Here is a 55,376-nt window from a genome sequence, read left to right on the forward strand (position 1 = left end):
GTCGTCGTCCGGTGGTGGACGGCGGGGGCTGCTGATCGCGCTGGCGGTGGCGCTCGTCGTCGCCGTGGCCGCGACGGTCACGATCCTGCTGCTCGCCGGCGGTGACGACGACACCTCGGCCGACCCCACCGAGACGACCGACACCACCAGCGAGAGCACCGACCCGACCGGGCCCACCGACCCGACCGACCCGACGGTGCCGAGCCCGCCGACGCCGCCCACCAGCGACCCGATCGAGCCGACGCCGTCCGAGTCCACCGGCACCAACCGCCCCACCGGCGGCAACCGCGAGAAGCGGGCCGTCGACAGCCTGGCGGCGTTCTTCGGCGAGCAGTCGGGCATCGACCCGCCGATCGCGCAGTGCATCGGCGAGGGCCTCGTCGAGGAGTACGGCGTCGACGGTCTCGTCGACATCGGCGTCCTCAACGACGAGCTCGAGTTCCAGCCCACCGCCGAGGCGGCGAGCAGCGACTTCATCGACAAGGTCTACGACGTCTCGTTCACCTGCGGCGCCGAGTCCGTCGGCGCCGGCTGAGGTCCGCTGACGGCGGAACCGCTTGCGCCCCGGCGCGGCGGGCGGTTCGGTGAGCCCATGCGACTCCTCGTGCTGGGCGGCACCGCGTTCCTGTCCCGGGCCACCGCGGCCGAGGCGGTGCGGCGCGGCCACGACGTCGTGTGCGCCTGCCGCGGCGAGACCGGCACGGTGCCCGATGGCGCCACGCTCGTGCGGTGGGACCGCGCCGCCCACGCCGAGCCGCCCGACGGGCTCCGCGGCGAGCGGTTCGACGCCGTCGTCGACGTCGCGCGGCACCCCAGCTGGGTGCGCCACGCGGTGGCGGCGTTCCCCGGCGCGCACTGGGTCTTCGTCTCGACCGTCAACGTCTACGACGACGAGTCGACGCCCGGGCTGCGGCCCGACACCTCGACGCTCGTGGACGCCGTCCACACCGACGAGGACCTCGCGACCGGCCCCGAGCAGTACGGCCCCATGAAGGTGGGCTGCGAGGAGGCGGTGACGGCGGGGGCGGCGTCGTCGGTGCTGGTGCGGCCGGGCCTCATCGTGGGGCCGGGCGACCCGACGTCGCGCTACGGCTACTGGCCCGAGCGGCTGGCCGAGGGCGGCGAGGCGCTCGCCGGTGGCGAGCCCGGTGACAGCACGCAGGTCATCGACGTCCGCGACCTCGCCGCCTGGTTGGTGCTGCTCGCCGAGCGGCGCACCCCCGGCGCCTTCGACGGCGTCGGACCGACGACCACGACCGGTCGGCTGCTCGACGAGACCGCGGCGGGGGTCGGCTCGACCGCCGCGCTGACCTGGGTGCCCGGCGCGTTCCTGACCGAGCAGGGCGTCGAGCCGTGGATGGGCGACAGTGCCCTGCCGATGTGGCTGCCCCGGCCGGAGTACGACGGGATGACGGCCCGCGACGCGTCGCCGTCGCTCGACGCCGGGCTCGTCGTCAGGCCCGTCGCCGAGACCGCCCGCGACACCCTCGCCTGGCTGCGTGAGCGCCCCGAGGTGCGGCGCACCGGCCTCTCGCGCGAGCACGAGCAGCAGGTGCTGGCTGCGTGGCACGGGCGCTCGGGTTAGCGTCGAGGGGTGAGGGCCCCGCACCAGAACGTGGCGACCGTCCTGGTCGACCCGCGCGGTCTGCGCGACCTCGAGCTCGACCTGATGGCGCTCGACCTGTGGGTCTGGCCGGTCGCCACCGCCCCGATCTGCCTCGACGGCCCGCGCCGCGCCTTCCAGATCCGGCGCCGCCTGGTCGAGTCGCACCGCGGCGCCTGGGACCTCGCCCGCGACTGGACGCCGGTCTGGATCGCCTTCGGCGCCACCTGGTACCGCGGCGCCGACCCGCTGCCCTGGGCCGCCCACGCCGCCCTCTGGCGCGCGCTCGCCGACCACGCCGACCACGTCCGCTTCCGCAAGCGCCTCGGCGGCGTCGAACCCCTCCAGGCCGCCTCCGAGCAGACCTGACCGCTCAGACCCGAGCCCGTCGGGACGTGCGTCCGCGTGGGCGGTGAGGGGTCTCGAGGCTCGGCCGTGGCCGGCCTCGCACCTCGACCATCGTGAGGTCGGGCTCCGACGATGGTCGAGGTGCGAGGAGCCCTGGCGACGAGCCTCGAGACCACCGGTCGTCCGCGCGGACGCTCGCGGGCGGCGTCCCGTCGCCCAGGCCCGGGCCCGCTCGGCCAGCAGCGTCGGCGGTCAGCCGGGGAAGGGCGGGCTGGTGTAGTCGAGGAGCCAGGCGTCCCAGGTCGCGTCGAGGTCGGCGCCGGTCTGCTGCTCGAGGTAGGCCAGGAGGGTCTCGCGGTCGGTGCTGGTGCCGTCCTGCGAGCGCGGCCAGCCCTTGACCGCCCGCCAGAACGCACGGTCGCCCACCTCGCGCCGGATCGAGTGCCACAGCAGCGCGCCGCCGTAGTAGACGTTGGTGGAGGCGAAGTCGTCGGCGTCGAAGTCGCCCGGCGGGCCGGCCTCCTCGCGGTAGGCCCGCTCGTCGGGGACGATCGACTGCAGGTAGGACTCCAGCGGGACGCCGTCCTGCTCGGCCTGCCACATCAGCTGCAGGTACATCGCCATGCCCTCGTTCATCCACACGTCGCGCCAGTCGTTCGGCGTGACCTGGTCGCCGTACCACTGGTGCGCCAGCTCGTGCAGCACGACGGCGGGCGAGGTGGCGTAGTCGCCGTAGCCGAGCGTGATCATGGTCTGGGTCTCCATGCCGCTCTGGCTGTCGACCAGCAGGATGCCCGCGGTGTCGAACGGGTAGGGGCCGAGCCGCCGCTCGAGCCAGCGCATCGCCGCCGGCATGGAGCGCAGCCCGGCGTCGGGCGGGGGAGCGTCGCGCGGCGTCCAGTAGGTGATCGGGACGCCGCCGGGGCCCTCGTCGTCGGTCTTGCGGTAGTCGCCGAAGGCCAGCGTGACCAGGTAGGACGCCGCCGGCTCGGCCAGGTGGTACTCGGTGACGTGGGTGGTGCCGTCGTCGTCGGAGCGGGTCTGCTCGCCGTTGGCGATGCCCGTCCACGGCGACGGCACGGCGAGGGTGAAGTCGTAGAGCGCCTTGTCGGACGGCTGGTCGTTCACCGCGTACCAGCTGTAGGCGCCGAACGGCTCCTGCATCGTCCAGGTCTCGTGGTCGGCGGTGATGGTGAAGCCGGTGGTGTCGAAGTCGCCGCGGCTGGTGGGCGCGTCGACCGGCTCGGGCGTGCCCTCGTAGCCCAGCGTCAGCTCGTAGCGGCCGTCGGCCTCGACGGGCGCCTCGACCACGAGGTCCTTGCCGGTGTGCTCGTGGTCGACCTCGGCACCGTCGAGGGTCAGTGAGGTGACCTCGAGCGGCTCACCGAGGTCGAGCCGGAACCGGTCGGCCGTCTCGGTGGCGCGGAAGGTGAGCACCTCGGTGCCGGTGAGGGTGTCGGTGTCGGGGTCCCAGGCGAGGTCGAGGTCGTAGTGCAGCGCGTCGACGCCGGGGTCGCCGACCTCCGGGTAGTAGGAGTCCTCGCGCGGCTCGCTCAGCGCGAGGTCGAGGTCGGCGTCCGGCTCGGCCGGCTCACTCGTCTCCGCCGGCTCGCTCGGCTCTTCCGGCTCGGAGGCCGGGGCGGACGACGGCGCCCCCGCGCTGGCCGACCCCGACGGCGCGGCCTCGGGCTCCTCGTCGGAACCACAGGCGGCGAGACCGGCGAGCAGCACCACCGACAGGGCGGCGGCGAGCGGTCGCCTCACTCCTCACCGCGCAGCAGCGGGCGCGCCAGCTTGCGGCCGTGGTGGATCTGCGCCTTGATCGTGCCCAGCGGGGCGCCGACCAGCTCGGCGATCTCGTCGTAGGCCATGCCGTAGACGTCGCGCAGCAGCAGCGGCTCGACGTACTGCGGGTGGTCGCGCTCGATGGCCTCCATGGCCTCGAGCAGGTCGAGGCGGGTGCCGGCGATGACGCTGGTGGTGCGCGGGTCGGGCTTCTCGGCCAGCGGGCCGTGCTCCTGCGGGTCGGCGGCCACGGCCTGGTTGCGCATGCGGCGGTAGGTCGTGCGGGCCGAGTTGACCGCCACCACGTGCAGCCACGTGGTGAAGCGACCGCGGCCGCCCCACGAGCCGATCTTGGTGGCGACGTTGAGCAGCGCCTCCTGGCAGGCGTCCTCGGCGTCGGGGGTGTAGGGCAGCACGCCCTGGCACACGCGCAGCGTGCGGGGCCGCACCGCGGCCAGCAGCGCCCCGAGGGCGTCGCTGTCGCCGGCCTGGGCACGACGCGCGAGGTCGTCGATGTCGTCGGCGGTAGGGGAGTCGGGGCTCGAGGTCACACCAGAGGCCTTCCCACTCGACGTCCGTCTGACGCCGTGAAAGATAATGCACCCGTGTCGACCCCCAGCCATCTCGGGCGCTACGCCGTGCGTCGCCGGATCGGCAGCGGCGGGTTCGCCACGGTGTGGCTCGCCTACGACGAGCAGCTCGACGCCCCGGTGGCCATCAAGGTGCTCGCCGACAACTGGTCGGAGCAGTTCGAGGTGCGCACGCGCTTCGTCGAGGAGGGGCGCTACCTGCGGCGGGTCGAGTCGCCGCACGTGGTCCCGGTCTACGACGCCGGGTCGCTGGACGACGGCCGCCCCTACCTCGTCATGGCCTACGCCGACCAGGGCACGCTCGCCGACCGGCTCGAGTCGGGCGGCATGACGGTGCCGCAGGCCCTCGAGGTCGTCGCGCAGGTCGGGGCCGGCCTGCAGGCGCTGCACGACCGCGGGGTGCTGCACCGCGACGTGAAGCCCGCCAACGTGCTCTTCCGCACCGTCGACCCCGCCGCCGGCGTCGCCGGGGTGCGCGCGATGGTCGGCGACCTCGGCCTCGGCAAGGCGCTCGACGTCTCGTCGCGGCTGACGATGATCGCCGGGACGCCGGCCTACGTCGCCCCCGAGCAGGCCCAGGGCGAGGCACCCGACGCCCGCGCCGACCAGTTCTCGCTCGGCGTGCTGACCTTCCTGCTGCTCAGCGGCCGCCTGCCGTGGAGCCACACCTCGCTGCCGGCCGCGGCGGTCGGCGCCGAGCCGGCACCGATGTCGACGCCGGGCCGTGCGTTCCCCGAGTCGGTCGAGGACGTCGTCCGGCGGGCGATGGCCCGCGACCGGGCCGACCGGTGGCCGAGCGTGACCGCCTACGTCGACGCCCTCACCTTCGCCCTCGAGGACTGGCGGGGCGGGCCGCACGGGCCCGGCACCCGCGTGCTGCCGGTCGACCCCCACCTGACCCAGCCGGGGGAGCGGCCCTCCCCGAGGACCACCGACGCGCCGCTGCCCGACCCGGTGCCGCCGCGGCGACGTCGCCGCGTGGGCCGCGCGCTCGCCGTCCTGCTCGTGGTGCTGCTGGCGCTGGCCGGCGGCGGCGCGGCCGGGTGGTTCGGCCAGCACGAGCTGGACGCCGAGCCGCCCCCCGGCCCGGCGACCGTCGAGGACGAGTCCGGCGTGCTCCGCGTCACCGTGCCGCCCGCCTGGGACGCCCAGTCGACCGTGCCGTGGCAGCCGCCGAACGCCGAGGAGCAGACCTTCCCGGCGCTCTCGGTCGGGACGTCGCCCACCTGGGCCGACGACGGCGAGGGCGTCTTCGTCGCGCTGCTGCCGGGCACCGAGCTGCCCGACACCGTGCCCCAGCACCCCGAGTGCGAGTCGTCCTTCTCGCCCTCCCTCGACCCCACCGGCACCCTCGGCCCCACGGTCACCGTCACCTTCGCCGGCTGCGCCCGCGGCGACGTCACCGTCGAGCGGGTCATCCAGGTCGAGGCCGGCAAGCTGCTGTGGCTGCAGGTCCGCGCCCGCGACCAGCGCCAGGCCAACAAGGTCCTCGACTCGCTGCGCACGAGTGGCTTGACCTAGCTCGATCGCGCCTCCGCTCGTTCCTCGCCTCGGCGCGTGTTCGCGGCGCCTTCACGCGACCCGGTTCGCTCCTGCGCGCGGAGGGCTCGCTCGTCCCTCGCTGCGCCCTCCGTGCTCGTCACTCACCAGGTCGCGCGCCGCGAACGGGTCTGTGGTCGGCCCGCCCGGACGGTGGTCGAGGTGCGAGGAGCCCTGGCGACGAGCCTCGAGACCTCTGGCCCTCCGCGCCCAGGCCCCATCACGGACCCTGAGCTTGTCGAAGGGCACGGTCGGTCAACGGCCACGCGAGGTGGGATGACCAGCCGGCTGTATTGAATTGCGCCTCCGCTCGTTCCTCGCTTCGGCGCGTGTTGCGGCGCCTTCGTGCGACCTGGTTCGCTCCTGCGCGCGGAGGGCTCGCTCGTTCCTCGCTGCGCCCTCCGTGCTCGTCACTCACCAGGTCGCGCGCCGCGAACGGGTCTGTGGTCGGCCCGACCGGACGGTGGTCGAGGTGCGAGGAGCCCTGGCGACGAGCCTCGAGACCTCGCGCGGTCGATGCGAACGTCCCCACACGGACCCTGAGCTTGTCGAAGGGCTCTGCCGGTCAACGGCCGCGGCGGGCGGGATGACCAGCCCCTGTGTTGTTTGGCGCCTCCGCTCGTTCCTCGCTTCGGCGCGTGTTCGCGGCGCCTTCACGCGACCCGGTTCGCTCCTGCGCGCGGAGGGCTCGCTCGTTCCTCGCTGCGCCCTCCGTGCTCGTCACTCACCAGGCCGCGCGCCGCGAACGGGTCTGTGGTCGGCCCGACCGGACGCTGGTCGAGGTGCGAGGAGCCCTGGCGACGAGCCTCGAGACCTCGCGCGGTCGATGCGAACGTCCCCACACGGACCCTGAGCTTGGTCGTTGGGCTCTGCCGGTCAACGGCCGCGGCGGGCGGGATGACCAGCCCCTGTGTTGTTTGGCGCCTCCGCTCGTTCCTCGCTTCGGCGCGTGTTCGCGGCGCCTTCATGCGACCCGGTTCGCTCCTGCGCGCGGAGGGCTCGCTCGTTCCTCGCTGCGCCCGCCGTGCTCGTCACTCACCAGGTCGCGCGCCGCGAACGGGCACGACCCGCCCTCCTGCCCAGCGCCGCCACCGCGACCTGCCGGGACGGCGCACCGCGACGCGGGCCGACCCTGGTCCGCTGCGGGGTGGTCTCGTCCGCGCTCGGCCCGGACGGGCTCGGGACCCGTCCGGGGACTGGGCGCAGAGGTCGGGTCTCAAGCGGGCGGGCCCGGAGGCCGATGACCCGAGCGTGACCCCTCGACCTGCTGCGCCCGCGTCTCGCGACGCCGGGATGACGCTCGTCGAGGTCATGGTGGCGCTGGTGCTCTTCGCGATCATGTCGACGGCCGTGCTCAACATGGTCATGAACGCACAGCGGCTGACGCGGTACGACGCGGCGCGGGTGGTGGCGAACAACCTCGCGACGCGCGAGCTGGAGATCGTGCGCGACACCTTCTTCGGCCCGACCCGAGGGCCCGACCGGGTGCTGCTGAACACCGCCGAGAACCCCAGCCCGCTGCCCGGCGGGCGGGTGGGTGACCCGCTGGTGGTCGACGGGATCGCCTTCACCGTCACCCGCACCGCGGAGTGGGCGCAGGTCGACACCCGGGCGGCGTCCACGTGCGACGAGGGGTCGAACGTCGAGCTGGCCTACCTGCGGGTGCGGGTGCGCGTCACCTGGCCGAAGATGGGCGACCGTCCGCCGGTGCAGATGGACACCACCATGACGCCGGCCAAGGGCACCTACTCCGCCTTCACCGGCCACCTCGGCCTCAAGGTCATCGACCAGCTCGGCGAGCCGCTCGGCGGGGTGCCGGTGGTGGTGCGCACCAACACGAACGCGGTCGCCGCGAGCGGGCGGACGTCGTCCGACGGGTGCGTGCTGTTCCCGTTCCTCAACGCCGGCACCTACACCTACGAGCTGAACCGCGCCGGCTACGTGACGCCCGCGGGCGACCCGGCGGGCAAGACCACGGTGCAGGTGCAGTCGGGGCAGCTGTGGCGGGGCATCGCCGAGTACGCGCAGAGCGCCACCGTCGACGTCACCTTCACCACGCGCGAGGGCTTCGGGCTGCCGCCCGCCAACCAGCAGATCCCGGTGTCGCTGGGCAACAGCGCCCTGAAGCCGTCGGGCGTGAAGGCCTACCCCGGCACGGGCAACGCCCGATCGCTGACGAGCCTCTGGCCCTACCCGAGCGGCTACACGCTCTGGGCGGGCAACTGCCTGGGCAACGACCCCAAGGACCTCGGCGACCCGCCGGTGGCGGTCGAGCCCGGCCAGACGGCCACGACGACGGTGCGACTCGCGCCGCTGACGGTGCGGGCGCCGGTCGGCACCACGATCACCGCCAAGCAGGCCGTCGACAGCTCGTGCCCGGCCGGCGCGACGGTCATCGTCGGTCAGGTGCCGGCCAGCGGCGTCCTCGCGGCGAGCCTGCCGACCGGGCTGTGGCGCCTGACCCGCTCGGGCTCGAGCACCACCCGCGACGTCACGCTGGCCCCCGACGACCCCGAGGCCACCGCACCCCTGCCGACCCCGCCGACGGTGACGTTCTGATGCGCCCGCCCACCCGAGACGAGGCCGACGGGACGCCGCGCGACGCCGGCATGGGCCTGGCCGAGGTGATGGTCGCCATGGTGCTGGCCGGCCTGGTCGGCACGATGGTGATGACCATCGCCATCCTCACCCTCAAGACCACCAGCGGGGTGCAGGAGCGCCTCGACAACACCACCGACGGCGAGCTGGCGATCGCCGCCGCCGGCAAGGTGCTGCGGACGGCGGTGCTGCCCGAGCAGCTCGAGGACAAGTCGTGCATCGGCTGCGACGACACCGCGATCGTCACCGCCACCAGCACCCAGGTGACCTTCTACGCCAACATCGGCGACACCACCGTCGGCCCGAGCCGGGTCACGCTCGAGGTCGCCGAGGACCCCAAGCACCGCGGCACCGCCGTGCTGTGGCAGCGCACCCGGCAGCCGATCAAGTCGGGCGACAGCTACACGTTCTGCCTGACCTGCCCGGCGCAGAACCGCGTCCTCGCCCGCGGCCTGCTGTGGCCCTCGCCCGGCGTCTTCAGCTTCTACGACTACGAGGGCTCGCTGATGCCGGGCGCGACCGTCACGGCCGCCAACCTGCCCCGCATCTCGAGCGTCGACCTCGTCGTCACCGTCCAGCACAAGCCCGGCAACCGCGACTACCCCCCACGCACCGCGGTCACCCGCGTGCGGCTGCCCAACGTGGAGATCAACGTGCTCACGGACCAGGCATGACCCGCCACCGCCCGCCCCGCCCGGACGCCGTCCCCGCCCGCCCCGCGGACGGCGCCGCCGCCGAGCCCCGCGACCGCGGCTCGGCGGTGCTCGTCGTCCTGGCCACGATGACGATCCTGGCCGTCTTCGCCAGCGTCGCCCTCAACTCGACGGTGCGCACCATGAGCTTCGCCGACCGCCAGCAGGACTGGAACCAGGCGCTCTCGGCCGCCGAGGCCGGCGTCGCCGACTACCTCGCCCGGCTCAACCGCGACGACATGTACTGGCAGACCACCGACTGCACCAACCAGGCCATGCGGCGTCCGATGACGACGTCCAACGCCTGCAGCTGGAACTCCACGACCAAGGTCGGCTGGCTGCCCGTGCCGGGCTCGGCCCGCGCGCAGTTCCACTACGACGTCGACATCGCCACGACCTACACCAACGGCACGATCGCGCTGACCTCGACCGGCCGCGTCGGCGAGATCACCCGCACCGTGGCGGTGCGCCTGCGTCGGGGCGGGTTCGGCGAGTTCCTCTACTACACCGTCTACGAGACCATCGATCCCGCCGACGAGAACGTCTACGGCCTCGACAACGCCACGGCGCAGGAGGTCTGCACCCGCTACGACTGGCCGTCGCTGCCGGCCAGCCAGCGCCGCAACTCCGGCTGCTCCGACATCAACTTCGTCAGCGGCGACGTCATCAACGGCCCGCTGCACAGCAACGACGCGATCCTCATGCTCGGCAGCCCACGCTTCAAGGGGACGACGTCGACCTCGCTGCCCTCGTGCCGCGCGGTCGGCGGCGTCGCGCCGCCGGTCACCTCCTGCTACGTGCGAACCAGCAGCGCCAGCCCGATCTTCGAGCGCGGCATCAGCTACCGCGCCGAGGTCGAGCTGCCCACCACCATCGGCGACCTGCGGCAGTACGTCACGCCCGGCCGTGTCGAGGCGAGCCGGCTCGGCTGCCTCTACACCGGACCCACGCGCATCAAGTTCCTGCCGCCGTCGGCCGGGGCGACCCCGAAGATGCAGGTCTGGAGCAAGGCCACCACCGCCGCCGACCTCAACCCGGGCTGCGGCACCGCGGGGACGGCGAGCGGTCGGCTCGGGCACAGCGCCGGCCAGGTGGTCGACGTCCCGAACGAGAAGCTGATCCTGGTGCAGGACATCCCCGCCGGCCGCAAGGACCCGGCCACCAACAAGGACTACACCGCCGGCTGGTGCAAGACCGAGGGTGGCATCGGCGACGGCATCCCCCGCGCCGGCACCAGCGGCACCTACCCCGACTACGACGTGAACCTGAACCTGCGCGAGACCGACTGCCGCTACGGGACGGCGTTCGTGCAGGGCACCCTGCGGGGCCGCGTCACGATCGCCACCGACAACAACGTGATCGTCACCGGCGACACCGTCTACTCCAGCGGCGAGAACGGCACCGACGCGCTCGGGCTGATCGCCAAGAACTCGGTGAAGATCTACCACCCGGTGAAGTGCACCCGGAAGGAGAACGGCGAGTGCACGCAGTGGGCCAACCTCACCGGCACGCTGCAGAACGTCAACCTCAACGCCGCCATCCTCACGCTGCAGCACAGCTTCGGGGTGCAGACCTACTACAAGGGCGCCAAGCTCGGCACGCTGCGCGTCTTCGGCACCATCGCGCAACGCTTCCGCGGGCCGGTCGGCACCACCAGCGGCGGCAGCTCGGTCACCGGCTACCTGAAGAACTACATCTACGACACGAGGCTGCGCTACGCGCCTCCGCCGTACTTCCTCGACCCCGTGCGCTCCGGATGGGGCCAGAAGACCTTCGGCGAGGTCGTGCCGAAGTACCGCTGAGCCCTCCCGCTGCCGCTCCGTCACCGCCCCGTCACTGCCCCGAGCCACGCGCCCGGACGTCGCCCGCGACGTCCGGGCGCGCGTTCGTGCAGGTCAGAGGCCGGTCGAGCGGAAAATTGTCAGAAGTTTTCGGTTCCGGGGCTCAAGCCGCCCCCCGGGCCGCCGATACCTGAGATGTCACTACCTCACCCGCTCCGGCGCCTCCCCGATCCGCCGGCCCCCCATCCAGGAGACCCCCCATGCGCAACCCCACCACCACCACCGACATCGAGACCGTCGAGGTCGAGAAGGACAAGGGCTTCACCCTCGTCGAGCTCCTCGTGGTCGTCGTGATCATCGGCATCCTGGCCGCCATCGCCATCCCGCTGTTCCTCAACCAGCGCGAGAAGGCCCAGGAGGCCGGCGTGAAGTCCGACCTGAAGAACGCGGCCACGCTGATGGAGACCTACTACGTCGACAACCAGGCCTACCCGAACCAGACCGGCCTCGAGGCCATGGACGGCTTCAAGACCTCCACCGGCAACACCATCACCGTGGGCACGGCCAGCGGCGCCGGCGGCTTCTGCCTCACCGGTGTCGGCGAGTCGGGCAACTCCTTCAAGTACGACTCGCTCGACGGTGGTCTCGCGGACGGCGCCTGCTGACCCACCCCTGATCTCCCCCCACGGCCCACGGCGGCGCGTCGCACCCGAGAGCGACGCGCCGCCGTTCGGCCTTTCTCGGCCCCCCACCCCCCCCCACACGCTCGAAGGAGACGCCATGTCGGTCCACGACTGGCACGCCCACGCCGCCTCCCGTGAGGCCGCCGCCACGGCCCCGCCCCGCCTGCTGCCCCACCTCCCGCACGACGACGTCGCCGCCGTCCCCGCCCTCGACCTCGGTGGCCGCGAGACCGTCGACCTCGCCGCCGGCCTGGTCGCCGACCTGGCCGCCCTGACCCGGGTGATGCTCGGCATCACCACCGGCGCGCCGGTGCCGGTCGTCGTCGAGCCGGTCTCCGACGTCCCGCGCTACGCCGAGCCGGTGCTCGACCCGCCGGTGCCGGCGCTGCGGCTGGCCGAGGTTCCGCCGCTCGTCGAGCCGACCCCGCTGCCGGACGTCGTCCCGCTGCTCGAGGTCGCGCCGCTCGTCGAGGTCGCGCCGCTGGTGGAGGTCGAGCCGCTCGTGCCGGCCGCACCGGCCCCGCCGCCCCCGCCGACGCGGGTGCCCGCGAGCCGCCTCGTGGTCGACCTCGGCTTCCTCGACGACTGACCCCGGCCGCGGCCCCTCGGGCCGCAGCCCGCGGCAACGCGGCGCAAACCGGCGCAAACCAGCGAGGACGCCATCCCAGCCACTACGCTGCGGAGGTGACCATCGCCGAGTCGGTCGACGACCTGTGGCGCGAGTACAAGGCCACGGGGTCGCCCGAGCTGCGCAACCAGCTGGTGCTGCAGTACTCGCCGCTCGTCAAGTACGTCTCCGGTCGCGTTCGCAGCGGGCTGCCGCAGAGCGTCGAGTCTGCCGACCTGGTCTCCGAGGGCGTCATCGGCCTCATGGACGCCATCGAGAAGTTCGAGCCGTCGCGCGGGCTGCAGTTCCAGACCTACGCGGTGCCCCGCATCCGCGGCGCGATCATCGACAGCATCCGCGCCTCCGACTGGGTGCCGCGCTCGGTGCGCTCGCGGCTGCGCGACGTCGACCGCGCCCGCGACGCGCTGCAGAACCGGCTGGGCCGGCAGCCCACCGACGAGGAGATCTGCGCCGAGGCCGAGATCTCGCTGCGCGAGCTGCGCGAGCTGGCCGACCGGCCGACGTCGTTCTCGCACGCGGAGGACGAGGAGCTCGCCTCCCTCGACGACCTCGCCCCCGCCGTCGACGCCGCGCTCGAGGACGAGTCGACCCGCGAGGTGCTGCTGTCCGCCCTGCGCCAGCTGCCGGAGCGCGACCAGGTCGTCATCGCGCTGTACTTCTTCGAGGGGCTCACCCTCGGCGAGATCGGCCAGGTGCTCTCGGTGACCGAGTCCCGCGTGAGCCAGCTGCGCAGCCGCGCCACCACCGCCCTGCGCACGACCCTGGCCGAGGCCCTCAGCGCCTGACGCTCGGGCCCACGGACCCTGAGCCTGTCGAAGGGCCTCAGGACAGCAGCACGGCCACGATGCCGAGACCGGCCGGCACCGTCTGCACGAGCAGGATCCGCGGCGACGACGTCACCGCGCCGAAGACACCGGCCACGGCGACGCAGCCGAGGAAGAACAGCCGCACGTCGTCACGGCCCGAGACCAGGCCCCAGAACAGGCCGGCGGCCAGGAAGCCGTTGTAGAGGCCCTGGTTGGCGCCCAGCACCTTCGTCGCCTCGGCGAAGTCGGGCGCGAGCCCGAACGCCCGGCGCCCGGCGGGCGCCGTCCACAGGAACATCTCGAGCACCAGGATGTAGACGTGCAGGACGGCGACGAGCCCGACGATGACCGCGGCGACGACGTCCACGGGCCGCAGCCTGGCACGCCTCGGCGGCTCAGGCGGGCTGCCGCACCTGTCGGCGCGCCGGGCGGCTGCTGCGCCGCGCGACGGCCACGCCGACCAGCGCGAGCGCGCCGCCCGCGTAGGCCAGCGGCGGCGGCACCTCGCCCAGGAACAGCAGGCTCAGCGCGATGGTGATGACCGGGACGACGTAGGTCGTGACGCCGAGGTTGGAGGCGCTCATGTGGCGCAGCGCGAAGGCGAAGGTGCTGAAGGCGATGGCCGTCGGGAAGATGCCGAGGTAGACGAGCCACAGCACCGACGACGTCGGCGCGTCGCCCAGCTCGGCGACCAGCCGCGGCGCGAACGGCAGACAGGCCACCGCGCCGACCGAGCAGGCCAGCCAGGTCACCTGCAGCGCGGGCACCCGCGCGACGAGCGGCTTCTGCACCACGAGGCTGACGGCGTACGCCGCGGCCGCGACCAGGCAGAGCACGACGCCGAGCACGTCGGAGTGCCCGCCGTCGTCACCCGAGCCGAGCGCGATCACCGCGACCCCGCCGAAGGCCAGGGCGAGCCCGGCGGCCAGCTGCCGGGTGAAGGGCTCGGCCAGGAAGACCGCCGCGAGCACCGCGACCAGCACGGGGGAGACCTGGATCAGCAGCGCCGCGGTGCCGGCGTCGACGCGGGTCTCGCCCTCGTTGAGCGCCACCATGTAGACGGCGTACCAGAGCACCCCGATCACCACGATCGAGACCCACTGCCGGCCCTGCGGCCGCGGCATGCGCCGGGGCGCGGCGAGCAGGCCGAGCGCGACCGCCCCGATCGCCAGCCGCCCGAGCGCCATCGGGCCGGCCGAGAAGTCGTCGGCCAGGTGCCGGATGGCCACGAACGCCGAGGCCCACAGCACCAGCGTCACCCCGACGGCGGCCGGCGGCAGCCAGGCGGGGGTCTCGGGCGTGGTGGCGCCGGTGTCGTCGTCCGTGGTGGTCACGACCCAACGCTACGGTCGACCATGACCACCCGCCACGCGGGTTTCGGACGTCTGGGCACGCGATCCTGACATCATCGCCGGGTGAGCGTGCTCGAGACCGCCCAGGACGGCGTCGTCCGACTGCTGGCCGAGGCCCGGTGGGACGCGCCGACGCCGTGCGAGGGCTGGGACGTCGCCACGCTGGCCCGCCACCTGGTCACGGGGGAGCGCGCGTTCACGACCGCCCTGCGGGGCTCCGCCTACGACCTCGCTGCGATCGACGCCGAGGTGCAACGGATCGCCCCGGCCGACCTGCCGAGCGCGTACGCCGAGGCCGCGCACGGGCTGCGCGCGGCCGCCGACGCCGCCCCGCCCGAGCGGTCGGTGCCCCTCCCGCTCGGCCCGCGCCCGCCGTCCGTCGCGGTCGAGGTGCGCACCCTCGAGGCCGTCGTCCACGGCTGGGACCTCGCCCGCGCGCTCGGCCGGAGTCCGCACCTCGGTGACGACGCCGCGCTGTCGCCGCTGGTCGAGTCCGCCGACCGGCTCCGGGCCGGCCTGGAGGCCGCCCGACCAGGCACCACCGCCCTCGGGACGTCGCACGAGGTCACCCCCGGTGCCCCGGCGCTCGACCGGGTCGTCGCCCGGTTCGGCCGCGACCCCGCCTGGACGCCGCCGCCCGCGTGACGGCCAGCCCCCTGCGTCGGACGGCGTCCGGGACTCAGAGGTCGAGCTTGTAGCCCAGGCCGCGCACGGTGACGAGGTACTTCGGCTCGCCCGGGTCGGGCTCGAGCTTGGCGCGCAGGCGCTTGACGTGGACGTCGAGCGTCTTGGTGTCGCCGACGTAGTCCGAGCCCCACACGCGATCGATGAGCTGCCCGCGGGTCAGCACCCGGCCGGGGTTGCGCAGGAACATCTCGAGCAGCTCGAACTCCTTGAGCGGCAGCCGCTGCTCGTGGCCGTCGACGGTGACCACGTGGCGCTCGACGTCCATCCGCACCGGGCCGGCCTCGAGGGTGTCGGGCATCAGGTCGGGGTCCTGGCCGCGGCGCAGCACCGCCCGGATGCGGGCGACCAGCTCGCGCGGCGAGTACGGCTTGGTGACGTAGTCGTCGGCGCCCAGCTCGAGCCCGACCACCTTGTCGACCTCGTCGTCCTTCGCGCTGACCATGATCACCGGCACGTTGGAGGTCTGCCGGATCGTGCGGCACACCTCCGTGCCGGGGATGCCGGGCAGCATCAGGTCGAGCAGCACGATGTCGGCGCCGCCCCGGTCGAACTCGGCCAGCGCCGCGTGGCCGTCGGCGGCGATCGCGACCTCGAAGCCCTCCTTGCGCAGCATGTAGGAGAGCGCGTCGCTGTAGCTCTCCTCGTCCTCGACGACGAGTACCCGGGTCACCGGTCTGCTTCCTCCTGGTCTGCGGCGGGCGCCGTCGGCGTCCCGTCCGTGTCTGTGCTGTCGTGGTTCGGGGGCTCCGGCCGCGGGTCGGCGCGGGGGAGCGAGAGCGTGAACGTCGAGCCCTGCCCCTCGACCGACCACACCCGGACGTCGCCGCCGTGCGTGGCCGCGACGTGCTTGACGATCGACAGGCCGAGGCCCGTGCCGCCGGTGGAGCGGTGCCGGGCCGGGTCGACGCGGTAGAAGCGCTCGAAGATCCGCTCGATCTCGACCGAGGGGATGCCGACGCCCTGGTCGACGACGCTGATCTCGACGAACGCGCCCGACGAGCCGTCGACCGGCTTGGTGCTCACCAGCACCGTCGAGTCGGGCTCGGAGTAGGCGACGGCGTTCGCGACCAGGTTGGCCACCGCCATCACCACCTGCTCCTCGTTGCCCATCGCCTTCAGGCCCCGTTCGCCGCCGGTGACGATGCTGATGCCGCGGGCGGCGGCGTCGATCGCGCTGGTGTCGGCGGCCAGCCCGATGACGTCGTCCACCGACAGCGGCAGCGGCGACTCGAGCGGCTCGTCGCCCTGAAGCCGCGACAGCTCGATGACCTGCTGCACCAGCACCGTGAGCCGCTCGCTCTCGAGCACCATGCGGTCGGAGAACCGCTTGACGGCCTCGGGGTCGTCGGCGGCGTCGTGGACGGCGTCCGCCAGCAGCCGGATGGCGCCCACCGGCGTCTTCAGCTCGTGGCTGACGTTGGCGACGAAATCGCGTCGCACGGCCTCGACGCGGCGCTCGCGGGTGCGGTCCTCGACCAGCGCCAGCACCATCCGCGCGCCGAGCGGGGCGACGCGCACGGTCACGTGGCGCGCGGGCGCCCGGTCGCGCGGCATCACCAGCTCGGTCTCGCGGATCTGCCCGTCGCGGCGCACCTCGCAGACCAGCGAGGCGAGCTCGGGGGTCACCAGCGAGGTGCCGCGCACCAGGCCCATCGCGTAGGCCGGCGCGGAGGCCTTGATGACCACGTCGGAGTCGTCGACGATCACGGTGCTGCTGCGCAGGACCGCCAGGACGGCGGCCACCGGCGCCGGCACCGCGGGCTCGGACACCTCGGGCTCGACCCGGCGCTGCCGCTCGCTCACCGCCCAGGCGAGCACCGCGGCCCCCGCCACGACGGCACCCAGGAGCGCGGCGAGGAAGGCCTGCGTCGACGCTTCCACGTCTCGAATCGTACGGCGACGCGCGGGTCCGTCCGGTCACGCCGGGTGTGACTTCCCTCTGTTCATCCGGCGTTCATCCAACTCCACCGAGCGGTCCGCACGACCGACCTACGGTCTGCCGCATGCGTGAACAGTTCCACGACCAGCTGCGGCAGGTCTTCATCGACCTCGCCGGCATCTGCCGTCAGGTCGAGACCGCCGTCGCCCGCGCCACCCAGGCGCTCATGAGCGGCGACGCCGCGATCGCCGAGCAGGTGATCAGCGCCGACATCGAGATCGACCGGGCCCGTGAGCACGTCGAGGACTCCGCCTTCGAGCTGCTCTCGCTGCAGCAGCCCGTCGCCGGCGACCTCCGCACCGTCGTCGCCGCCCTCCGCATGGTCAGCGAGCTCGAGCGGATGGGCGACCTCTCGGTGCACGTCGCCAAGATCGCCCGGCTGCGGGTGCCGGCCATCGCCGTCCCCGAGCCCGCCCGCCCGACCATGAGCCGCATGGGCCTGGTCGCGGAGGACATGGTGCGCCGCGTCGCCGACATCATCACCAGCCGCGACGTCGAGGCCGCCATCGCCCTCGGCCGCGACGACGAGGAGATGGACCAGCTGCGCCGCACCAGCTTCGCCGAGCTGCTCGCCGACGACTGGTCCGCCGGCGTCGAGGCCGCCATCGACATCGCCCTCCTCGGCCGCTACTACGAGCGCATCGCCGACCACGCCGTCTCCGTGGCCAACCGCGTCGTCTTCGTCGTCACCGGCGAGCACCCCTCCGCCGTCGGCTGACCCCCACGCCGGGTCGGGGCACCTGCCCCGCACGTCGAGACCCTCGGGACGTCGACGCGAACGCGCCCGCACGGACCCTGAGGTTGTCGAGGGGACGTCGTGCGCGAGCGTTCGCGTGGAGGGCCGAGGGCTTCGACGACGCCCGCTGGAGCTCGCTGCTCAACCACCGGCACCTCCGGTGGTCGAGCAGGCCGAGCGTCTACGCGAGGCCGTCGTCGAGACCCCGGAGGGTCAACGCCAACGCACGTGCACGGACCCTGAGCTTGTCGAAGGGACGTCGTCCGCGCACGTCTGCGTGGAGGGCCGGTGGTCTCGAGGCTCGTCGCCAGGGCTCCTCGCACCTCGACCATCGTCAGGGGCTGCGCAAACGCGAACGCGACCCCACGGACCCTGAGCTTGTCGAAGGGACGTCGTCCGCGAACGTCTGCGTGGTGGGCCGGTGGTTTCGACGACGCTCGCTAGAGCTCGCTGCTCAACCACCGGCAGCTCCGGTGGTCGAGCAGGCCGAGCGTCTGCGCGAGGCCGTCGTCGAGACCCCGCACGCTTAACACGAACGCGACCCTACGGACCCTGAGCTTGTCGAGGGGACGTCGTGCGCGAACGTTCGCGTGAAGGGCCAGTGGTCTCGACGACGCTCGCTGGGGCTCGCTGCTCAACCCCCGGGGTCGGCGTCCGCGCCCTTCGGCAGGCTCAGGGTCCGTGGGCGGGCTGGCCTCGACGGGCCGGTGGTCTCGAGGCTCGTCGCCAGGGCTCCTCGCACCTCGACCATCGTGAGGGGCTGTGCAAACGCGAACGCGACCACACGGACCCTGAGCTTGTCGAAGGGACGTCGTGGGCGAACGTTCGCGCGGAGGGCCGGTGGTCTTTACGACGCTCGCCGCTCAGGAGCTCGCGGTCGGTCTGGCCGGCCGCGGGGTCGGTCAGCGGCCCTGGTTGGCGACCGCGGCGGCGGCGGCCGCGGCGGCGGCGGGGTCGAGGTAGCGGCCGCCGTCGCCGGTGGGGCGGAGGTCGGCGTCCAGCTCGTAGACCAGGGGCATGCCGGTGGGGATGTTGAGGCCGGCGATGTCGTCGTCGCTGATTCCGTCGAGGTGCTTGACGATGGCGCGCAGGCTGTTGCCGTGGGCGGCGACGAGCACGGTGCGGCCGGGCGTCAGGTCGGCGGCGACGTCGCTGTTCCAGTAGGGCAGCAGCCGGGCGATGACGTCCTTGAGGCACTCGGTGCGGGGCATCTCGTCGCCGAGGTCGGCGTACTGCGGCAGACCGGCCTGCGAGAACTCCGAACCGTCGTCGATCGGCGGGGGCGGGACGTCGAACGAGCGGCGCCACAGCATGAACTGCTCCTCGCCGAACTCGGCGAGCGTCTGCTTCTTGTCCTTGCCCTGCAGCGCCCCGTAGTGGCGCTCGTTGAGCCGCCACGACCGGCGCACCGGGATCCAGTGGCGGTCGACGGCGTCGAGCGCGAGGTGCGCGGTGGTGATGGCGCGGCGCAGCAGCGAGGTGTGGACGACGTCGGGCAGCAGTCCGGCCTCGCGCAGCTGCTGACCGCCGGCGAGCGCCTCGGCGCGGCCCTTCTCGGTGAGGTCGACGTCGACCCAGCCGGTGAAGAGGTTCTTGGCGTTCCAGTCGCTCTCGCCGTGGCGGAGCAGGACCAGGGTGGCGTTCTCGCTCATTCGACGGGCTCCTGACCGGTCTCGGTGCCCTCGCCGCCCTCGGCGTGGGGGTCGATCGGCGTGGCGGTGTCGCACGAGTAGCGGCCGGTGGCCTCGCCCTCGGCCTCCTCGGAGGTGCCGGAGTCCTCGGCGACCGCGAGGTCGAGCTCGGGGATGGCCTCGGGGGAGTACTGGCGGCACGGCAGCACGACGGGGACGTCGTTCACGATCGAGACCTGGCCGCTCTCGAAGGTCAGCTGCACGGTGACGAACGCGCCGGGCTCGAACTGGCCGTTGGCCGGGATGCCACCGGTGTCGAACAGGTTGACCGCCCCGGAGCGGTCGATGTCGATGGGCGCGTCGAGCGGGCTGGCCTGCACCTCGGTCGTGGCGTCGAACGACTCCAGCGCGTCGGGGTCGCTGACGGAGTTGTTGACCAGCGTGGCGGCGAAGACGCCCCGGTTCGGCTCGGCCGCGACGATCACGGCCCCGAGGACGTCGACCTGGCCGGTGCGGTCGTTCGTGCCGGGCGCGATGGCGTTGACCTGGTCGGTCTGGTAGTCGAAGCCGCAGGCGCCCAGCAGCGGCGCCGCGAGCAGCAGCCCCACCGCGAGGTGCACCGGTCGGGCCGGACGGAGTGGTCGGCGACGCATGGTCACAGCGTAGTCGGCGCCGCTCGGCTCACTGCCGCAGGCCGACGGTCTGGCCGAGGATCACCAGCACGGCCAGGACGGCGGCGCAGTAGGTGCCGGCGAGGATGAGCAGCCGGCTGGCGCCGAGACGTCGTCCGAGCATCAGCGGGAGGTAGCCCCAGCCGTCCTCCTGGTCGGCCACGAGGCCCCAGATCGCGCGGACGACGTGCACGCCCACGCCGAGCAGCGCCGCCGCGACGACCACCGCCACCTGCGGCGGGTCGCCCTCGGCGCCGCCGCCCCACCCGCCGTAGGACAGGTAGGCCGGGTAGAGCGCGAACGAGAGCGCCCACGGCAGCCACGACAGCGGTCCCTGCCGCAGCACGACGTTGCCGAGGATGCCGACCACGAGCGCGGCGAGGTAGCAGGTGCCGGCGGTGACGCCGGTCGAGATCGACAGCGGGACGACGAGCAGCACCGCCACCACGAGCGCGTACCAGACGGTGCCGGTGTCGATGCGTCCCTCGGCGATCGGCTTGCGCGGGGTCTGGTGCCGGGCGTCGCGCTCGCGGTCGACGATGTCGTTGTGCCAGCCGAGGACGGTCTGGCCGACGGCGGCGGTGGCGGCGACGACCGCCGCCTCGCGCAGCGGCCGTCCCGAGGCCAGCGCCGCGACGCCGAGCCCGACGGCGGTGACGAACGCCTGCTTGGGGTGCGCGGCCATGAACAGCGCGACCGGGGTGGTGTCGAGGATCGAGAGCCGCAGCCGGCCCGCCGGGGACGTCGTCCCCGGCGTCTCGTCATCGGTCGCGGCCGGCTTCGTGGTCGGCTTCGTGGTCGGCGTCGGCGCTGTCGTCTTGGCGGCGGCGGTCTTCGCCGGTTGCGTGGACGCGTCGGCGGGCTCCGTCCTCGCGGGTGTGGTCCTCGCGGCGGCCGAGGCCGCCGACGCAGTGGTGGCCGTGGTCGCGGTGGTCGTCGCCGGCTCGGCCGTCTTCGTCGTCCGCACCGGCTCGGGTGCCGGCGCCGTGGTGCGTGCCCCGGAGCCCGAGACCGCCGCGCCGGACACCGCGGGCCCGGACTGCTCCGGCCGTGGCTGCGGCTTCACGCCGCGGGGCGGGACCGCCTTCCTCGCGGCCGGGGCGGCCTTCTCGGAGGTCGCGGCGCCGGTGTCGGCCGAGCGCGCGTCGAAGTCGACGACCGTCGGCGCGGTGACGTCGTCGGTGTCGGCGGGGTCGTCGGGGTCGGCCGGGGCGGGCGCGCTCGCGGGGGCCGGGGTGCCGGCGTCCGCGGTGCGGTCGGTCGCCGTGGTGGTCGCCTCGGACGGGTCCGCGGAGGCCTGCTCGCCTCGCCGCCAGCGCGGCAACTTCGCCATGGGAGGGAGTATCGACCACCGGGGGCGGCGCCGTCTGCGGACGCGCGCGGCGAGACGCCGTCCACCACCGGCCGGGCCGCGAAATCCGCAGGTCAGACGGCGGATGAAGGGGTCGGTGCCACCCCCCGTGAGGGGGTGCCGGAGACGCCCCGGAGGTGAGACCCACTGCACACAGGTGTCGGTCTGTCAAGACCGCGAATGAGGCCCACTAGGCCTCTGACCTGCGGAAACGATGAAGGTGGCCCCCCAGAACCGTGGTATTCTTGGGGTCCTAGGAAGGGGCCAACCACATATGACTTTCACTGTCGGCGAAACGGTCGTCTACCCCAATCACGGGGCCGCGGTCATCGAAGACATCGAGATGCGCACCATCAAGGGAGAGGACCGGCAGTACCTCGTGCTGCGGATCGTCGCTCAGCAGGACCTGGTCGTTCGCGTCCCCGCATGCAACCTCGACCTGGTCGGCGTCCGCGACGTCGTCGACAAGGAGGGGCTCGACCGGGTCTTCGACGTCCTGCGTGCCGAGCACGTCGAGGAGCCGACCAACTGGTCGCGCCGCTACAAGGCGAACCTCGAGAAGCTGCACAGCGGTGACGTGATGAAGGTGGCCGAGGTCGTCCGCGACCTGTGGCGCCGCGAGCGCGACCGTGGCCTGTCGGCCGGCGAGAAGCGGATGCTGGCGAAGGCTCGCCAGATCCTCGTCTCCGAGCTGGCGCTGGCCGAGCACACCAACGAGGACAAGGCCGAGACCATCCTCGACGAGGTGCTCGCCTCCTGAGGCAGCGCTCCACCCGCACCACCTGATCCACCCGAACCGGCCCCGGACTCCTCCGGGGCCGGTTCGCATGTCGCCCCACCCACGCCACCTAGGCTGACCGGGTGGACGACGAGCGACCGACCGCGCTGGGCCTCGTCGTCGACGCCGACCGCGGCTCGCTGCCTTACCGCCTGGTGCACGGCGAGGCGCTCGTGGCGGCCGCCGCCTGGGCGCTCGGCGAGGCCGGCGTCGACCTCGTCGACGCCACCGTGCCGTGGGAGGCGCTGCGCGAGGCCGGCGAGCCGGTCGTGCTGCACGACAGCCTCTGCCCGCTCACCCCGCCCGACTTCATCGCCCGCTGCGTCGACCTGGCCCTCGAGCTGGACGCCGTCGTGGTCGGCGTCCGGCCGGTCACCGACACCGTCAAGGTCGTCGAGGACGGCCTGGTGGGCCGCACCCTCGACCGGCAGTCGCTGCTGGCCGTGTGCTCGCCGCTGGTGCTGCCGGCCCGGGTCGTCGCCGGCCTCGAGCGCGTGCCCACGTGGGACTTCACCGAGCTCGTCGCCCGGCTGCGTGAGCAGGACGCCGTCGAGACGCTGACCGCGCCGTCAACGGCCGCCCGGGTGGCGGAGGAGGCCGACGTGCGCCTGCTGGAGAGCCTGCGCTGAGGCGAGGTCGTCGGGCCAGGTGACCTTGAGGTTGGTGGCGTCGGAGGGCACCGCGGCGATGCGCACCTCGGCGTAGTGCTCGAGGCAGGACGCGGTGTCGGTGCCGCGGAACCCCTCCGCGTCGGCGCGGGCGTAGGCGTCGAGCAGCGCGCGCGCCTCGAACGCCTGCGGGGTCTGCACGGTGGCGGCGCCGCGGACGACGCCGTCGGGGCCGAGCAGCGCGGGCACCGGCACGACCGGGATGGCGCCGCCGTGCTCGCGGGCCGCGGCCAGCACCCGCTCGAACAGCTCGGACGACGCGAGCGGCCGGGCGCCGTCGTGCACCGCGACGACGTCGATGCGACCGGCCTCGACGTCGTCCCGCAGCACCCGCAGCGCGGCCCACTCGGAGTCGTGACGGGTGGCGCCGCCGGTCACCAGGCCGACCTCGCGCCCGCCCAGGTGCGGGCCCAGCGCCTCGGCGACGGCGTCCTGCTCGCCGGCGCGCACCACCACGACCACGCGCTCGACGTCGGCCACCGCGAGCGCGGTGCGCACCGACCAGGCGAGCACGGCCACGCCGTCGAGCGGCAGCAGCACCTTGTTGACCTCGGCGCCGCTGCGCCGCCCGGCCCCGGCGGCGACGACGACGACGGCAGCGGGCACCCGCCGATCGTGCCACGCTCGCCCGGGCACGGATTCACGCAGCCGTAACACGGCGCAACGTGCCTGTGCCGCGGACGCGCCTAGCGTCGAGCGGCATGGCGGTGGCTCGGGCGCGCTCGGAGTGGCAGGAGGTGTGCCCGCTCGACGACCTCGAGGTCGAGCGGGGCGTGGTCGCGCTCGTGCACGGCCAGTCGATGGCGATCTTCCGCACCCAGGACGGCTCGGTCTACGCCCTCGGCAACCACGACCCGTTCGCGCGCGCCGACCGCACGGCCTCGATCGCCCGCGGCATCGTCGGGATGCGCGCCGGCGTCCCGTTCGTGGCCTCGCCCGCGCACCGGCACGCCTTCGACCTGCGCAGCGGGCGCTGCCTCGACGACGGGCACGTCTCGGTGCCGGCGTACGCCGTGAAGGTCGTGGACGGCGTGGTGCTGGTCGGGCAGCGGCTGGCGGCCGCCTGAGGTCGCGCGGTCAGCCGGCCGGGACGACGAGCGCGGTGGCGACCGCCGCCACGCCCTCGCCACGCCCGGTGAGACCCAGGCCGTCGGTGGTGGTCGCCGAGAGCGAGACCGGCCCGCCGGCGGCGGCGGAGAGCGCCGCCTCGGCCTCGGCGCGGCGCGGCCCGAGGCGCGGCCGCTCGCCGATGACCTGCACCGCCACGTTGCCGACCGCCCAGCCGGCCTCGCGCACCAGCCGCGCGGTCTCGGCGAGCAGGGCCGTGCCGGCCGCGCCCGCCCACTCCGGGCGCGACGTCCCGAACTGCGAGCCGAGGTCGCCGAGACCCGTGGCCGAGAGCAGCGCGTCGCACGCGGCGTGGGCGGCGACGTCGGCGTCGGAGTGACCCTCCAGGCCCCGCGGCTCGTCGGGCCAGTCGAGCCCCGCGAGCCGCATCGGCACCCCGGCGTCGGCCGCGGCGAAGCGGTGCACGTCGACCCCGACCCCGACCCGCGGCAGCCCGGCCGGGGGCCGTAAGGGGTCCGTCATGCCGGGGGATGCCACGCGGTGATGATGCCTGAGCGAGAATGGCCGGCGTGAGGAGGTCCAGGGTCGCGTGGGTGCTCGCCGGTCTGATGGCGGGCTACGCCGGCCTGGCCGTGGCCTACCTCGTCGCCGAGCTGATCAACCTGCGCCTCGACCCGGTCAACTCCGTCGCCGAGCTGGTGCGCGACGTGATGCCGGCCGACGTCGTCAACTGGTCCCGCGAGAACCTCGGCACCGACAGCAAGCACATCACGTTCATCATCATCATCGTCGTCGTCACGGTCTTCTTCGCCGGCATCGGCCTGCTGGCCCGCCGGGCCTGGTGGCTCGGCGTCGTCGGCTTCGGGGTGATGGCGCTCATCTACGGCGCCGCCGCGCTGTCGAACAACGGCGCCTCGAGCACCAGCCTGCTGCCCGCCGTCGTCGGCTACCTCGTCATGGTCGGCGCGCTGTGGCTGCTCACCCAGCGGCTCGCGCGGCTGCAGGCGCTGCCCGACACCGACGTCTACGGCGAGGCCTGGCACCGGCGGCGCCGCGAGTTCCTCGTCGTGACCGCCGCCGTCGTCGCCACCGCCGCGGTCTCGAGCCTGCTCGCCCGCCTGGCCGGGCGCGACGTCCGCGGCGTCGAGCAGGACCGCAAGACCAAGAACCGCCAGGTCAGCGCCCCCGAGGTGCCCGACGGCGCCCGGCTCGACGTCGAGGGCGCGGCGGCCTGGATGACGCCGGTCGCCGAGTTCTACCTGATCGATACCGCCTTCGTGAAGCCGGCCATCCGCTACCGCGACTGGCAGCTGCGCATCCACGGCATGGTCGAGAACGAGATCGTGCTCGACTTCGAGGACCTCGTGGCCCGCGGCGTCGACGAGGCCTGGATCACCCTGAACTGCGTCTCCAACGAGGTCGGCGGCGACCTCATCGGCAACGCCTGGTTCAGCGGCGTCCTGCTCGGCCCGCTGCTGGCCGAGGCCAAGCCGCTCGCGGGGGCGGACGCCGTCCTGCAGACCTCGGACGACGGCTGGACCTGCGGCACGCCGCTCACCGCGCTCACCGACGGCCGCAACGCGATGCTGGCCATCGCGATGAACGGCGAACCGCTGACGATCGAGCACGGCTTCCCGGTGCGCACCGTCGTGCCCGGGCTCTACGGCTACGTCTCGGCCACCAAGTGGGTCGTCGACATGGAGGTCACCACCTTCGGCGACATCGAGGCCTACTGGACCCAGCGCGGCTGGGGCGAGCTGGGCCCGGTGAAGATGTCGTCCCGCATCGAGGTGCCCTCCGACGGAGGCCAGGTCGCGGCCGGACCGTCGGTCGTCGCCGGCTCCGCGTGGTCGCAGCACACCGGCATCTCGAAGGTCGAGGTCTCCGTCGACGGCGGCCCGTGGCAGGCGTGCGAGCTGGGCACGGTGCCCAGCACCGACACCTGGGTGCAGTGGCGCCTCGAGCTCGACCTCGCCGAGGGCGACCACACCGCCGTCGTCCGTGCCACCGACAAGGACGGTCAGGTGCAGACCAGTGTGGTCGCCGACGTGCTGCCCGACGGCGCGACGGGCTGGCACGACGTGAGCTTCAGCGCGGCGGCCGGCACCTGACGTCGCCGTGAAGGCTCACGACCTCGCACGCTCGGTCGTGATCACCAGTTGCCGGGCGACCGCTTCGGCAGCGGGTGCGCGGTGTCGCGGATGACGTAGACCAGGCCGCCCGAGCCGTTGAGCCACGCGTCCTCGAGCTGGCCGCGGTCGTAGGTGCGCCGCACGCCCTTGCGGGTCTCGGCGGCGGGGTCGTTGACGACGACGTCGCCGCTCTGGGTGAACCCGACGATCACCAGCAGGTGGCCGGCGGTGGAGCCGATGGGGGCGCCGTCCAGCTCGCCGGAGCCGAAGGAGACCGAGGCGACCAGCGGGATGCCGGCGGCGATGAACCGCTCGGCTTCGCGCAGCGAGCGCAGCCGGGTCACGAACGCCTTGCCGGCGCGCGGCGCGGCGTAGGCGGTGTTGAACGGCCAGTTGCCGGTGCCGTCGTAGTCGTGGTCGTAGGTCATGCGGGCGGCGTGGTCGACCCACGGGTCGACGTGGCCCTTGCCGACCCAGCGGTACCAGCGCGGGGCGGGCAGCGACTCGTAGTAGGCCAGCACCATCGAGGTCGAGGTGGGCGAGCACCAGGCCTCGCCGCCCCCGCCCCACTGGGGCGAGTGGCCCTTGTGCACCATCTGCGAGTAGCGCGGGACGTCGAGCACGCGGCCGCGCGCGACGCCCGGCTCGGAGGTGCCCGGCGCGGAGTCGGGCAGCCGCGAGGCGACCGCGCCGATGGTGTCGACCGCGACGGCGGCGTCGGTGCCGGCGCGGCGGTGCAGCACCACGCGCAGCTGGTAGCCGGTGACGGTGCCGCGGGCGCGCCAGGTGTCGACGTTGACGTCGCCGAGGTCGTCGTCCTGGCCGGAGTCGGTGGTGCGCTCGAGGTGCTGGTCGCCGGAGGTCCAGCGGGCCATGAGGTCCCAGCTGCCGGTGCGTCGTCCCTCACGGCCGCGCACGAAGACCTCGACGAAGCTGTCGTCGGGGGTGGTGGCCGACCACGACGGGATCAGCTGGGTGAAGGCGAAACCCGGCTCGACCCACGGCGACTGCCAGCCGGCGGACTCGTAGCGGGTGCCGCCGAGGCGTCGGGTCTGCAGGTCGCGCGCGGCGGGGTCGATCGACATCCGGCCCTGGTCGATGCGCAGCTTCGGGGCGGAGCCGGTGCGCAGCTCGGCCCCGGAGTCGAACTGCCGGTAGTGGATCTGACGCGCGGCAGCGGCCGGAGCGGCCGGCGCGGACTGCGCGGTGCCGGCGGGGACGGCGTCGGCGGTCTCGACGGGCACCGCGGCACCGTAACAACCGAGCGCGGCGAAGGAGGTGGCAGCGGTCGTGAGCAGCGGGGGGAGTCGACGCACCGAGGAACGATAGGTCACTCCAGTCACACGCGCCACACCCGACGTCGACCCGTCGCTTATAAGGGACGGGTCGACGTTCTCTAGACTCGGGAGCAGTCAGTGAGAGGTGGACGAGGTGGCAGGCAACTCGCAGCGGCGAGGGTCGATCCGCAAGACCAGCAAGAAGCCGGCCGCTGGGTCGGGCGGTCGGGTCAAGCGCGGGCTGGAGGGCAAGGGCCCGACGCCGAAGGCCAAGGACCGGCCCTACCACAAGGCCTACGCCGCCGAGCAGCGCAAGCAGGCCGATGCGCGCAAGGGCAGGCCACGCGGTGCCCGCAAGAGCGGCGAGGCGGAGTGGGTCGCCGGCCGCAACGCCGTCGTCGAGGCGCTGCGCGAGGGCGTGCCCGTCACCGGCCTGTACGTCGGCGAGGGCGCCGAGCGCGACGGCCGGCTGCGCGAGGCGTTCCGGATCGCCTCCGACCGCGGCATCAGCCTGCTCGAGGTCGGCCGCGGCGAGCTCGACCGGATGACGAACGGTGCCGTGCACCAGGGCCTCGCGGCGCGCATCCCGCCCTACGAGTACGCCCACCCCGACGACCTGCTCGACGCGGCCGGGGAGCAGGGCGAGGCGCCGCTGGTCGTCGTCCTCGACCAGGTCACCGACCCGCGCAACCTCGGCGCCGTGGTGCGCAGCGCCGCCGGCTTGGGCGCGCACGGCGTCGTGGTGGCCGAGCGGCGCTCGGCGCCCATGACCGCCTCGGCGTGGAAGACCAGCGCCGGTGCCGCGGCGCGGCTGCCCGTGGCGCGCGCGACCAACCTGACCCGCCAGCTGGTGGCCTACCAGGACGCCGGGTGCACCGTCGTCGGGCTCGCGGCCGACGGCGACCTGTCGCTGCCCGACCTCGTCGCCGACGCCGACCTCGCCCGGGGCCCGCTCGTGCTGGTGGTGGGCGCCGAGGGTGGTGGCCTGTCGCGGCTGGTGGCCGAGACCTGCGACCACCTGGTCTCGATCCCGATGGCGCGCTCGCTGGAGTCGCTCAACGCGGGCGTGGCGGCGTCCGTGGCGCTCTACGCGCTGGCTCAGGCGCGGGCCTGATCGGGCCGGCCCGACCCGCGCCGCCGCTCGGCGTCGCGTGACCCGACTCGGTCGGGTGCGGCGTCGTCCGTGCCCCACAATGTGGCGATGAGCGCACCCGGTGAGCCGGCCGAGGCCGGGCACCGCGACCACACCGGGTGGTCCGACTCGTCGGCCCGCTCGATGTTGCAGCTCATGGTCGACTCGGTCGCCGAGATGGTCGGCTTCCAGGTCGCCGCGCTCTCGGTCGCCATCGACGGCGAGCTGGTGACGATGGCCTACACGGGGCCCGACGAGCACCGCGACTTCGTCTTCGACAACGCCGACCCGCTCAGCATCCTCGACCCGATCGACGCCGCGGCGCACCGGTCGGGACGGTTCCGGTTCCTGCCCGCCGAGGAGCAGCGCGCCGAGCTCGAGGGGCACTGGGTCGTCGTCATGGACCCTCCGGCGGGGGACGCGCCGGACACGTGGGACCCGGGCGACGTCCTCATGGCGTTCCTCAGCTTCGACGACGGCCGCATCGCCGGGGTGCTCTCGCTCGACGTGCCGCTCGACGGGCGTCGGCCGGACGCCGCCACGCTGGCTCTCCTCGAGCGCTACGCGGCGCAGGCCGAGCGCGCCGTGCTGACCGCCTTCGAGCGGGAGGACCTGGTGCGGCAGATCGCCCATGCCGACGCCGCCCGGCGCCTGACCCGGGCCGCCTCGCTGCCCGCACGCGCCTCGCTCGACGCGGTCATCGCCTTCACCCACGCGCCGCTCGTCGAGGGGTTCGGCGCCACCGGCAGCTGGATGCACGTCTTCGACCCGGCCGGGCGCGACCGCACGGCGGCCCGCACCCGCGACGGGGCGAGCGTCGAGATGCCCACCGAGATCCAGGTGACCGCCCGGCGGCTGGCGCCGTTGCTGTGGGCCAGCCAACGCGTGCTGGTCGTCGCCGACGGCGTCGCCTCCGACCTGCCTCCGGAGACCGACGACGTCGTCGAGCAGGCGCGGAGCCATGTCGCGGCCCTCGGGCTCGCAAGCGCCCTCGGCGTCCCGCTCGGCGCCGGCTCGGAGTGCCTGGGCTTCCTCGTGCTCACCCGCCGTGCGGAGGACCCGACGTGGACGGCGGTGGAGGCCGCCGCGCTGCTCGAGATCGGTCACGACCTCGGCGCCGCGCTCATGACCGCGCGGGCGCTCGAGGGCGAGCGGCAGCTGGTGCGCGAGCTGCAGCAGCTCGACGACCACCGCACCCAGCTCATCGCCACGCTCTCCCACGAGCTGCGCACGCCGCTCACCGTCATCTCCGGCAACCTCGAGCTGCTCGGCGAGCTGAGCCTCGACGACCTCGCGGCCCACCTGCAGCAGGCGATGACGCGCGGCACCAGGCGCATGCAGAAGGTGGTCGACGACCTGCTGCTGCTGGCCCAGGTCAGCGACCCGCAGCACCCGCTGCAGCAGGTGCCCGTCGACCTCGGTGAGGTGGTGCAGGAGGTGTGCTCGCTCGTCGAGACGACCGCCCGGGCCAAGAGGCTGCGCCTCGACGTCGACCTCGCCCCCGGTCCGCTGCTGGTCGCCGGCGATCCCGCCGAGCTCGACCGCCTCATCGGCAACCTGGTCAGCAACGCGGTCAAGTACACGCCCGAGGGCGGGACGGTGAGCGTGACGACGTCGCGGCGGGGCGAGTCGCTCGTCGTGCGGGTCAGCGACGACGGCCTCGGCATCTCCGAGGAGGACCAGATCGGGCTGTTCCGGCCCTTCTTCCGCACCAGCAACCCCGACGCACTGCTGCACCCCGGCACCGGGCTCGGCCTCGCGATCGTCGCCACGATCATCGAGCGTCACGGTGGTGCCGTCGAGGTCGACTCCCGGCTCGGGCGCGGGACCACCTTCACCGTCGTCCTGCCCGCCGACGGCGTCCCGGTCGCCGTGCCGGCCGGTGCCGTCAGGTCGTCGTGATGCGAAGCTCGTCGGGCTTGTGCACCAGCACGTGCTCGACGTAGTCGCGCGCGGCGTCGAAGGTGTCGACCTCGGCGCCGGCCTTCTCGGAGAGGTACCAGCGGTGCGCGAGCACCTCGTGGAAGACCTCGGGCGGCTCGAGCTTGCCGAGCGCGTCGGCCGGCACCATCGCCACGACCGGCTCGTAGATCTCGGTGAGCCAGCGGTGGGCGACGAGGTCGCGCTGCTCGCGGCCGAGGCCGAGGTGGGTGGTGAAGGAGGTCAGGTCGTTGAGCAGCCGGCGGGCCTGGCTCTCCTCGACGTTGAGCCCGGTGAGCGCCTGCAGCTCGCGGCAGTGGTGGCCGAGCTCGACGACCTTGGGCTGGATGCGCACCCAGTCGCCGTCGATGTCGGTGACGATGTCGAGCTCCTCGACGTCGAAGCCGAGGTCGTTGAGGCGCTCGATGCGCTGCTCGATGCGCCACATCTCGTCGGAGCCGAACTCCTCGGGGCCGGTGAGCTCGTCCCACAGCGCGTGGTAGCGGTCGGCGAGCAGCTCGATGAGGTCGTGGGCGGCGACCTCGTGGTCGAGGGAGTCGCTGGCCTCGAGGTCGAGCAGCTCGCCGAAGACGTTCTCGGTGGCGACGGTGACGTCGTGCTCGCGCATCGAGTCGCTCAGCTGCGGGCGCAGCTCGCCGGTCTCGGCGTCGACCAGGTAGGCCGCGAACCCGCCCGCGCTGCGACGGAAGAGCACGTTGCTGAGCGAGACGTCGCCCCAGAAGAAGCCGGCGAGGTGCAGCCGCACCAGCAGCACCACCATCGCGTCGACGAGCGAGGGCAGGTTCTCGGCGGTCAGGCCGTGGCTGAACAGGCTGCGGTAGGGCAGCGAGAAGCGCAGGTGCTCGGTGAGCAGGGCCGAGGGCAGCTCGTCGCCGTCCTCGTCGGTGCGGCCGGTGACCACGCCCAGCGGGACGACGGCGGGCAGGCCGAGGCGCTGCAGGTCGCGCAGCAGCCGGTACTCGCGGAACGCGATGTCCTCGACGGTCTCCTTGACGGCGTACACGCGGTCGCGCAGCCGCACGATGCGGACGACGTGCCGCGACAGGCCGCGGGGGAGCGGGACGACGTGCTCGGTCCACTCCTCCAGCGGCGTGCTCCAGGGCAGCGTGAGCAGCGCGGGGTCGGGCCGGTTGGCCACGATGTGCAGCGCCATGGGCTCAGGGTTCCAGCAGAACGGCGCCGGGTCCACGGTCGGCGAGTCGGTCGTCGGGGTTCATCAGGCTGCACGAGCGCATCGAGAGGCAGCCGCAGCCGATGCAGCCGTCGAGCTTGTCGCGCAGCAGCTCGATGCGGCGGATCTGCTCGTCGAGCCGCGGCCGCCACTGCCGGCTGAGGCGGTGCCAGTCGGACTTGGTCGGCGTGCGGCCGTCGGGCAGCTGGGCGAGCGCCTCCCCGATCTCCTCCAGGCTGAGCCCGACGCGCTGCGCGGTGCGCACGAACGCCACCCGGCGCAGGGTCGAGGCGGCGTACCGGCGCTGGTTGCCCGACGTCCGCTCGGAGGTGATGAGCCCGCGGTCCTCGTAGAAGCGCAGCGCGCTGTGCGCCACCCCCGACCGCTCCGCCAGCTCTCCGATCGTCAGCGCCATGCCGCTCATCGTGCCTCGCGTCCCGGGATGACCTCAAGCATCGTTGAGGTCGGGGGCGACGGGAGGAGGGGTCGGGACTATCGCCGCGGGCCACTAGGCTGGCGCCCGCTCCTCGCCGGTGTAGCTCAGTTGGTAGAGCGCTTGCCTTGTAAGCAAGATGTCGCGGGTTCGACTCCTGTCACCGGCTCCAGTGACGCCTCAGCCGGGGCGGGCGGCGCCGGTGGCGCCGTCGGCCTCGTCGCCACGGGCCTCGGCGCCGCTGAGGCCGACGTCGCCGGTCTCGTCGCTGCCGGCACGGCCGACGAACTCGCCGCTCTCGGTGGTGCCGGTGGTGGAGTTCTTGTCCATGGTGTCGGGGGCATGCTCGGCGTCGGCGCCGCCGGTCTCGCGCGACGTCGCCATCGCGCGGTCGACCTGGGCGTCGTCCTCGCCCGTGCGCTCGGCCGCCGGCGTTCCGCGCAGCTTGGACAGCACCCGTTGCAAGTAGGACATGACTCGACGCTACGCGCGCCGCGCGGGCGGGGTACCAGCCACAGGGGTGGCCGACGTCAGCGCAGCTGCCGCGCCTCGAACCGCACCTCGGGCGCGGCGATGGCGTCCTGGGCGGCGACGATCTGGATCTCGCGGGTGCCGGCGGCGACGGTGGTCTCGAGCACCGCGAAGACCGAGGACGTCGTCAGCTCGAGCGCGCGGGCCGGCGAGCCGGTGGTGCGCAGGTGGGCCAGGTAGAGCGCCGTGGTGAGGTCGCCGCAGCCGTTGGGGGCGATCGGCAGCATCGGCGTGGTGACGACCCAGGCGCCCTCGTCGGAGACCGCGACGACGTCGAGGGTCTGCGGCTCGGAGTCCTCGTGCAGCACCGAGGTGACGAGCACGTCGCGCGGACCGGAGTCGCGGACCACCTCGGCGGCGTCGAGCACGTCGGACAGCCGCGTGGTCTCGCGGCCGGCGAGGAAGCCGAGCTCGAAGTGGTTGGGGGTGACGATGTCGGCGGCGGGCACGACCTCGTCGCGCAGGTACTCCGGGATGCCGGGCTTGACGAACATGCCGCGGCCGACGTCGCCCATCACCGGGTCGCAGCAGTAGACCGCTGCCGGGTTGGCCTGCTTGACGCGCCGCACGGTGTCGAGCACGACCATGCCGACCGCGGGGTCGCCCTGGTAACCGGAGAGGACGGCGTCCACCTCGGGCAGCACGCCGCGGTCCTCGATGCCGAGGATGACCTCGCGGACGTCGGCGGGGTCGAGCAGCGGGCCGCGCCACGCGCCGTAGCCGGTGTGGTTGCTGAAGTGGACGGTGAGCACCGGCCAGACCTCGTGCCCCAGGCGCTGCAGCGGGAAGACCGCCGCCGAGTTGCCGACGTGCCCGTAGGCGACCGAGGACTGGATGGACAGGATCTGCACCGGCCCATGCTGCCAGGCCCGGCGCGCGGTGGGGCGCGGACGGGGGCGGGTGGGGCGGCCGCGGGGCGGGTGGGTCGGTTGTGGGGCCCGACCCGACGAAACTGCGGGTTCTGCGACGAAGGTTCGTCGGAGAACCGGGAGTTTCACCACTTAAGTGGTGAAACTGCCCACCGGCCGCGTGACAGGCTGCCGGGCATGTCGCTCGCGTGGGACTACCCGCCTGACCGCTACCACGGCACCGACGGGGAGGTCTCGGCGTGGCTGCGTCGGGGCAGCGAGCCGCCCGAGCTGAGGTTCCGCAGCGGCGGCACGTGCGAGTACCTCGCCACCGGCGACCGCACCGAGCAGCGGTTCGGGCTCTACCGCTGGACCTTCGGGGACGACGAGTCCGGGCCCGACCCGCACTTCCACCGCTCGATCTCCGAGCAGTTCTACGTGCTCTCCGGCGAGGTGCGGCTCTTCGACGGCCGCGACTGGGTGACGGCGCGGTCGGGCGACTTCCTCTACGTGCCGGAGGGCGGCGTCCACGGGTTCCGGGGCGGCGGTGGCGCCTCGATGCTGCTGATGTTCGCGCCCGGCGGCCCGCGCGAGGACTACTTCGAGACCCTCGCGCGCGGCGAGCAGATGTCGGAGGAGCAGCGCGACGCGTTCATGACCCGGCACGACACCTACTGGGTCTGACCGGCTACCACCGGCCGTCACCCCGTGCCCGTAGCGTCGAGGGCATGGCAGACATGGACTACCGCCCGCTCGGTGACTCCGGGCTCATGGTGAGCGCCGTCGGCATCGGCTGCAACGCCTTCAGCCGCCGCGTCGACCTGGACGGCGTGCGCGACGTGCTCGACGCCGCCACCGACGTCGGGGTCACCCTGCTCGACACCGCCGACATCTACGGCGACCCGCCGGGCGCGAGCGAGGAGCTGATCGGGCAGGTGCTCGCCGCCGACCCGAGCCGCCGCGACGACTTCGTCATCGCCACCAAGTTCGGCATGGACATGCGCGGCGCCTATGGCGACGACCACGGCGTCCGCGGGTCGCGCCGCTACGTGCGCCGCGCGGTCGAGGAGAGCCTGCGTCGTCTCGGCGTCGACCACATCGACCTCTACCAGCTGCACCAGCCCGACGACACGACGCCGATCGAGGAGACCCTCTCGGTGCTCACCGACCTCGTCCACGAGGGCAAGGTCGGCTACCTGGGCTGCTCGAACTTCGCCGGCTGGCAGGTCGCCGACGCCGAGTGGACGGCGCGCAGCGGCGGCCTGGAGCGGTTCGTCAGCGTGCAGAACCGCTACTCGCTGCTCGACCGCGAGATCGAGCACGAGGTCGTGCCGGCGTGCGAGGAGTACGGGCTCGGCGTCCTGCCGTTCTTCCCGCTCGAGTACGGCCTGCTCACCGGCAAGTACCGTCGCGGCCAGACCGCGCCGGAGGGCACGCGGGCGGCGTCCGGTCCGGCGCCGTGGCTGGAGGACGCCGACTGGGACCGCATCGAGGCGTTCGAGGGCTTCGCGCGCGAGCGCGACCTCGAGCCGATCGACGTCGCCATCGCCGGCCTGGCCGCGCAGCCGGCCGTGGCGTCGGTGATCGCGGGCGCCACGTCGGGCGAGCAGGTGCGCCGCAACGCCGCCACGCTGCGGTGGCGGCCCACCGAGGCCGACCTCGTCGCGCTCGACGAGATCACCACCGGCTGAGCCCGACCGGCCGGGGCTACCAGCCGAACGCCGCCTTGACCGCGGCCATGTCCTCCTCGCCGTGGCCCTCGTCGGAGGCGCGGTCGTAGAGGCCGCGCATCGCCTGCAGCAGGTCGTCGGGGAAGCCGGCGTCCGTGGCGGCCTCGACCATGAGGCCGAGGTCCTTGCGGACGCCGTCGAGGGCGAACCCGACGGGGGCGTCGCCGGTGAGCATCGCCTGTCCCTTCACGTGGGCGTAGGGGGTGTCGACGGCGCCGCCCTCGATCGCGTCGAGGAACAGCGACGGCTCGACGCCGAGGGCGCGGGCCAGGCCGAGCGCCTGGGCGGTGCCGGCGGTGAGCAGGGCGACCCACGAGTTGCAGGCCAGCTTGAGCGCGCTGGCGGCGCCGGGCTCGGAGCCGGCGTCGACGGTGCGGCTGCCGATGGCCTCGAGCGCCGGCCGGGCCCGCTCGGCCAGCTCGGGCGGTCCGGCCAGCAGGACGACGAGCGCGCCGTCCTCGGCGGGCTGGCGGGTGCCGAGCACCGGGGCGTCGAGCACCCGGCCGCCCGCGCGCTCGGCGATGCGGCGGGCGCCGTCCGGGCCGACCGTGGAGGACTGCAGCCAGACGGCGCCGACGTCGAGGGCGCCGAGCAGCTCGTCGGCGACCGCGAGCACGCTGTCGGCGTCGAAGAGCATCGTGATGACGACGTCGGCGCCGGTGACGGCCTCGGCCACGCTGCCGGCGGCGGTGACCGACCCGCCGGCCAGCGCCTCGGCCTTCTCGGGCGAGCGGTTCCACACCGCCACCTCGTGGCCCTCGCGCGCCAGCGAGCGGGCCATGCCCGCGCCCATGATCCCGGTTCCGAGCACTGCGGTCCTCATGCCACCGACAGTGGCACGGGCGCGGGCGTCACCGGCCCACCCGAGGGGTCAGGCGACCTGCAGCGACCGCTTCGACAGGCCCATCCAGAACCCGTCGATGGTCTGGACGCCGGGCTCGCCCGGGTCGGTGGCCGCGCCGAGGGTGACGAACAGCGGTGAGTAGTGCTCGACCGTCGGGTGCGCGTAGGGCATGCCCGGCGCCTGGTGGGTGAAGTCGGCCAGCGCGTCGACGTCGCCGCGTGCGAGCGCCTCGCCCGCCCAGGCGTCGAACTCCACCGACCACGACGGGGCGGGGGCGTCGATGCGGAACTCGGTGAGGAACGGCAGGCCGTGGGTGAGGAACCCCGAGCCGATGATGAGCACGCCCTCGTCGCGCAGGGAGCGCAGCCGGGCGCCGAGGGCGAGCAGCCGCTCCGGCTCGTGGGTGGGCAGCGAGAGCTGCAGGACCGGGACGTCGGCCTCGGGGTACATCAGCTTCAGTGGCACCCAGGCGCCGTGGTCGAGGCCGCGGTCGGTGTGCTGGTGCAGCCGCTCGGTGGCGGGCATCAGCGCGGCCACCCGCTGCGCGAGCCACGACGCGTCGGGCGTCGCGTAGGTCTCGCGGTAGTACTTGGCGTCGAAGCCGCCGAAGTCGTAGACCAGCGGGGCGCCGTCGGCGCTCAGCGAGATCGGCGCCGACTCCCAGTGCGCGCTGACGATGAGGACGGCGCGCGGCCGGGGCAGCTCGCGCGCCCACGCGGCCAGCTGCGCCGACCACACGGGGTCGTCGAGGAGCGGGGGCGCGCCGTGGCCGAGGTAGAGCGCCGGCATCCGGCCGTGGTCGTTCATGATTCAACTATAGCCACGGCCGGACGCCGGCGACAGGGATCAGCGCAGCGGCTGCTGCAGCTCGACCACCCAGCCCTCGCCGCCCGGGTCGGACTCGAGGTAGACCTCACGGCCGGGACCGCCGGGCTGCAGCCCGCGGGACTCGACCTCGGTCTCGAGGCTCTGCCACGTCTCGCCGATGCCCTCGATGGCGCCGCGGTGCACCGTGGTGATGGCGGGGGTGGCGGGCAGGTCGAGCACCGCGAGGTCGCCCGGCAGCTCGGCGCGGGTGGTCGGCCAGCCGACGGTGACGGTCACGCCGTCGGGCCCGGGGTCGTAGACGGCGCCCGGCGGGCCCGACATCGGGACGCCGGCCCCGCCCAGCTCGGCGCCGAGGCGCTGGAAGAGCGCGCCCACCATGCCCCCGATCTGCTCCATGGCGGTGACCCGCTCGCTCAACGAGGCCAGGCGCAGCGCGCCGACCTCCTTCTCGACGTACTCCAGCTCGGACATGCGTCCCTCCTGCTCGATCGCTCGGAGGCGTCGCGCGACGGCGGCGAGGCGGCGGCGGTCGTCGTCCACCTGGGCCTCGAGCTCCTCGTGGCGCAGCCGCAGCATCCCGCGCAGCTCGTCGCCCGACAGTCCGCCGTCGAGGACCCGACCCACCTGGTCGAGGGTGAAGCCGAGGTCCTTGAGGGCGACGAGCCGGTTGAGCCGTGGGAACTGCGCGGCGCTGTAGGAGCGGTAGCCGGTGGTGGCGTCGACCGACGCGGGCACCAGAAGGCCGAGGGCGTCGTAGTGGCGCAGCATCCGCACCGACACGCCGCCGTAGCGCGCGAACTCTCCGATGGTCATCATGGCGAGGTCAGGTCTAGGGGCTCACACGGTGTCAGGGTCAAGCGACGAAGGCGGTCCAGTCGACCGGCTCGACGCCGCGCTCGACCAGCAGGCGGTCGACGGCGCTGAAGGGCCGCGAGCCGAAGAAGCCGCGGCGGGCCGAGAGCGGGCTCGGGTGCGGCGACTCGACCGCCGGCACCGGCCCGAGGGACGGCTTGAGCCCACGGGCGTCGTTGCCCCACAGGACGGCGGCCAGCGGCCGCCCGGCCTCGGCACGCGCGACGAGGGCCTGGATGGCGCACTCGGTGACCTGCTCCCAGCCGCGACCGCGGTGGGACGCCGGCGCGCCCGGTCGCACGGTGAGCACCCGGTTGAGCAGCATCACGCCCTGGTCGGCCCAGCCGGTGAGGTCTCCGTGCCGGGGCGGCGTCCAGCCCTCGTGGCCGTTCTCGGCCAGGTCGTCGCGCAGCTCGAGGTAGATGTTGACCAGGCTGCGCGGCAGCGGCCACACGTCGCGCTCGACGGCGAAGCTGAGGCCGATCGGGTGGCCGGGGGTGGGGTAGGGGTCCTGGCCGACGACGAGCACCTTGACGTCGGCGAGCGGCGCCCGGAAAGCGCGGAAGACGGCGTCGGGGTCGGGCAGGTACGGACGCCCGGCCGCCACCTCGTCGCGCAGGAAGCGCCCGAGCTCGGCCACGCGGTCGTCGACCGGCGCCAGCGCCTCCGCCCAGTCGGGGGCCATCAGTCCGCGGTCGACCAGCCCCGCCAGCGCGCTCACGGCGTCGAACCTACCGAGGCCCTTCGACCGAGCTCAGGGTCCGTGTGGTCGGCCTGGCCTCGGAGGGCCGGTGGTGGACGACGCTCGCCAGGGCTCGCTGCTCGACCGGCGGGATCCGACGATGGTCGAGGTGCGAGCGCAGCGAGCCTCGAAACCACGCAACGCCCACGGGAAGGTCCGCATGGTGGGCCGGGGGTCTCGAGGCTCGTCGCCGGGGCTCCTCGCACCTCGACCATCGTCCCGTCAGACGGTGAAGGTGGCGGAGCGGGGGCGGTGGGGTGGGGTGCCGGGCTCGCCGACGTCGACGGTGAGGACGGCCATGTGGGAGGCGTCGCCGCTGACGACGGCCTGGTTGGCGACCAGCAGCCGCCGTCCCTGGAAGGTCGCGTTGCACGGCCCGTCGAAGGGGACGGCCGAGCCGTTCTCGCCCGTGAGCGGCACCTCGGGGAAGCGCCGCAGCTCGCGGCCGGTGCGCGAGAGCACCACCAGCTGGTTCGACGGGCCGACGCAGGCGACGTGGAACCGCCCGGAGCGCCCGAGGCCGAAGCCGTCGGGCAGGTCGCCGGGCCGCGACGTCCACAGCGTGCGCAGCTCGCCCGGCCGCCCGCCGCGCACCGGCACCTCGTAGAGGTGGCCCTGCGTGGGCGTCGCGCCGGGCGTCGTCTGCTGGGTGACGAGCACCCGCCCCGCGTGGAACCGGATGCCGGTGGTGCCGAACGAGTCGACGCCGTCCAGGGCCGGCGAGGTCAGCCACGCCGAGACCCGCCCGCGGCGGCCCACCCGCCAGATCGTGCCCTGCGCGTAGTCGGTGACGAGCAGCCCGGCCGGCCCCCACGTGGCGTAGTTCGGGACGGCGCCCGCCGGCAGCCGCGCGACCCGCCGGAAGCGGCCGGTGGCGACGTCGAGCGTCAGCACCGAGCGGGTCGAGGTCTCGAGCAGCACCAGCCGCCCGTCGTGCGTCTGCTCGGCCACCTGCACGCCCTGGGTGCCGTCGAGCCGCTGACCGGGCACCGTCCACGACCGCAGCAGGGTGCCGTCGGCGCGCCACTCGAAGACCCGCGAGGCGCGCCGGTCGTCGCCGCCCGCGACGTAGTTGCCCGCGTAGACCCGGCCGTTGGTGTGCGCGTGCACGTAGGCGGGGTGGCCCGGCGCCGGCACGCGGGCGAGGACGCGGGTGCGGAAGGTGGCGCTCATCGCAGCAGGTCCAGCACCTCGAGGGCGGCGCGCTCGCCGGCCCGCACGGCGCCGTCCATGTAGCCCGACCAGTACGTCGAGGTCTCGGTGCCGGCCCAGTGCACCCGCCCGAACGGACGCCGCACGGCCGGCCCGAACCGCACCAGGCTGCCGTCGGGGCGGTGGATCGCGGTGGGCCCGCCGCCGGTCCAGCGCTCCTCGGTCCAGTCGTGCTCGGTGTACTCGACCGGCCGCAGCGCCCGCGGCCCGAACATCTCCGCGAACCCCTCGAGCACCGCGCGACGCCGCCGGTCGCGGCTGAGCCGGCCGAACTCGCGCCAGGTGTCGCCGCCCACGAACGCCAGCAGGACGCCGGGCTCGCCGTCGCGCGGGCAGTTGTCGAAGACCGCCCGCGCCGCGCCGGTGTCGCTGAGGCCGAAGCCGTTGAGCCCGTCGGCGCGCCAGAACGGCGTGGGGTAGACGGCGTCGCACTTCATCAGCCTCCCCATGTGCAGGTGCCGCAGCAGCGCGCGCCGCCGGTCGGGCAGGCCGGGTGAGAAGTCGATGCCGAGCACCCGTGGCGGGGGAGCGGCCACGACGACCCGCCGCGCGCTCACCACGCCGCGCGAGGTGTGCACGCGCACCCGGCCGTCGCGCTGCTCGACGCGGCGGACGGCGGCGTCGAGCGCCACCGCGTCACCGAGACGCCGCGCGAGCCGCAGCGGGATCAGCTGCGAGCCGCCGACGAACCGCCGCTCCTGCGCGCCGCCGGCGGTGTCGGAGTTGCGCGAGAACGTGCCGACGGTGCGCTCGTCGCCCGAGCACGCGACGTACCAGAGCACGAAGAGGAACGAGAGCTCGCGCGGGTCGGCGCCGAAGCCGGGCTGGGTCCAGCACTCGATGAGGTTGGCGACGCCCTCGGGGTTCAGCACCGCGGTGCCGCGGATCCAGTCGCGCAGCGACAGGGTGTCCCACTCGCGGGCGCGCGGGTGCGTCCACGGGGCGTCGACGGCGATCTCGGCGGCGTAGGAGTCGATCTGTTGCAGCAGCAGCGCGGCGTCGGGGAGGATCGTCGGGTCGGGCGGCACGGTGCCGGAGTACTCGAGCCGACCGGTGGTCTGCGAGACGTAGACGCTGTTGCCCTCGGTGTGCTCGAGGAAGGTCGGGACGTCGAGCTCGCGGGCCAGCCGGGCGATGTGGCCCTGCGTGGGGCCGATGAAGGCGCCGCCGGCCTCGATGGTGGCGCCCTTCGTCGTCAGCCGGTGGTTGAGCACCCGGCCGCCCACGCGGTCGCGGGCCTCGACGACGAGCACCGACCGGCCGCCGCGGCGCACGTCGCGGGCGGCGACCAGGCCCGAGATGCCGGCGCCGACCACGACGACGTCCACCTCGCGGGGCAGTCGTCCCTGCAGCCCGGGCGCGCCGGCGGCGTCGTCGGACAGGGCGCCGAGCGCGCCGGCGCCGGCGGTGAGGCCGGCCGCGCCGAGCACGGCACGGCGAGACAGGTCGAGTCGGACGGGGTCGGTCATGGGCGGGTCCTCGCTTCGCTACCTTGGCGTCGCCGTGTCCAACGACGCAGGGGCGAGGAGGCGACGTGAGCGCACGTGACGACGTCGCGGAGGCCGCGCGACGGCTGGCCGCCAAGGGGCTGCTCGTCGGCACGGCCGGCAACGTGAGCATGCGGGTGCGCGACCTGGTGGCGGTGACGGCGTCGGGCGTGGTGCTGGCCGACTGCCGCCCGCACGACGTCGTCCTCGTCGACCACGACGGCACCCTCGTCGACGGCGGTCTGGTGCCGACCTCGGAGGTCGGGCTGCACCTCGGCGTCTACGCCGACCGGCGCGAGGTGGCCGCGGTGGTGCACACCCACGCGCCCTGGTCGACCGCCGTGGCGTGCGTGCTCGACGAGCTGCCGGTGCTGCACTACCAGCAGCTGACGCTCGGCGGAGCCGTGCGCGTGGCGCCGTACGCCACCTTCGGCAGCCCCGAGCTGGCCGGCCACGTGAGGGCCGCGCTCGACGGTCGGCAGGCCGCGCTGATGGGCAACCACGGCTCGGTCGCGGTGGGCACCACGCTCGACCAGGCCGTCGAGCACGCCGTCCTGCTCGAGTGGCTGGCGGCGCTGCACCACCGCGCGTCGGCGCTCGGCACGCCCCGGGTGCTCACCGAGGCGGAGCAGGAGGCCGTCGTCCTGGCGACGGTCGAGCGCGGCTACGGCCGCCCGAGGCAGCAGGAGGAGCAGCGATGAGGGCAGCCGTCGTCGGCGTCCACGTGCTCGACACGCACGTGGTGCGCGTCGAGTCGATCCCGGAGCGCTCCGACGGTGCGCTGGTCGACACCATCCGCCTGTCGCCGGCCGGGACGGCGGGCGGCACCGGCGTCGTCCTGGCGCGGTTGGGCGCCCAGGTGCGCTCGTTCGGCGCCGTCGGCACCGACCCCGCCGGCGACGCGCTGCTCGCGATGCTGGGCCGCGAGGGCGTCGACGTGGCCGGGCTGGTGCGCAAGGCCGACGTGCAGACCTCGGCGTCGGTGATCCCGGTGCGTCCGGACGGCGAGCGCCCGGCCTGGCACTGCATCGGCGCCAACGGCGCGTTCACCCTCGACGACCTCGACCGCGGCGACGACGGCCCGCTCGCCGGGTGCGACCACCTGCACCTCGGCGGCCCGGAGTTCCTCGGCGGGCCCGTGGCGGGCGAGCTGCTGGCGTGGGCGCGCGAGCGGGGCCTGACCACCTCGGTCGACGTGCTCGCGCCCGGCGACGCCGACCTGCTCGCGTGGATCGTCGACGCCCTGCCCCACACCGGACACCTGCTGCCCAACGACGAGCAGGTGCGCGGCTTCACCGGCGAGAGCGACCTCGCCGCCGGCGCCCGCGCCCTGGTCGCGGCCGGCGCCGGCTGCGTCGCCGTCACTCGCGGCGCCGAGGGCGCGCTCGTCGTCACCGCCGACGAGGTCGTCGAGGTGCCGGCCTTCCCGCTCGGCGACGGCGAGCTGGTCGACACCACCGGCTGCGGCGACGCGTTCTCGGCCGGCTACCTGCGCGGCCTCGCCCTCGGCCGCTCGCGCGCCGACGCCGCCCGCCTCGGCTGCGCCGCCGCCCATCATGTCGCCCGCGGCCTCGGCACCGACGCGGGGGAGTACGACCTCGACGTGGTGCTGGCGCTCGCGGGGCCGGCGTCGGCGGCGGCGTCGGGCTGAGGGCACTGCCTCGCCCCTCGACGCACTCACCCGCCCGTGTGCGGGCGGGAGAGTGCGTCTACCGGTGAGGTAGTCGCGCGGGGGACGCCAGGCGATCGCGCGGGAGGCGTCAGCGGGCCGGGCGCTGAAGCCGGTCGAGGAACGCGACCAGCACGGCCTCGCGCAGCTCGGGGGCGGCGAGGTCGAGCAGGGCGTTCACCGGCGCCATGCGGTCGGGGAGGGCGAGGCCCTCGCCTCCCGCGAGCCCCGCGGCCGCCAGCAGGCCGTCGAAGTCGTCGTCGCCGAGCGCGGCGGGGTCGAGGGCGGCGACGACCTCGGCGACACCGGGGTCGACGGCGACGGGTCCGGCGTCCTGAGCGGCGGCCACCGACGCAGCGAGCGCCTCGAGCAGCTCGTCGACGTGCGCGAGGGTGGCGGCGCTGACCGAGAGGTGGATGGTCGCGGGCCGACCGGCGTGCGAGAGCTGCGGCTGCACGTGCCAGCCGCGCGCCGCCATCTCGTCGCACACGGTGAACGGGTCGCACGAGGCGTCGGTGGCGAGCGCGACGAGCGTCGAGTCGGGCGCCACGACGACGTGGACGCCGTCCAGCGCCCCGACCCCGGCCACGATCGCGTCGACGGCGTGCAGCACGTCGCGGGTCAGCCGCTCGTAGCCCGCGTCGCCGATCGCCCGGACGGCGGCCCACGCGCCGGCCAGCGGCCCGCCCGAGCGCGTCGACTGCATCGTGGAGTTGAGCATCGTGTAGCCCGGCCACGCCGCGCTGGCGAAGTACTGCGCGCGCCGCAGCGCCGGCGTGCGGTGCAGCAGCACCGAGGCGCCCTTGGGGGCGTAGGCGTACTTGTGCAGGTCGACCGAGATCGAGGTGACGCCGTCGACGGCGAAGGTCCACGCCGGCACCGCACGGCCGAGGCGGGCGGCGTACGGCAGCACCCACCCGCCGATGCAGGCGTCGACGTGGCAGCGCACGCCGCGCGCGGCGGCCAGCGCCGCCACCTCGGCCACCGGGTCGACGACGCCGTGGGCGTAGGACGGCGCGCTCACCGCCACCAGCACGGTCTGGTCGGGCGCCTCGTCGACCGCGGCCGCCATCGCGGCGGGGTCGGCGCGGTAGTCGTCGCCCACCGGCACCAGCCGCGCCTCGACGCCGAAGTAGTGCGCCGCCTTGTGGAACGCCGCGTGCGCGGTGTCGGGCAGCACCATGCGCGGGCGGACGACGTCGGACCGCGCGTCGCGGGCGGCCTGCACGGCGAGCAGCACCGACTCGGTGCCGCCGGAGGTGACGCTGCCGACGACGGTGCCGGGTGCGTCGAGCAGGTCGGCCGTGAGGCCGACGAGCTCGTTCTCCATCGTCAGCAGGCTCGGGAACGCGGTGGGGTCGAGGCCGTTGCTGCCGGCGAAGGCCGCCACCGCCTCGCGCGCGACGCGGTCGACCTCGGGCAGCCCGGAGTCGTAGACGTAGGCCAGCGTGCGGCCGCCGTGCACCGGCAGGTCGCCCGCCTGCAGCTCGGCGAGCCGGGCCAGGATCGCGGCGGGCTCGGACGGCGCGGTGGGGTCGCTCACGGGGCGGGCTCCTCGAGGGGTGCGGGGTCGGGGGCGAGCCGGTAGCGCAGCAGCCACACCAGGCTGAGCAGCACCAGCACGGCGGGCAGCAGCGAGAACCCGAGCGTGATGGCGGTCAGCGCCGAGCCGGGCTGGACGGCGTCGCCGTCCTGGCTCGAGACGTAGCCGCCGACCGCGAGCACGAGCGCGAAGGCGCCGGGCCCGAGCGCGAGGCCGAGGGTCTCGCCCGCCGTCCAGACGCCGGTGTAGACGCCGGCGCGGTTCTCGCCGGTGCGGCGGGCGTCGTCGGCGGCGACGTCGGGCAGCATCGCGAGCGGGAAGACCTGGCAGCCGGCGTAGCCGACGCCGACCAGCGCCACGGCGGCGAAGACGGCGGCCGCGGGCACGGCCTGGGCCGACGCCGCCAGGCCCGCGCCGAGCGCCAGCACCAGGGACGACGCCACGTAGCCGCGCTGCTTGCCGACCCGCTCGCCGACCGCCGCCCACAGCGGGGTCAGCAGCAGCGCCGGCCCGACGAAGCACAGGAACAGCACGGTGGCGGCGCCCGACCGGCCGAGCACGTCGTCGGCGAGGTAGTCGACCCCGGCGAGCATGCAGCCGGTGGCCAGGGCCTGCAGCACGAAGGTGGTGAGCAGCAGCCGGAACGAGCGGGACGCCGAGACCACCCGCAGCTGCTCGCGCAGCGTGCCCGCCCCGGCGTCGACGGCGCCGACGGGGGCGCGGCGGGTGCCGTGGTAGGCGCCGAGCACGCCGACGAGGATCAGCACCGCCATGAGCAGGCCCATGATCCGGTAGCCGTCGCGGCCGCCGACGGCGTCGCGCACGGCGGGGGCGCTGGCGCCGGCCAGCATGATCGTGAAGGCGAGGACGCCGACCCGCCACGTCATCAGCCGGGTGCGCTCGTCGTAGCCGCTGGTCAGCTCGGCCGGCATCGCCACGTAGGGCACCTGGAAGAACGCGTAGGCGGTGGCGCAGGCCAGGAAGACCACCAGCACCCACGCCGTCTCGGCGACCTTCGAGTCGAGGTCGGGCGCGGCGAAAAGCAGCGCGAAGGCGAGCGCCAGCAGCAGCCCGGCGCGCAGCAGCCACGGCCGCCGCGGCCCGCGCGGGTCGACGGTGCGGTCGCTGATGCGTCCCGCGATCGGGTTGAGGACGACGTCCCAGGCCTTGGGCAGCACGACGACGAACCCCGCGACCACCGCCGCGACCCCGACCGTGTCGGTGAGGTAGGGCAGCAGCATCAGGCCCGGCACGGTGCCGAAGGCGCCGGTGGCGACCGACCCGAGGCCGTAGCCGACGCGGGTGCCGCGCGTCAGCCCTGTGGACGCCGTCCCCCCGGTCATGGCGGCACGCTAGCGGTCGGCGTCGACGGCGGCGCCGGGTCTGCGGGAGGAGCGGCGCCCCGGCGGCAGGTCGCCGGGGCGCCGGCGAGGGGTCCCTCCCCCGGAGGTGGTGACGGTCAGGGCTCGATCACGGCGCGCTCGGGCGCGTTGCGCGAGACGCCGCAGCTCGGGGCGCTCCAGCTGCGGCCGGCCCGGACGTCGACGTGCACGTGGTCGTCGTGGCCGGGGTAGCCGGGGCCGAAGATGCCGCCGAAGCCGTTGTAGCGGGCGTTCTGGGCCAGGCCGCAGAACGAGGCGCCGACGAGGTCGATGGCGGTGCCGTAGGTGTGCTGGCCGGTGCCGCTGCCGCCGACCTGGCGGTCGCAGGCCTGCGAGCGGAAGCCGGAGGTGACGGTGAGCGGCACGTTGCCCATCCGCTGGCGCAGCGCCTCGGCGCGCCACATCGCCCGCTTCAGGTTCTCCTTGACGGTGGCCTCGGAGACCGAGCCGCCGGAGTAGCCGCCCTGGCCGCAGCCGCCGTCGACCTCGGCGTAGGAGAAGTGGGCCGGGGTGCAGTCGGCGTCCTGCAGCTCGTAGATCTTGGCGTAGGTCTGCGCGCCGGCGACGCCGTCGGCGCCGAGCCCGTAGGCGGCCTGGAAGTTGCGCACCGCGGTCACGGTCTGCGGTCCGTAGGAGCCGTCGATGGCCATGTTGACGCCGTAGCCGGCCCACCCGGCCACCCGGACCTGCAGCTGCGCGACGTCGTCACCGGTGGCGCCCGACGACAGGGTGCGGCTCCAGGAGTAGCACTCGTCGGCGTGCGCGGGCGCGGCGACGAGGGTGCTGGCGGCGGTCACGCCGACCAGCGAGGCGGCCAGGACGGCCAGGGTCGAGAGCAGGGCCTTGGTCCGAGACATGCCCCCAGCCTGGGAGACCCCCGCGGTGGGCCGAAACGGGGGAAACCCTCGGCCCGACGGCGAACGTCGGCTCAGTCGCGCAGCGCGCGCGAGGCCTGCGAGCGGTGACGCCGCTGCGGGTCGGTGCCGATGGTGTCGATGGTGCCGATGGTGGGCGCCACGGGGGCGTCGGACGGGTCAGGGCGGCCCGACCACTGCTCGACCCACTCGTCGATCGCGGGCCAGGTGTCGGTGCGGGCGGCGCGGCCGGTGAGGGAGCCGAGGTGGCCGCCCGGCACGACCTCGAGCTGGACGTCGTCCACCCCGGTGAGCCGCGGCAGGAGGGCCTGCACCGCGGCGACGGGCGCGATGCCGTCGGTGGCCCCGGCCACGACCAGGGTCGGCGCCGTGACGCCGGAGAGGTCGAGGTCGGCCCCGGCGAGGAAGCGGTGGTAGACCTGCCCGAAGGCCCGGCCGCGGTAGGCGGTGGTGCCCGCGGCGAGGGCGGCCACGGCCTCGAGCTGGGCGAGGTAGTCGGCGTCGTCGGCGTGCACCAGGCGCGCCGCCGGCGTGAGGGCCAGCCGCTGCACCGACCCGAGCTGGGCGGCCCACGAGACCAGCGGCGTCACCGGTCCGGCGGCCGCGGCGGCGGCCCGGACGGCGCGCGGCAGCGTGCCGCGGCCGGCCGTGGGGTCGAGGAGCGGGCGCGGGGGTGCGACGAGAGGCACGAGGTCGACGTCGGCGGGCGTCGCGACCACGGTGACCGAGCCGATCGGCAGGTCGGGGTCGGTGGCGGCGAGCAGCGCGAAGGTGCCGCCCAGGCTCCAGCCGACCAGGTGCACGGGCCGGCCGCCGGCGTGGGCGGAGACGGTGCGGACGGCGTCCGGCACGAGGTCGTCGCCCCAGCGCTCGACCCCGAGGCTGCGGTCGCCGACGTCGACCCGGCCGTGCTCGACGAGGTAGGTGGGCCGCCCCCGGCCGACCAGGTGCTCGACGAGCGAGCAGCCGCGGCGCAGGTCGTAGCAGCGGGCCGGCACGGCGAGCGGCGCGACCAGCAGCACCGGGTCGCCGTGCTCGCGCACCGAGGCGACGGGGCGGTAGTGCCGCACCGAGATCAGCGGACCGTCGTGGACCAGCGTGCTCGGCATCGGGCGGAGGTCGGCCAGGCCGCCGCGCAGCACCTGGGTCGCCAGGTTGCCGGCGGCCGAGACGACCTGCCCGGGCTTGGGGATGAGGTCCACGACGAAACGGTAGCCCGCGCCGCACCACCCGGCGGGGCCCTGGGGACGGCGCCAGCAGGGCCGGGCGGGTCAGGACGAGAAGCGGAGCGCGCCGAGGATGTCGGCGTTGCCGTAGTTCACGAACGACGCGGCGCGCTTGAGCGGCACCGAGCTCTCGTGCGTCTCGACGGTGAGCAGCACGTAGACGCCGGTGGTGTTGGCGCGCCACGACCCGGCCCGGCCGGGCAGGGTGGAGGCGCGCTTGACCTGCCAGGAGTCCTCGCTGATCAGCTCGCGCTTGATCAGCCGGGTGGCGGCCCGCTCGTCGCGCATCGTGTAGACGACCTGGGTGAGCGCGAGGTCGCCGTCGAGCGCGCGGTAGGTCCACTCCGAGGCGCGCACGCAGCCGAGGTCGGTCAGCGCGCTGCCCTTCTCGGCGGGCGCGCAGCTGGGATAGTCCCAGCCGCGGACGAAGTCGGCACGCAGCTGCACGTCGCCGAGCCGGAAGCGCCAGTCGTCGCCGTACTCGGTGAAGCTGAACGGCTCGACGGCGGGCGGGTCGGCGGGCGGGGGCTCGGGCGAGGACGGCGGCTCGGCGGGCGTCGACGGCTCCACCGGGCTGACCGGCGCCGAGGTCGGCCCGCTGGCCGTGGGCGGCGCGGGCTCGGACGCCGACGGGTCGGCCGGGTCGGCCGGGTCGGCCGGGTCGGACTGGCTGGACCGGCCGGACTGGCCGGCGCTGTCGCGGCCCTCGTCGTCGTCGCCGTTGACCAGGACGACGGCCAAGGTGGTGACGGCGGCGATGGCCAGCACCACGACGACCACGAGCGTGACGACCAGGCCGGTGTTGCGACGCGGCGGCGGACCCGGTGGCCCACCCGGTCCGCCGGGGGCCGGCGTCCACGGGGGCGGGCCCGGCGGCGGGCCCTGCGGCGGGTAGCCGCCGCGGGCCGGCGGGCCGCCCTGCGGGGGCGGGACGTAGCCCGGCGTGCCCGGACGCAGGTGGGTGTGGCCGGGCGGCGGGGGCGGCTCCCAGGAGCCGGGGGACCCGGACGGCGGGGTGGCGGGCATGCCGGCGGCCTACCCGCGGCCGGGGTGGTCGAACCGGGTCACGCGCGCCTCGCGGGGCGGACCTGCTTGTCGTGCGAGCTGCCGGCGATCGAGGACAGCTCGGCCAGGAACGCGTCGGCCCAGGCGCGGACGTCGTGCTGGCGCACCGTCTTGCGCATGGCCCGCATGCGGCGGGAGAGGTCCTTGGGGTCGGCCTCGGCGGCCTCGACGAGCGCGCTCTTCATGCCGTTGATGTCGTAGGGGTTGATCAGCCACGCCTGGCGCAGCTCGTCGGCGGCGCCGGCGAACTCCGAGAGCACCAGTGCACCGTCGTCGTCGAGGCGGCAGGCGACGTACTCCTTGGCGACGAGGTTCATGCCGTCGCGGTAGGGCGTGACGACCATGACGTCGGCGGCGCGGTAGAGCGCGGCCATCTCCTCGCGCGGCACCGAGTTGTGCAGGTAGCTGATGGCGGGGCGGCCGATGCGGCCGTGGTCGCCGTTGACGCGGCCGACGAGGCGCTCGATGTCGTCACGCAGGATGCGGTACTGCTCGACCCGCTCGCGCGAGGGGACGGCGACCTGCACGAAGACGGCGTCCTCGACGTCGAGCCGGCCGTCCTCGAGCAGCTCGCTGAAGGCGCGCAGGCGGGCGTAGATGCCCTTGGTGTAGTCGAGCCGGTCGACGCCGAGGAAGATCCGGCGCGGGTTGCCGAGCGCCTCGCGCAGCTGCTTGACCCGGGCGGCGACGCCGTCGCCGGCGGCGAGCTCCTCGAAGCCGGCGGCGTCGATCGAGATCGGGAACGCGGCGGCCTTCACGGTGCGGCCGTCGGGCAGGTAGACGAGGTCCTTGTGCGTCTTGTGGCCCACGCGCTGGCGCACCAGGCGCACGAAGTTCGCGGCGCCGCCGGGCAGCTGGAAGCCGACGAGGTCGGCACCGAGCAGGCCCTCGAGCAGCTGCCGGCGCCACGGCAGCTGCAGGAACAGCTCGGCCGGCGGGAAGGGGATGTGCAGGTAGAACCCGATGAGCAGGTCGGGCCGCAGCTCGCGCAACATCTGCGGCACCAGCTGCAGCTGGTAGTCGTGCACCCACACCGTCGCGTTCTCGGCGGCGAGCTCGGCGGCCCGCTCGGCGAAGCGCCGGTTGACCCGCACGTAGGCATCCCACCACTCGCGGTGGAACTCCGGCTTGGCGACGAGGTCGTGGTAGATCGGCCAGACGGTGCCGTTGCTGAAGCCCTCGTAGAACTCCTCGACCTCGCTCGCGTCGAGCTTGATCGGCACGAGCTTCATGCCGTCGTCCTCGAACGGCTCGTAGGCCTCGTCGTCGCCGTCCTCGGCGAGCCCGGGCCAGCCGACCCAGGTGCCGTCGTTGGCGCGCAGCACCGGCTCGAGCGCGGTCACCAGACCACCGGGGGAGCGCCGCCAGCCGCGGCTGCCGTCGCGCTCGGTGACCCGGTCGACGGGCAACCGGTTGGCGACGATCAGGAGGTCGGCCGACACCCCTCGACCCTAGTCAGGCCGGGGTCAGGACCGTAAACCGGACCGGGTGAGCCCGGCGACGAAGTAGCGCTGCAGCAGCACGAACAGGATCAGCAGCGGCAGGCTCGAGAGCAGCGCCACGGCCATGATGCCGCCGTAGTCGGCGTCGTAGGCGCCCTGCAGGAACCGCAGCGCCACCGGCAGCGTGTAGAGGTCGGGGTCGCGCAGCGTGATCAGCGGCCAGAGGAAGTCGTTCCACTGGGTCATGAACGCCAGCAGCACCATCACCGCGACCAGCGGCCGGGTGTTGGGCAGCACGATGCGGCGGAAGGCGGTCAGCGGCCCGCAGCCGTCGACGCGGGCGGCGTCGATGAGCTCGTCGGGGAAGGAGACGAAGAACTGGCGGGCCAGGAAGACGCCGAGCGCGGTGGAGGCCGAGGGCAGCACCACCGCCCAGAAGAAGCCGATCAGGCCCATGCGGGCCACCAGCTCGAACTGCGGGATCATCACCGCCTGCGTCGGCACCACCAGCGTGCTGAGGATGACGACGAAGACGACCGAGCGGCCGCGGAAGCGCATCTTGGCCAGGGCGTAGCCGGCCAGCAGGTTCACCACGACCGACAGGATCGTGGTCAGCGTGGCCACCAGCAGCGCGTTGCCGAACCACCGCGCGACCGGGTAGTTGTCGAAGGCCGTGCGGAAGTTGTCGAGGGTCCACGACGACGGCCACAGCGACGCGCCGCCGTCGAAGAGCGACGCGCGCGGGGTGAAGGCGACCACCACCATCGCGAACAGCGGCAGCACGAAGATCGCGAAGACCACGAGGCAGACGCCGAAGCGCACCGGCTTGCTCATCGCTCACGCCTCCTCTCGGCGGGCGTTGCGCCGCACCTGGAAGACCACGATCACCGTGGTGATGACGAACAGCACGACGCCGACCGTGGCGCCGTAGCCGAAGTTGCGGGCGGGGCCGAAGCCCTCGTCGTAGGCGTAGGTGACCAGCATCGTGGTGTCGTAGCCGGGCCCGCCGTTGGTCATCACGAAGACGATGTCGAAGACCTGGAACGACCAGATCATGTTGATGACGACCAGGAAGAACGTGGTGGGTCGCAGCGTCGGCACCACGATGTGGCGCACGACGTTGAAGCGGCTCGCACCGTCGAGCTCGGCCGCCTCGACCAGCTGCGGGTCGAGGTCCTGCAGGGCGGCGAGGTAGATGATCATCGCGAACCCGATGCGGGTCCACAGCGTCATGATGATGACCGAGGTCATCGCCAGCACGCCGTCGGTCTGCCAGGCGACCTGGCCGAGGCCGAGGTCGCGCAGCACCCCGTTGATGATCCCGACGGTCTCGTCGAACAGCAGCAGCCCGATCAGCGAGGTGACGAGGGTGCTGACGACGATCGGCAGGTAGACGACGGTGCGGAAGACGCCGCGGCCGGGCAGCGCCTTGTTCATCAGCAGCGCGAGACCCAGGCCCGCGGCCACCGCGACGGGCACGCAGACGGCGGTGAAGATCGCGGTGTTGAGCAGCGCCCGCCAGAAGACGTCGTCGCCGAGGAGCCGGCCGAGGTTCTCCAGGCCGTTCCAGCGGCCGGGGCCGAAGGAGCGCTTGGCCTGGAACGACATGACGATCGCCCAGCCCAGCGGCACGACCAGGAAGACGCCGAGCAGCACCAGGTTGGGCGCGAGCATCGTCCACGCCGCCGCCGACTGCCACCGGCGCGGCGGCCTCGACCGCTCGGGCCGGTCGGCGCGTGCCTCCTCGGGCGGGACGCCGCCCGCGCCGCCGGGGTCGAGGGCGTCGTCCTGCGCGGGGGTCGTCGTGGTGCTCATGAGGGGTCCCCTCGACGTCGGTCGGCGGAGGACCGCAGCGGAGGAGGCGAGGGACGTCGTGGGGTGCTCATGCCGAGCCCTCGTTCAGGTAGGCGGAGGCGGTGACCTGGTCGGCCAGCGTGGCGAGGGTGTCGTCGGTGGAGCGCCCGCTGAGGAAGCTCTGCTCGAGCTCGTTGGCGAGGTCGACGTTCACCTCGGCGAACGTGGGGGTCGTGACGTCGGCGACGTCGCGGTCCTCGATGGTGGTGATCATGTCGGTGTAGACCGGCATCAGGTCGGGCCGCAGCGCGAAGTCGAGGCCCTGCTCGATGAGAGAGTCGCGGGTGGGCAGCAGCACGGCCTCGGAGCAGAACTCGGCCATCGCCTCGCGGGAGGCGAGGAAGACCATCAGCTCGGTGGCCAGCTCGGGGTTGCCGGCGTCGCGGTTGGCCACGATCGCGTTGCCGCCGAGCTCGCTGGCCCGGCGCTGGTCGCGCGGCAGGTAGGTGACGGCGTACTCGAACCGGTCGGCGATGGTCTCGGCGAAGGCCGGGATGAGGAAGTTGCCGGCGAACAGCATCGACAGCGTGCCCGAGGTGAACAGGGCGTCGGGGTAGGTGGCGCTCTTCGTCGACGTCGTGGCCGGCACCCACCCGTTGTCGAAGAACGAGGTGGTGAAGTCGAGCGCGCGGCGCCCGGCGTCGTCGTCGATGATCGCCGCCGAGAGGTCCTCGTTGTACATGTTGCCGCCGGCCTGGAAGACCCAGTTGAGCCAGCGGAACGCGCCCGCGGCCTGCCAGTTGACGCCGAACGCCGAGCGGCCGGCCGGCGCCGCGTCGCGCAGCTTGTCCGCGACCTCGCCGAACTCCTCCCACGACCAGGCGTCCTCGGGGCGGTCGGGCACCGCGGTGATGCCGGCCTCGCGCAGCAGGTCGGGCCGGTAGACCAGCGCGCTGGTGTCGACGTGCTGCGGGACGCCGTAGTAGCGGTCGCCGGTGCTCACGGCGTCCATGAAGGCCGAGCGGGTGTCGGAGACCAGCTCGTCGAGGGCGTCGGTGATGTCGAGCAGCTGCTCGGTGCCGGCGTAGAGGCCCATCGTGGGGTAGTCGACGCGGAACACGTCGGGCGCGGTGCCCGAGAGCAGGCCGGCGTCGACGCCGGTGGCGAAGTCGGAGAACGGGACGACGGTGACGTCGACGGTCACCTTGTTCTGCTCGGAGAACCGGTCGGCCAGGCGCTGGTAGATGCGGGTCTCGGTGTCGGTGCCGTAGACCTGCAGCGTCACGCGGTCGCGACCGCCGCGGGAGGTGCTGGAGACCCGCTCGGTGAGGCCGGCGCAGCCGGAGAAGGCCGCGGTGGCGCCGAGCGCGGCGGCCGAGAGCACGGAGCGGCGTCCGAGGGCGATGGGCACCCCGGAAGCATGCTCGCGTCGGCCCGGGGTTGCTTCGCCCCGCGGTGGACACCCCTGAGGAGTACCTCGCCGGGGTGTGTCGCCGCATAGGTCGTGGTGGGTGGGATCCCGGGACCGGTCGGTTCGTGGCGGGCGGCGGGGTGTCGGGCTGGCCCGACACCGGTTGTGGTGGTGGCAGGATCGTGCGGCGCGTCGTGCCGCACGACGCTGGATCCATGAGCGAGACCCTCGTCCTTCCCGTGACCGAACCCGACCCCCACGCCCCGCCCGGGCCCGACGCGCCCGCGACCGCCACGTCGCCGCGACCGTCGGGGCCCGGCCTGCTGGCCCGCCTCGGCCGTGACACCGCCTACGTGCTGAGCGGCTTCCCGCTGGCCGTGCTCGCCTTCGTGGCGGTGGTGACCGGGCTGGCGCTCGGTGCCGGCCTGCTCGTGGTGTGGGTCGGCCTGGCCGTGCTCGCCGGCTCCGTGCTGCTGGCGCGCGGGCTCGCGCACGTCGAGCGGGCCCGGCTCGCGCGGCTGCTCGGCCGCGGGGCGCCGTCGCCGTCCTACCTCGTGGCCGGGCGGGACGCCGGTCGCGTGCGCCGCGTGCTGACGCCGCTGCGCGACCCGCAGTCGTGGCTCGACTCGCTGTGGTCGCTGGTCGGGTTCGTGACCGGCACGGCGGCGTTCTGCGTGGTCGTGGCATGGTGGGCCGGGGCGCTCGGCGGCCTGACGTACTGGTTCTGGCAGCAGTGGCTGCCCGACGACAACGAGGGCCTGGCTGAGCTGATGGGCTGGGGCGACGGCCGGGCGGCCGAGAGCCTGCTGAACCTGGGGCTCGGCGTGCTGGCGCTGCTCACCCTGCCGCTCGCGGTGCGGGTGAGCGCCGCCGTCCACGCCGGCACCGCCGACGCGCTGCTGTGCAGCCGGGCGCGGCTGCAGACCGAGGTGCGCCGCGTCAGCGACAGCCGTTCGGCGGCCCGCCTGGCCGAGGCCGACGCGCTGCGCCGGCTCGAGCGCGACATCCACGACGGCCCGCAGCAGCGGCTGGTGCGGCTCGGCATCGACCTCGGCCGCGCCAAGCGGCAGCTGGACGACGACCCCGTCCGCGCCGGCGCGATCCTCGACGACGCGCTGCGGCAGGCGCAGGAGACCGTGGCCGAGCTGCGGGCGCTCTCGCGGGGCATCGCGCCGCCGCTGCTGGTCGACCGCGGGCTGCGGGCGGCGCTCGACGAGCTGCTGCAGCGGGCCGCCGTGCCGACCGCCGCGCACGTCGACGTCCCCGACCGGCTGCCGCCGCACGTCGAGACCACCGTCTACTTCGTGGTCGCCGAGGCGCTCACCAACATCGCCAAGCACAGCGGCGCGAGCCGGGCGGCGCTGGCGGTCACCTGCGACACCGGGTGGGTGGCGGTCGTCGTCCAGGACGACGGCCTCGGCGGCGCTCACCTGGCCAAGGGGTCGGGGCTGGCCGGGCTGCGCCAGCGCCTCGCCGGGGTCGACGGGGTGCTCGAGGTCGACTCGCCCGACGGCGGGCCGACCGTCGTCGGGGCCTCGATCCCGCTCGGCGCCGACGCGCCCGATAGCCCCGACAGCGCTGCGTGAGGATGGCGGCGTGCGCATCGTGGTGGCCGACGACTCCGTGCTGCTGCGCGAGGGCCTGCAGCTGCTGCTGGGCGAGGCCGGCCACGACGTCGTGGCCGCGGTCGGCGACGGGCCGTCGCTGGTGCGCGCCGTCCTCGAGCACCGCCCCGACCTCGCCCTGGTCGACGTGCGGATGCCGCCGTCGCACACCGACGAGGGGCTGCGGGCGGCCGTCGAGGTGCGGCGGGCGTGGCCGGCCGCGCGGCTGCTGGTGCTCTCGCAGTACGTGGAGGTCTCCTACGCCGACGAC

55 protein-coding genes and 1 tRNA gene (2 of these 56 cut by a window edge) are annotated in these 55,376 nt (G+C 74.2%); 25 read left to right on the top strand and 31 right to left on the bottom strand.

The genetic code is table 11. The features are described from left to right. The 3 genes in view from ABEA04_RS03245 to ABEA04_RS03255 are tightly spaced (at most 57 nt apart) and all read left to right on the top strand, a layout consistent with a single transcriptional unit that may run on beyond the window. On the top strand, positions 1–535 hold the end of the coding sequence (locus tag ABEA04_RS03245) for a serine/threonine-protein kinase (RefSeq protein WP_345454464.1). The gene continues 1,061 nt to the left of window position 1, outside the view; 535 of the gene's 1,596 nt are visible here — the last part of the coding sequence; the start codon falls outside the window, past its left edge; the stop codon is at positions 533–535. 57 nt (positions 536–592) lie between these two features. Further along, positions 593–1,585 carry a Rossmann-fold NAD(P)-binding domain-containing protein gene (locus ABEA04_RS03250; protein WP_345454465.1) on the top strand — a complete coding sequence of 331 codons (993 nt, stop codon included), beginning with the start codon at positions 593–595 and terminating at the stop codon, positions 1,583–1,585. Between the two features lie 9 nt (positions 1,586–1,594). Further along, positions 1,595–1,972, top strand: a complete 378-nt coding sequence (locus ABEA04_RS03255) for a hypothetical protein (protein ID WP_345454467.1) — start codon at positions 1,595–1,597, stop codon at positions 1,970–1,972. A gap of 231 nt (positions 1,973–2,203) precedes the next feature. Here ABEA04_RS03255 and ABEA04_RS03260 read toward each other — a convergent pair whose 3' ends face one another. Both ABEA04_RS03260 and ABEA04_RS03265 read right to left on the bottom strand, forming a co-directional pair. Then, positions 2,204–3,715, bottom strand: coding sequence for a M1 family metallopeptidase (locus ABEA04_RS03260; RefSeq protein WP_345454469.1), 1,512 nt, complete (start codon positions 3,713–3,715; stop codon positions 2,204–2,206). Next, entirely contained in the window at positions 3,712–4,287 is a 576-nt protein-coding gene (locus tag ABEA04_RS03265) for an RNA polymerase sigma factor (protein WP_345454471.1), read from the bottom strand. The genes ABEA04_RS03260 and ABEA04_RS03265 overlap by 4 nt, the downstream gene beginning before the upstream one ends. Positions 4,288–4,341: 54 nt before the next feature. On the opposite strand from ABEA04_RS03265, the gene ABEA04_RS03270 reads away from it, so the two are divergent. From ABEA04_RS03270 to ABEA04_RS03300, 7 genes are all read left to right on the top strand, one after another. Further along, positions 4,342–5,847: a serine/threonine-protein kinase gene (locus tag ABEA04_RS03270; RefSeq protein ID WP_345454473.1), complete on the top strand. Its 1,506-nt coding sequence runs from the start codon at positions 4,342–4,344 to the stop codon at positions 5,845–5,847. A gap of 984 nt (positions 5,848–6,831) precedes the next feature. Further along, positions 6,832–8,424 carry a prepilin-type N-terminal cleavage/methylation domain-containing protein gene (locus tag ABEA04_RS03275; RefSeq protein ID WP_345454475.1) on the top strand — a complete coding sequence of 531 codons (1,593 nt, stop codon included), beginning with the start codon at positions 6,832–6,834 and terminating at the stop codon, positions 8,422–8,424. Then, on the top strand, positions 8,424–9,137 hold the full coding sequence (locus ABEA04_RS03280) for a hypothetical protein (protein ID WP_345454477.1): 714 nt from the start codon (positions 8,424–8,426) through the stop codon (positions 9,135–9,137). Before ABEA04_RS03275 ends, ABEA04_RS03280 begins: the two co-directional genes overlap by 1 nt. Next, positions 9,134–10,957, top strand: coding sequence for a hypothetical protein (locus tag ABEA04_RS03285; protein WP_345454479.1), 1,824 nt, complete (start codon positions 9,134–9,136; stop codon positions 10,955–10,957). Before ABEA04_RS03280 ends, ABEA04_RS03285 begins: the two co-directional genes overlap by 4 nt. Positions 10,958–11,196: 239 nt before the next feature. Beyond that, complete coding sequence (locus tag ABEA04_RS03290; protein ID WP_345454481.1) at positions 11,197–11,601, top strand: type IV pilin protein; 405 nt, start codon at positions 11,197–11,199, stop codon at positions 11,599–11,601. A 115-nt stretch (positions 11,602–11,716) separates the two neighbouring features. After that, the gene (locus tag ABEA04_RS03295; RefSeq protein WP_345454482.1) at positions 11,717–12,208 is read left to right on the top strand and encodes a hypothetical protein; all 492 of its coding nucleotides are present in this window, start codon (positions 11,717–11,719) and stop codon (positions 12,206–12,208) included. Between the two features lie 95 nt (positions 12,209–12,303). Further along, entirely contained in the window at positions 12,304–13,032 is a 729-nt protein-coding gene (locus ABEA04_RS03300) for a FliA/WhiG family RNA polymerase sigma factor (RefSeq protein ID WP_345454484.1), read from the top strand. A 37-nt stretch (positions 13,033–13,069) separates the two neighbouring features. Here the strand turns inward: ABEA04_RS03300 and ABEA04_RS03305 are convergent, their stop codons facing one another. Next, positions 13,070–13,420 (bottom strand): DUF1304 domain-containing protein, encoded by a 351-nt coding sequence (locus tag ABEA04_RS03305; protein ID WP_345454486.1) that lies wholly within the window; start codon positions 13,418–13,420, stop codon positions 13,070–13,072. A gap of 28 nt (positions 13,421–13,448) precedes the next feature. After that, entirely contained in the window at positions 13,449–14,387 is a 939-nt protein-coding gene (locus ABEA04_RS03310) for a DMT family transporter (RefSeq protein ID WP_345454487.1), read from the bottom strand. An 81-nt stretch (positions 14,388–14,468) separates the two neighbouring features. Between ABEA04_RS03310 and ABEA04_RS03315 the strand changes: the two genes are divergently transcribed. Beyond that, on the top strand, positions 14,469–15,050 hold the full coding sequence (locus ABEA04_RS03315) for a TIGR03086 family metal-binding protein (RefSeq protein WP_345454489.1): 582 nt from the start codon (positions 14,469–14,471) through the stop codon (positions 15,048–15,050). A gap of 34 nt (positions 15,051–15,084) precedes the next feature. Here the strand turns inward: ABEA04_RS03315 and ABEA04_RS03320 are convergent, their stop codons facing one another. After that, positions 15,085–15,762, bottom strand: a complete 678-nt coding sequence (locus ABEA04_RS03320; protein WP_345454491.1) for a response regulator — start codon at positions 15,760–15,762, stop codon at positions 15,085–15,087. After that, a complete protein-coding gene (locus ABEA04_RS03325) occupies positions 15,759–16,973 on the bottom strand; it encodes a sensor histidine kinase (RefSeq protein ID WP_345454493.1) in 1,215 nt (404 codons plus the stop codon). The genes ABEA04_RS03320 and ABEA04_RS03325 overlap by 4 nt, the downstream gene beginning before the upstream one ends. Before the next feature lie 122 nt (positions 16,974–17,095). Between ABEA04_RS03325 and phoU the strand changes: the two genes are divergently transcribed. Beyond that, complete coding sequence (gene phoU / locus ABEA04_RS03330; RefSeq protein WP_345454495.1) at positions 17,096–17,749, top strand: phosphate signaling complex protein PhoU; 654 nt, start codon at positions 17,096–17,098, stop codon at positions 17,747–17,749. Between the two features lie 920 nt (positions 17,750–18,669). Here phoU and ABEA04_RS03335 read toward each other — a convergent pair. The 3 genes from ABEA04_RS03335 to ABEA04_RS03345 are packed head-to-tail and all read right to left on the bottom strand — an operon-like array spanning position 18,670 to position 21,402. Beyond that, the gene (locus ABEA04_RS03335) at positions 18,670–19,419 is read right to left on the bottom strand and encodes a phosphoglyceromutase (protein WP_345454497.1); all 750 of its coding nucleotides are present in this window, start codon (positions 19,417–19,419) and stop codon (positions 18,670–18,672) included. Beyond that, a complete protein-coding gene (locus tag ABEA04_RS03340) occupies positions 19,416–20,051 on the bottom strand; it encodes a hypothetical protein (protein WP_345454499.1) in 636 nt (211 codons plus the stop codon). The genes ABEA04_RS03335 and ABEA04_RS03340 overlap by 4 nt, the downstream gene beginning before the upstream one ends. Before the next feature lie 28 nt (positions 20,052–20,079). Next, the gene (locus ABEA04_RS03345; RefSeq protein WP_345454501.1) at positions 20,080–21,402 is read right to left on the bottom strand and encodes a UbiA family prenyltransferase; all 1,323 of its coding nucleotides are present in this window, start codon (positions 21,400–21,402) and stop codon (positions 20,080–20,082) included. Between the two features lie 292 nt (positions 21,403–21,694). Between ABEA04_RS03345 and ABEA04_RS03350 the strand changes: the two genes are divergently transcribed. Both ABEA04_RS03350 and ABEA04_RS03355 read left to right on the top strand, forming a co-directional pair. Further along, complete coding sequence (locus ABEA04_RS03350) at positions 21,695–22,180, top strand: CarD family transcriptional regulator (protein ID WP_340537176.1); 486 nt, start codon at positions 21,695–21,697, stop codon at positions 22,178–22,180. Between the two features lie 101 nt (positions 22,181–22,281). After that, entirely contained in the window at positions 22,282–22,827 is a 546-nt protein-coding gene (locus ABEA04_RS03355) for a 2-C-methyl-D-erythritol 4-phosphate cytidylyltransferase (protein ID WP_345454507.1), read from the top strand. Here ABEA04_RS03355 and ABEA04_RS03360 read toward each other — a convergent pair. Continuing rightward, positions 22,768–23,472, bottom strand: a complete 705-nt coding sequence (locus tag ABEA04_RS03360; protein ID WP_345454509.1) for an IspD/TarI family cytidylyltransferase — start codon at positions 23,470–23,472, stop codon at positions 22,768–22,770. The two genes, ABEA04_RS03355 and ABEA04_RS03360, sit on opposite strands and share 60 nt — an antisense overlap. 95 nt (positions 23,473–23,567) lie before the next feature. Between ABEA04_RS03360 and nirD the strand changes: the two genes are divergently transcribed. Next, positions 23,568–23,933 (top strand): nitrite reductase small subunit NirD, encoded by a 366-nt coding sequence (gene nirD / locus ABEA04_RS03365; RefSeq protein WP_345454511.1) that lies wholly within the window; start codon positions 23,568–23,570, stop codon positions 23,931–23,933. Between the two features lie 10 nt (positions 23,934–23,943). On the opposite strand, the gene ispF is transcribed toward nirD, so the two are convergent. Next, positions 23,944–24,456: a 2-C-methyl-D-erythritol 2,4-cyclodiphosphate synthase gene (ispF, locus tag ABEA04_RS03370; RefSeq protein ID WP_345454513.1), complete on the bottom strand. Its 513-nt coding sequence runs from the start codon at positions 24,454–24,456 to the stop codon at positions 23,944–23,946. A gap of 47 nt (positions 24,457–24,503) precedes the next feature. Here ispF and ABEA04_RS03375 point away from each other — a divergent pair, with 47 nt between their 5' ends. Continuing rightward, complete coding sequence (locus tag ABEA04_RS03375; protein WP_345454515.1) at positions 24,504–26,045, top strand: molybdopterin-dependent oxidoreductase; 1,542 nt, start codon at positions 24,504–24,506, stop codon at positions 26,043–26,045. 41 nt (positions 26,046–26,086) lie between these two features. Here ABEA04_RS03375 and ABEA04_RS03380 read toward each other — a convergent pair whose 3' ends face one another. Beyond that, positions 26,087–27,382, bottom strand: a complete 1,296-nt coding sequence (locus tag ABEA04_RS03380) for a C39 family peptidase (RefSeq protein ID WP_345454517.1) — start codon at positions 27,380–27,382, stop codon at positions 26,087–26,089. Between the two features lie 115 nt (positions 27,383–27,497). On the opposite strand from ABEA04_RS03380, the gene rlmB reads away from it, so the two are divergent. Further along, complete coding sequence (gene rlmB, locus ABEA04_RS03385; protein ID WP_345454519.1) at positions 27,498–28,457, top strand: 23S rRNA (guanosine(2251)-2'-O)-methyltransferase RlmB; 960 nt, start codon at positions 27,498–27,500, stop codon at positions 28,455–28,457. An 87-nt stretch (positions 28,458–28,544) separates the two neighbouring features. Next, on the top strand, positions 28,545–30,377 hold the full coding sequence (locus ABEA04_RS03390; protein ID WP_345454521.1) for a sensor histidine kinase: 1,833 nt from the start codon (positions 28,545–28,547) through the stop codon (positions 30,375–30,377). Here the strand turns inward: ABEA04_RS03390 and ABEA04_RS03395 are convergent. Then, the gene (locus ABEA04_RS03395; protein WP_345454523.1) at positions 30,364–31,569 is read right to left on the bottom strand and encodes a DUF4032 domain-containing protein; all 1,206 of its coding nucleotides are present in this window, start codon (positions 31,567–31,569) and stop codon (positions 30,364–30,366) included. The genes ABEA04_RS03390 and ABEA04_RS03395 overlap by 14 nt on opposite strands. Before the next feature lie 4 nt (positions 31,570–31,573). After that, positions 31,574–32,002, bottom strand: coding sequence for a redox-sensitive transcriptional activator SoxR (gene soxR, locus ABEA04_RS03400; protein WP_345454525.1), 429 nt, complete (start codon positions 32,000–32,002; stop codon positions 31,574–31,576). A 114-nt stretch (positions 32,003–32,116) separates the two neighbouring features. Here soxR and ABEA04_RS03405 point away from each other — a divergent pair. After that, a tRNA-Thr gene (locus tag ABEA04_RS03405) sits at positions 32,117–32,192 on the top strand. Between the two features lie 8 nt (positions 32,193–32,200). On the opposite strand, the gene ABEA04_RS03410 is transcribed toward ABEA04_RS03405, so the two are convergent. Together ABEA04_RS03410 and pdxY are read right to left on the bottom strand one after the other, a co-directional pair. Continuing rightward, the gene (locus ABEA04_RS03410; RefSeq protein ID WP_345454527.1) at positions 32,201–32,494 is read right to left on the bottom strand and encodes a hypothetical protein; all 294 of its coding nucleotides are present in this window, start codon (positions 32,492–32,494) and stop codon (positions 32,201–32,203) included. A 56-nt stretch (positions 32,495–32,550) separates the two neighbouring features. After that, a complete protein-coding gene (pdxY, locus tag ABEA04_RS03415) occupies positions 32,551–33,402 on the bottom strand; it encodes a pyridoxal kinase PdxY (protein ID WP_345454529.1) in 852 nt (283 codons plus the stop codon). 195 nt (positions 33,403–33,597) lie between these two features. On the opposite strand from pdxY, the gene ABEA04_RS03420 reads away from it, so the two are divergent. Further along, a complete protein-coding gene (locus ABEA04_RS03420; RefSeq protein ID WP_345454531.1) occupies positions 33,598–34,083 on the top strand; it encodes a cupin domain-containing protein in 486 nt (161 codons plus the stop codon). 44 nt (positions 34,084–34,127) lie between these two features. Then, positions 34,128–35,090 carry an aldo/keto reductase gene (locus ABEA04_RS03425; protein ID WP_345454533.1) on the top strand — a complete coding sequence of 321 codons (963 nt, stop codon included), beginning with the start codon at positions 34,128–34,130 and terminating at the stop codon, positions 35,088–35,090. 16 nt (positions 35,091–35,106) lie between these two features. Here ABEA04_RS03425 and ABEA04_RS03430 read toward each other — a convergent pair whose 3' ends face one another. The 6 genes from ABEA04_RS03430 to ABEA04_RS03455 all read right to left on the bottom strand — a co-directional run bounded on the left by ABEA04_RS03430 (position 35,107) and on the right by ABEA04_RS03455 (position 41,076). Then, positions 35,107–35,952: an NAD(P)-dependent oxidoreductase gene (locus tag ABEA04_RS03430; RefSeq protein ID WP_345454535.1), complete on the bottom strand. Its 846-nt coding sequence runs from the start codon at positions 35,950–35,952 to the stop codon at positions 35,107–35,109. Between the two features lie 48 nt (positions 35,953–36,000). After that, positions 36,001–36,780 (bottom strand): dioxygenase family protein, encoded by a 780-nt coding sequence (locus ABEA04_RS03435; RefSeq protein ID WP_345454537.1) that lies wholly within the window; start codon positions 36,778–36,780, stop codon positions 36,001–36,003. A 39-nt stretch (positions 36,781–36,819) separates the two neighbouring features. Beyond that, positions 36,820–37,617 carry a MerR family transcriptional regulator gene (locus ABEA04_RS03440; RefSeq protein ID WP_345454539.1) on the bottom strand — a complete coding sequence of 266 codons (798 nt, stop codon included), beginning with the start codon at positions 37,615–37,617 and terminating at the stop codon, positions 36,820–36,822. 37 nt (positions 37,618–37,654) lie between these two features. Then, a complete protein-coding gene (locus ABEA04_RS03445) occupies positions 37,655–38,338 on the bottom strand; it encodes a uracil-DNA glycosylase (RefSeq protein ID WP_345455623.1) in 684 nt (227 codons plus the stop codon). A 279-nt stretch (positions 38,339–38,617) separates the two neighbouring features. Then, complete coding sequence (locus ABEA04_RS03450; RefSeq protein ID WP_345454541.1) at positions 38,618–39,568, bottom strand: SMP-30/gluconolactonase/LRE family protein; 951 nt, start codon at positions 39,566–39,568, stop codon at positions 38,618–38,620. Beyond that, positions 39,565–41,076 (bottom strand): flavin monoamine oxidase family protein, encoded by a 1,512-nt coding sequence (locus ABEA04_RS03455; RefSeq protein WP_345454543.1) that lies wholly within the window; start codon positions 41,074–41,076, stop codon positions 39,565–39,567. Before ABEA04_RS03455 ends, ABEA04_RS03450 begins: the two co-directional genes overlap by 4 nt. 65 nt (positions 41,077–41,141) lie before the next feature. Here ABEA04_RS03455 and ABEA04_RS03460 point away from each other — a divergent pair, with 65 nt between their 5' ends. Both ABEA04_RS03460 and ABEA04_RS03465 read left to right on the top strand, forming a co-directional pair. Further along, positions 41,142–41,795 (top strand): class II aldolase/adducin family protein, encoded by a 654-nt coding sequence (locus tag ABEA04_RS03460; RefSeq protein WP_345454545.1) that lies wholly within the window; start codon positions 41,142–41,144, stop codon positions 41,793–41,795. Continuing rightward, on the top strand, positions 41,792–42,745 hold the full coding sequence (locus ABEA04_RS03465; protein WP_345454547.1) for a carbohydrate kinase family protein: 954 nt from the start codon (positions 41,792–41,794) through the stop codon (positions 42,743–42,745). The genes ABEA04_RS03460 and ABEA04_RS03465 overlap by 4 nt, the downstream gene beginning before the upstream one ends. A 109-nt stretch (positions 42,746–42,854) precedes the next feature. Here ABEA04_RS03465 and ABEA04_RS03470 read toward each other — a convergent pair whose 3' ends face one another. The 9 genes from ABEA04_RS03470 to ABEA04_RS03510 all read right to left on the bottom strand — a co-directional run bounded on the left by ABEA04_RS03470 (position 42,855) and on the right by ABEA04_RS03510 (position 53,501). After that, positions 42,855–44,306: a pyridoxal phosphate-dependent decarboxylase family protein gene (locus ABEA04_RS03470; RefSeq protein WP_345454549.1), complete on the bottom strand. Its 1,452-nt coding sequence runs from the start codon at positions 44,304–44,306 to the stop codon at positions 42,855–42,857. Beyond that, the gene (locus ABEA04_RS03475; protein ID WP_345454551.1) at positions 44,303–45,649 is read right to left on the bottom strand and encodes an MFS transporter; all 1,347 of its coding nucleotides are present in this window, start codon (positions 45,647–45,649) and stop codon (positions 44,303–44,305) included. Before ABEA04_RS03475 ends, ABEA04_RS03470 begins: the two co-directional genes overlap by 4 nt. Before the next feature lie 116 nt (positions 45,650–45,765). Beyond that, the gene (locus ABEA04_RS03480; protein ID WP_345454553.1) at positions 45,766–46,545 is read right to left on the bottom strand and encodes a D-Ala-D-Ala carboxypeptidase family metallohydrolase; all 780 of its coding nucleotides are present in this window, start codon (positions 46,543–46,545) and stop codon (positions 45,766–45,768) included. A 71-nt stretch (positions 46,546–46,616) separates the two neighbouring features. Continuing rightward, positions 46,617–47,765, bottom strand: a complete 1,149-nt coding sequence (locus ABEA04_RS03485; protein ID WP_345454555.1) for an alpha/beta fold hydrolase — start codon at positions 47,763–47,765, stop codon at positions 46,617–46,619. Positions 47,766–47,834: 69 nt separating this feature from the next. Continuing rightward, on the bottom strand, positions 47,835–48,815 hold the full coding sequence (locus ABEA04_RS03490) for a hypothetical protein (RefSeq protein ID WP_345454556.1): 981 nt from the start codon (positions 48,813–48,815) through the stop codon (positions 47,835–47,837). A 38-nt stretch (positions 48,816–48,853) separates the two neighbouring features. Beyond that, positions 48,854–50,296: an alpha,alpha-trehalose-phosphate synthase (UDP-forming) gene (locus tag ABEA04_RS03495; RefSeq protein WP_345454557.1), complete on the bottom strand. Its 1,443-nt coding sequence runs from the start codon at positions 50,294–50,296 to the stop codon at positions 48,854–48,856. Positions 50,297–50,320: 24 nt separating this feature from the next. After that, positions 50,321–51,130 carry a carbohydrate ABC transporter permease gene (locus tag ABEA04_RS03500; protein WP_345454558.1) on the bottom strand — a complete coding sequence of 270 codons (810 nt, stop codon included), beginning with the start codon at positions 51,128–51,130 and terminating at the stop codon, positions 50,321–50,323. Between the two features lie 3 nt (positions 51,131–51,133). Further along, positions 51,134–52,111, bottom strand: coding sequence for a carbohydrate ABC transporter permease (locus ABEA04_RS03505; RefSeq protein ID WP_345454559.1), 978 nt, complete (start codon positions 52,109–52,111; stop codon positions 51,134–51,136). Positions 52,112–52,178: 67 nt separating this feature from the next. Next, complete coding sequence (locus ABEA04_RS03510; RefSeq protein WP_345454560.1) at positions 52,179–53,501, bottom strand: ABC transporter substrate-binding protein; 1,323 nt, start codon at positions 53,499–53,501, stop codon at positions 52,179–52,181. 215 nt (positions 53,502–53,716) lie between these two features. On the opposite strand from ABEA04_RS03510, the gene ABEA04_RS03515 reads away from it, so the two are divergent. Then, complete coding sequence (locus ABEA04_RS03515; protein ID WP_345454561.1) at positions 53,717–55,087, top strand: sensor histidine kinase; 1,371 nt, start codon at positions 53,717–53,719, stop codon at positions 55,085–55,087. 10 nt (positions 55,088–55,097) lie between these two features. Continuing rightward, a protein-coding gene (locus ABEA04_RS03520) for a response regulator (protein WP_345454563.1) crosses the window boundary here: on the top strand, positions 55,098–55,376 show its 5' end (the start). Its footprint extends 378 nt past the window's final position; the window shows 279 of its 657 coding nt (coding positions 1–279); its start codon is at positions 55,098–55,100; its stop codon lies beyond the right edge, outside the window.

Source organism: Nocardioides marinquilinus, assembly GCF_039543705.1.
GTDB lineage: Bacteria > Actinomycetota > Actinomycetes > Propionibacteriales > Nocardioidaceae > Nocardioides > Nocardioides marinquilinus.

What these genes read in the sequence shown, in the direction of transcription:
- ABEA04_RS03250 (WP_345454465.1), top strand. Translation starts at nt 593, where the DNA reads ATGCGACTCCTCGTGCTGGGCGGCACCGCGTTCCTGTCCCGGGCCACC.
- ABEA04_RS03275 (WP_345454475.1), top strand. Translation starts at nt 6,832, where the DNA reads ATGCGACCCGGTTCGCTCCTGCGCGCGGAGGGCTCGCTCGTTCCTCGC.
- ABEA04_RS03280 (WP_345454477.1), top strand. Translation starts at nt 8,424, where the DNA reads ATGCGCCCGCCCACCCGAGACGAGGCCGACGGGACGCCGCGCGACGCC.
- ABEA04_RS03285 (WP_345454479.1), top strand. Translation starts at nt 9,134, where the DNA reads ATGACCCGCCACCGCCCGCCCCGCCCGGACGCCGTCCCCGCCCGCCCC.
- ABEA04_RS03290 (WP_345454481.1), top strand. Translation starts at nt 11,197, where the DNA reads ATGCGCAACCCCACCACCACCACCGACATCGAGACCGTCGAGGTCGAG.
- ABEA04_RS03295 (WP_345454482.1), top strand. Translation starts at nt 11,717, where the DNA reads ATGTCGGTCCACGACTGGCACGCCCACGCCGCCTCCCGTGAGGCCGCC.
- phoU (WP_345454495.1), top strand. Translation starts at nt 17,096, where the DNA reads ATGCGTGAACAGTTCCACGACCAGCTGCGGCAGGTCTTCATCGACCTC.
- ABEA04_RS03335 (WP_345454497.1), bottom strand. Translation starts at nt 19,419, where the DNA reads ATGAGCGAGAACGCCACCCTGGTCCTGCTCCGCCACGGCGAGAGCGAC.
- ABEA04_RS03340 (WP_345454499.1), bottom strand. Translation starts at nt 20,051, where the DNA reads ATGCGTCGCCGACCACTCCGTCCGGCCCGACCGGTGCACCTCGCGGTG.
- ABEA04_RS03345 (WP_345454501.1), bottom strand. Translation starts at nt 21,402, where the DNA reads ATGGCGAAGTTGCCGCGCTGGCGGCGAGGCGAGCAGGCCTCCGCGGAC.
- ABEA04_RS03350 (WP_340537176.1), top strand. Translation starts at nt 21,695, where the DNA reads ATGACTTTCACTGTCGGCGAAACGGTCGTCTACCCCAATCACGGGGCC.
- nirD (WP_345454511.1), top strand. Translation starts at nt 23,568, where the DNA reads ATGGCGGTGGCTCGGGCGCGCTCGGAGTGGCAGGAGGTGTGCCCGCTC.
- ispF (WP_345454513.1), bottom strand. Translation starts at nt 24,456, where the DNA reads ATGACGGACCCCTTACGGCCCCCGGCCGGGCTGCCGCGGGTCGGGGTC.
- ABEA04_RS03390 (WP_345454521.1), top strand. Translation starts at nt 28,545, where the DNA reads ATGAGCGCACCCGGTGAGCCGGCCGAGGCCGGGCACCGCGACCACACC.
- ABEA04_RS03395 (WP_345454523.1), bottom strand. Translation starts at nt 31,569, where the DNA reads ATGGCGCTGCACATCGTGGCCAACCGGCCCGACCCCGCGCTGCTCACG.
- soxR (WP_345454525.1), bottom strand. Translation starts at nt 32,002, where the DNA reads ATGGCGCTGACGATCGGAGAGCTGGCGGAGCGGTCGGGGGTGGCGCAC.
- ABEA04_RS03410 (WP_345454527.1), bottom strand. Translation starts at nt 32,494, where the DNA reads ATGTCCTACTTGCAACGGGTGCTGTCCAAGCTGCGCGGAACGCCGGCG.
- ABEA04_RS03420 (WP_345454531.1), top strand. Translation starts at nt 33,598, where the DNA reads ATGTCGCTCGCGTGGGACTACCCGCCTGACCGCTACCACGGCACCGAC.
- ABEA04_RS03425 (WP_345454533.1), top strand. Translation starts at nt 34,128, where the DNA reads ATGGCAGACATGGACTACCGCCCGCTCGGTGACTCCGGGCTCATGGTG.
- ABEA04_RS03430 (WP_345454535.1), bottom strand. Translation starts at nt 35,952, where the DNA reads ATGAGGACCGCAGTGCTCGGAACCGGGATCATGGGCGCGGGCATGGCC.
- ABEA04_RS03435 (WP_345454537.1), bottom strand. Translation starts at nt 36,780, where the DNA reads ATGAACGACCACGGCCGGATGCCGGCGCTCTACCTCGGCCACGGCGCG.
- ABEA04_RS03440 (WP_345454539.1), bottom strand. Translation starts at nt 37,617, where the DNA reads ATGATGACCATCGGAGAGTTCGCGCGCTACGGCGGCGTGTCGGTGCGG.
- ABEA04_RS03445 (WP_345455623.1), bottom strand. Translation starts at nt 38,338, where the DNA reads ATGGCCCCCGACTGGGCGGAGGCGCTGGCGCCGGTCGACGACCGCGTG.
- ABEA04_RS03450 (WP_345454541.1), bottom strand. Translation starts at nt 39,568, where the DNA reads ATGAGCGCCACCTTCCGCACCCGCGTCCTCGCCCGCGTGCCGGCGCCG.
- ABEA04_RS03455 (WP_345454543.1), bottom strand. Translation starts at nt 41,076, where the DNA reads ATGACCGACCCCGTCCGACTCGACCTGTCTCGCCGTGCCGTGCTCGGC.
- ABEA04_RS03465 (WP_345454547.1), top strand. Translation starts at nt 41,792, where the DNA reads ATGAGGGCAGCCGTCGTCGGCGTCCACGTGCTCGACACGCACGTGGTG.
- ABEA04_RS03475 (WP_345454551.1), bottom strand. Translation starts at nt 45,649, where the DNA reads ATGACCGGGGGGACGGCGTCCACAGGGCTGACGCGCGGCACCCGCGTC.
- ABEA04_RS03480 (WP_345454553.1), bottom strand. Translation starts at nt 46,545, where the DNA reads ATGTCTCGGACCAAGGCCCTGCTCTCGACCCTGGCCGTCCTGGCCGCC.
- ABEA04_RS03490 (WP_345454556.1), bottom strand. Translation starts at nt 48,815, where the DNA reads ATGCCCGCCACCCCGCCGTCCGGGTCCCCCGGCTCCTGGGAGCCGCCC.
- ABEA04_RS03500 (WP_345454558.1), bottom strand. Translation starts at nt 51,130, where the DNA reads ATGAGCAAGCCGGTGCGCTTCGGCGTCTGCCTCGTGGTCTTCGCGATC.
- ABEA04_RS03505 (WP_345454559.1), bottom strand. Translation starts at nt 52,111, where the DNA reads ATGAGCACCACGACGACCCCCGCGCAGGACGACGCCCTCGACCCCGGC.
- ABEA04_RS03515 (WP_345454561.1), top strand. Translation starts at nt 53,717, where the DNA reads ATGAGCGAGACCCTCGTCCTTCCCGTGACCGAACCCGACCCCCACGCC.